This is a genomic window from Cryobacterium sp. HLT2-28 (assembly GCF_004402495.1).
GTDB classification, from domain to species: Bacteria; Actinomycetota; Actinomycetes; order Actinomycetales; family Microbacteriaceae; genus Cryobacterium; species Cryobacterium mannosilyticum.
This window is the reverse complement of the sequence record NZ_SOFH01000018.1, coordinates 1-55920: the sequence shown is the minus strand read 5'-3', so window position 1 is coordinate 55920 and position 55920 is coordinate 1. Positions and strand designations below refer to the sequence as shown.

55 protein-coding genes are annotated in these 55920 nt (G+C 70.5%); 29 read left to right on the top strand and 26 right to left on the bottom strand.

The annotated features are described in order from the left end of the window. The first annotated feature begins 133 nt into the window (after positions 1 to 133). Positions 134 to 1066 carry a cytochrome b/b6 domain-containing protein gene (locus E3O48_RS07850; protein ID WP_370249478.1) on the top strand — a complete coding sequence of 311 codons (933 nt, stop codon included), beginning with the start codon at positions 134 to 136 and terminating at the stop codon, positions 1064 to 1066. Between the two features lie 6 nt (positions 1067 to 1072). On the opposite strand, the gene E3O48_RS07845 is transcribed toward E3O48_RS07850, so the two are convergent. Further along, positions 1073 to 1450, bottom strand: a complete 378-nt coding sequence (locus E3O48_RS07845) for a helix-turn-helix domain-containing protein (protein ID WP_134537993.1) — start codon at positions 1448 to 1450, stop codon at positions 1073 to 1075. A gap of 92 nt (positions 1451 to 1542) precedes the next feature. Between E3O48_RS07845 and E3O48_RS07840 the strand changes: the two genes are divergently transcribed. After that, positions 1543 to 2397, top strand: coding sequence for an NAD(P)H-binding protein (locus E3O48_RS07840; RefSeq protein ID WP_134537992.1), 855 nt, complete (start codon positions 1543 to 1545; stop codon positions 2395 to 2397). On the opposite strand, the gene E3O48_RS07835 is transcribed toward E3O48_RS07840, so the two are convergent. Beyond that, complete coding sequence (locus tag E3O48_RS07835) at positions 2345 to 2728, bottom strand: nuclear transport factor 2 family protein (protein ID WP_134537991.1); 384 nt, start codon at positions 2726 to 2728, stop codon at positions 2345 to 2347. The genes E3O48_RS07840 and E3O48_RS07835 overlap by 53 nt on opposite strands. Next, on the bottom strand, positions 2725 to 3201 hold the full coding sequence (locus tag E3O48_RS07830; protein WP_134537990.1) for a hypothetical protein: 477 nt from the start codon (positions 3199 to 3201) through the stop codon (positions 2725 to 2727). Before E3O48_RS07830 ends, E3O48_RS07835 begins: the two co-directional genes overlap by 4 nt. 132 nt (positions 3202 to 3333) lie before the next feature. Here E3O48_RS07830 and E3O48_RS07825 point away from each other — a divergent pair, with 132 nt between their 5' ends. The 3 genes from E3O48_RS07825 to E3O48_RS07815 all read left to right on the top strand — a co-directional run bounded on the left by E3O48_RS07825 (position 3334) and on the right by E3O48_RS07815 (position 6044). Next, positions 3334 to 4563, top strand: coding sequence for a glycosyltransferase (locus tag E3O48_RS07825; RefSeq protein ID WP_241982454.1), 1230 nt, complete (start codon positions 3334 to 3336; stop codon positions 4561 to 4563). Then, positions 4560 to 5297 (top strand): PIG-L deacetylase family protein, encoded by a 738-nt coding sequence (locus E3O48_RS07820; RefSeq protein WP_134537989.1) that lies wholly within the window; start codon positions 4560 to 4562, stop codon positions 5295 to 5297. Before E3O48_RS07825 ends, E3O48_RS07820 begins: the two co-directional genes overlap by 4 nt. 165 nt (positions 5298 to 5462) lie before the next feature. Next, positions 5463 to 6044, top strand: a complete 582-nt coding sequence (locus tag E3O48_RS07815) for a cysteine hydrolase family protein (RefSeq protein WP_134537988.1) — start codon at positions 5463 to 5465, stop codon at positions 6042 to 6044. A gap of 101 nt (positions 6045 to 6145) precedes the next feature. Here the strand turns inward: E3O48_RS07815 and E3O48_RS07810 are convergent, their stop codons facing one another. Continuing rightward, positions 6146 to 6583, bottom strand: coding sequence for a DUF1294 domain-containing protein (locus tag E3O48_RS07810; RefSeq protein ID WP_134537987.1), 438 nt, complete (start codon positions 6581 to 6583; stop codon positions 6146 to 6148). 54 nt (positions 6584 to 6637) lie between these two features. Between E3O48_RS07810 and E3O48_RS07805 the strand changes: the two genes are divergently transcribed. Then, positions 6638 to 7855: a PLP-dependent aspartate aminotransferase family protein gene (locus E3O48_RS07805; protein ID WP_134537986.1), complete on the top strand. Its 1218-nt coding sequence runs from the start codon at positions 6638 to 6640 to the stop codon at positions 7853 to 7855. A gap of 32 nt (positions 7856 to 7887) precedes the next feature. Here the strand turns inward: E3O48_RS07805 and E3O48_RS07800 are convergent, their stop codons facing one another. Further along, on the bottom strand, positions 7888 to 8733 hold the full coding sequence (locus tag E3O48_RS07800) for an aldo/keto reductase (RefSeq protein ID WP_134537985.1): 846 nt from the start codon (positions 8731 to 8733) through the stop codon (positions 7888 to 7890). Between the two features lie 187 nt (positions 8734 to 8920). Further along, a complete protein-coding gene (locus tag E3O48_RS07795) occupies positions 8921 to 9739 on the bottom strand; it encodes a gamma-glutamyl-gamma-aminobutyrate hydrolase family protein (RefSeq protein ID WP_134537984.1) in 819 nt (272 codons plus the stop codon). A 234-nt stretch (positions 9740 to 9973) separates the two neighbouring features. On the opposite strand from E3O48_RS07795, the gene E3O48_RS07790 reads away from it, so the two are divergent. The 9 genes from E3O48_RS07790 to E3O48_RS07750 all read left to right on the top strand — a co-directional run bounded on the left by E3O48_RS07790 (position 9974) and on the right by E3O48_RS07750 (position 19259). Further along, positions 9974 to 12076, top strand: coding sequence for a TPM domain-containing protein (locus tag E3O48_RS07790; protein ID WP_134537983.1), 2103 nt, complete (start codon positions 9974 to 9976; stop codon positions 12074 to 12076). Positions 12077 to 12185: 109 nt separating this feature from the next. Continuing rightward, positions 12186 to 12917, top strand: coding sequence for a PspA/IM30 family protein (locus E3O48_RS07785; RefSeq protein WP_134537982.1), 732 nt, complete (start codon positions 12186 to 12188; stop codon positions 12915 to 12917). A 146-nt stretch (positions 12918 to 13063) separates the two neighbouring features. After that, positions 13064 to 13840, top strand: a complete 777-nt coding sequence (locus E3O48_RS07780) for an arginase family protein (protein WP_241982453.1) — start codon at positions 13064 to 13066, stop codon at positions 13838 to 13840. Positions 13841 to 13954: 114 nt separating this feature from the next. Next, positions 13955 to 14761, top strand: a complete 807-nt coding sequence (locus E3O48_RS07775) for a crotonase/enoyl-CoA hydratase family protein (RefSeq protein ID WP_241982452.1) — start codon at positions 13955 to 13957, stop codon at positions 14759 to 14761. A 39-nt stretch (positions 14762 to 14800) separates the two neighbouring features. Further along, positions 14801 to 16255 (top strand): NAD(P)/FAD-dependent oxidoreductase, encoded by a 1455-nt coding sequence (locus tag E3O48_RS07770; RefSeq protein ID WP_134537980.1) that lies wholly within the window; start codon positions 14801 to 14803, stop codon positions 16253 to 16255. A gap of 270 nt (positions 16256 to 16525) precedes the next feature. Beyond that, a complete protein-coding gene (locus E3O48_RS07765) occupies positions 16526 to 17530 on the top strand; it encodes a TerC family protein (RefSeq protein WP_134537979.1) in 1005 nt (334 codons plus the stop codon). A 78-nt stretch (positions 17531 to 17608) separates the two neighbouring features. Further along, positions 17609 to 17983 (top strand): Fe-S oxidoreductase, encoded by a 375-nt coding sequence (locus E3O48_RS07760; RefSeq protein ID WP_134537978.1) that lies wholly within the window; start codon positions 17609 to 17611, stop codon positions 17981 to 17983. Next, positions 17980 to 18822 (top strand): SDR family NAD(P)-dependent oxidoreductase, encoded by an 843-nt coding sequence (locus E3O48_RS07755; RefSeq protein WP_134537977.1) that lies wholly within the window; start codon positions 17980 to 17982, stop codon positions 18820 to 18822. Before E3O48_RS07760 ends, E3O48_RS07755 begins: the two co-directional genes overlap by 4 nt. A gap of 23 nt (positions 18823 to 18845) precedes the next feature. Continuing rightward, positions 18846 to 19259, top strand: coding sequence for a DUF302 domain-containing protein (locus E3O48_RS07750; protein ID WP_134537976.1), 414 nt, complete (start codon positions 18846 to 18848; stop codon positions 19257 to 19259). Between the two features lie 101 nt (positions 19260 to 19360). Here the strand turns inward: E3O48_RS07750 and E3O48_RS07745 are convergent, their stop codons facing one another. From E3O48_RS07745 to E3O48_RS07735, 3 genes are all read right to left on the bottom strand, one after another. Next, positions 19361 to 20857, bottom strand: a complete 1497-nt coding sequence (locus E3O48_RS07745) for a catalase (protein WP_134537975.1) — start codon at positions 20855 to 20857, stop codon at positions 19361 to 19363. Beyond that, positions 20854 to 21396, bottom strand: coding sequence for a Fur family transcriptional regulator (locus E3O48_RS07740; protein ID WP_134537974.1), 543 nt, complete (start codon positions 21394 to 21396; stop codon positions 20854 to 20856). Before E3O48_RS07740 ends, E3O48_RS07745 begins: the two co-directional genes overlap by 4 nt. Before the next feature lie 120 nt (positions 21397 to 21516). Next, positions 21517 to 22116, bottom strand: coding sequence for a MarR family winged helix-turn-helix transcriptional regulator (locus tag E3O48_RS07735; RefSeq protein WP_134537973.1), 600 nt, complete (start codon positions 22114 to 22116; stop codon positions 21517 to 21519). Between the two features lie 62 nt (positions 22117 to 22178). On the opposite strand from E3O48_RS07735, the gene E3O48_RS07730 reads away from it, so the two are divergent. Further along, positions 22179 to 24242 carry an MMPL family transporter gene (locus E3O48_RS07730; RefSeq protein ID WP_134537972.1) on the top strand — a complete coding sequence of 688 codons (2064 nt, stop codon included), beginning with the start codon at positions 22179 to 22181 and terminating at the stop codon, positions 24240 to 24242. Positions 24243 to 24299: 57 nt separating this feature from the next. Here the strand turns inward: E3O48_RS07730 and E3O48_RS07725 are convergent, their stop codons facing one another. Further along, positions 24300 to 25727, bottom strand: a complete 1428-nt coding sequence (locus E3O48_RS07725; RefSeq protein WP_134537971.1) for an amidase — start codon at positions 25725 to 25727, stop codon at positions 24300 to 24302. Positions 25728 to 25732: 5 nt separating this feature from the next. Beyond that, positions 25733 to 26089, bottom strand: a complete 357-nt coding sequence (locus tag E3O48_RS07720; protein WP_134537970.1) for a hypothetical protein — start codon at positions 26087 to 26089, stop codon at positions 25733 to 25735. Between the two features lie 39 nt (positions 26090 to 26128). Here E3O48_RS07720 and E3O48_RS07715 point away from each other — a divergent pair, with 39 nt between their 5' ends. Further along, positions 26129 to 26953 carry an SDR family oxidoreductase gene (locus E3O48_RS07715; protein WP_134537969.1) on the top strand — a complete coding sequence of 275 codons (825 nt, stop codon included), beginning with the start codon at positions 26129 to 26131 and terminating at the stop codon, positions 26951 to 26953. A 12-nt stretch (positions 26954 to 26965) separates the two neighbouring features. On the opposite strand, the gene E3O48_RS07710 is transcribed toward E3O48_RS07715, so the two are convergent. From E3O48_RS07710 to E3O48_RS07675, 8 genes are read right to left on the bottom strand one after another with little or no spacing between them, the layout of a single operon-like run. Continuing rightward, complete coding sequence (locus tag E3O48_RS07710) at positions 26966 to 27544, bottom strand: GNAT family N-acetyltransferase (protein WP_174774772.1); 579 nt, start codon at positions 27542 to 27544, stop codon at positions 26966 to 26968. A 30-nt stretch (positions 27545 to 27574) separates the two neighbouring features. Next, positions 27575 to 28264, bottom strand: coding sequence for a uracil-DNA glycosylase (locus tag E3O48_RS07705; protein WP_134537968.1), 690 nt, complete (start codon positions 28262 to 28264; stop codon positions 27575 to 27577). An 11-nt stretch (positions 28265 to 28275) separates the two neighbouring features. Next, positions 28276 to 28995, bottom strand: coding sequence for a Type 1 glutamine amidotransferase-like domain-containing protein (locus tag E3O48_RS07700; protein WP_134537967.1), 720 nt, complete (start codon positions 28993 to 28995; stop codon positions 28276 to 28278). Then, positions 28992 to 29561: a phosphoribosyltransferase gene (locus E3O48_RS07695; RefSeq protein WP_134537966.1), complete on the bottom strand. Its 570-nt coding sequence runs from the start codon at positions 29559 to 29561 to the stop codon at positions 28992 to 28994. Before E3O48_RS07695 ends, E3O48_RS07700 begins: the two co-directional genes overlap by 4 nt. Positions 29562 to 29586: 25 nt before the next feature. Next, positions 29587 to 30717 carry a bifunctional 2-methylcitrate synthase/citrate synthase gene (locus E3O48_RS07690; RefSeq protein ID WP_134537965.1) on the bottom strand — a complete coding sequence of 377 codons (1131 nt, stop codon included), beginning with the start codon at positions 30715 to 30717 and terminating at the stop codon, positions 29587 to 29589. A 17-nt stretch (positions 30718 to 30734) separates the two neighbouring features. Next, positions 30735 to 31646, bottom strand: coding sequence for a methylisocitrate lyase (gene prpB, locus E3O48_RS07685; RefSeq protein WP_134537964.1), 912 nt, complete (start codon positions 31644 to 31646; stop codon positions 30735 to 30737). Beyond that, complete coding sequence (locus E3O48_RS07680; protein ID WP_134537963.1) at positions 31646 to 33181, bottom strand: MmgE/PrpD family protein; 1536 nt, start codon at positions 33179 to 33181, stop codon at positions 31646 to 31648. Before E3O48_RS07680 ends, prpB begins: the two co-directional genes overlap by 1 nt. A gap of 15 nt (positions 33182 to 33196) precedes the next feature. Continuing rightward, on the bottom strand, positions 33197 to 33895 hold the full coding sequence (locus E3O48_RS07675) for a GntR family transcriptional regulator (RefSeq protein ID WP_241982451.1): 699 nt from the start codon (positions 33893 to 33895) through the stop codon (positions 33197 to 33199). A gap of 88 nt (positions 33896 to 33983) precedes the next feature. Here E3O48_RS07675 and E3O48_RS07670 point away from each other — a divergent pair, with 88 nt between their 5' ends. Both E3O48_RS07670 and E3O48_RS07665 read left to right on the top strand, forming a co-directional pair. Then, a complete protein-coding gene (locus E3O48_RS07670) occupies positions 33984 to 35930 on the top strand; it encodes an AMP-binding protein (RefSeq protein ID WP_174774771.1) in 1947 nt (648 codons plus the stop codon). A gap of 206 nt (positions 35931 to 36136) precedes the next feature. Next, a complete protein-coding gene (locus E3O48_RS07665; protein ID WP_134537960.1) occupies positions 36137 to 37192 on the top strand; it encodes a 2,3-butanediol dehydrogenase in 1056 nt (351 codons plus the stop codon). Between the two features lie 48 nt (positions 37193 to 37240). On the opposite strand, the gene E3O48_RS07660 is transcribed toward E3O48_RS07665, so the two are convergent. Beyond that, on the bottom strand, positions 37241 to 38020 hold the full coding sequence (locus tag E3O48_RS07660) for an SDR family NAD(P)-dependent oxidoreductase (protein ID WP_134537959.1): 780 nt from the start codon (positions 38018 to 38020) through the stop codon (positions 37241 to 37243). 29 nt (positions 38021 to 38049) lie between these two features. Between E3O48_RS07660 and E3O48_RS07655 the strand changes: the two genes are divergently transcribed. The 8 genes from E3O48_RS07655 to E3O48_RS07620 all read left to right on the top strand — a co-directional run bounded on the left by E3O48_RS07655 (position 38050) and on the right by E3O48_RS07620 (position 47632). Beyond that, positions 38050 to 39165: an acyltransferase family protein gene (locus tag E3O48_RS07655; RefSeq protein WP_241982450.1), complete on the top strand. Its 1116-nt coding sequence runs from the start codon at positions 38050 to 38052 to the stop codon at positions 39163 to 39165. A gap of 140 nt (positions 39166 to 39305) precedes the next feature. Further along, positions 39306 to 40637, top strand: a complete 1332-nt coding sequence (locus E3O48_RS07650) for a bifunctional o-acetylhomoserine/o-acetylserine sulfhydrylase (protein ID WP_134537957.1) — start codon at positions 39306 to 39308, stop codon at positions 40635 to 40637. A gap of 194 nt (positions 40638 to 40831) precedes the next feature. Further along, positions 40832 to 42034 (top strand): homoserine O-acetyltransferase, encoded by a 1203-nt coding sequence (locus E3O48_RS07645; RefSeq protein WP_134537956.1) that lies wholly within the window; start codon positions 40832 to 40834, stop codon positions 42032 to 42034. 95 nt (positions 42035 to 42129) lie between these two features. Then, the gene (locus tag E3O48_RS07640; protein ID WP_134537955.1) at positions 42130 to 43647 is read left to right on the top strand and encodes a DUF4389 domain-containing protein; all 1518 of its coding nucleotides are present in this window, start codon (positions 42130 to 42132) and stop codon (positions 43645 to 43647) included. Then, positions 43647 to 44327, top strand: coding sequence for a hypothetical protein (locus E3O48_RS07635; RefSeq protein WP_134537954.1), 681 nt, complete (start codon positions 43647 to 43649; stop codon positions 44325 to 44327). Before E3O48_RS07640 ends, E3O48_RS07635 begins: the two co-directional genes overlap by 1 nt. 99 nt (positions 44328 to 44426) lie before the next feature. Then, positions 44427 to 45596, top strand: coding sequence for a sensor histidine kinase (locus E3O48_RS07630; RefSeq protein WP_134537953.1), 1170 nt, complete (start codon positions 44427 to 44429; stop codon positions 45594 to 45596). After that, complete coding sequence (locus E3O48_RS07625; RefSeq protein WP_134537952.1) at positions 45593 to 46885, top strand: hypothetical protein; 1293 nt, start codon at positions 45593 to 45595, stop codon at positions 46883 to 46885. The genes E3O48_RS07630 and E3O48_RS07625 overlap by 4 nt, the downstream gene beginning before the upstream one ends. Positions 46886 to 46954: 69 nt before the next feature. Next, the gene (locus tag E3O48_RS07620) at positions 46955 to 47632 is read left to right on the top strand and encodes a response regulator transcription factor (protein ID WP_231383351.1); all 678 of its coding nucleotides are present in this window, start codon (positions 46955 to 46957) and stop codon (positions 47630 to 47632) included. Positions 47633 to 47771: 139 nt separating this feature from the next. Here the strand turns inward: E3O48_RS07620 and E3O48_RS07615 are convergent, their stop codons facing one another. Genes E3O48_RS07615 through E3O48_RS07605 form a run of 3 tightly spaced genes read right to left on the bottom strand, consistent with a single transcriptional unit; the run spans position 47772 to position 50342 of the window. Continuing rightward, positions 47772 to 48107, bottom strand: a complete 336-nt coding sequence (locus E3O48_RS07615; RefSeq protein WP_134509874.1) for a thiamine-binding protein — start codon at positions 48105 to 48107, stop codon at positions 47772 to 47774. Between the two features lie 27 nt (positions 48108 to 48134). After that, positions 48135 to 49412 (bottom strand): glycosyltransferase 87 family protein, encoded by a 1278-nt coding sequence (locus E3O48_RS07610; RefSeq protein WP_241982449.1) that lies wholly within the window; start codon positions 49410 to 49412, stop codon positions 48135 to 48137. Positions 49413 to 49463: 51 nt separating this feature from the next. After that, positions 49464 to 50342, bottom strand: a complete 879-nt coding sequence (locus E3O48_RS07605; protein ID WP_134537951.1) for an ADP/ATP-dependent (S)-NAD(P)H-hydrate dehydratase — start codon at positions 50340 to 50342, stop codon at positions 49464 to 49466. 73 nt (positions 50343 to 50415) lie between these two features. On the opposite strand from E3O48_RS07605, the gene E3O48_RS07600 reads away from it, so the two are divergent. Continuing rightward, positions 50416 to 51507, top strand: coding sequence for an NADH:flavin oxidoreductase/NADH oxidase (locus E3O48_RS07600; RefSeq protein ID WP_134537950.1), 1092 nt, complete (start codon positions 50416 to 50418; stop codon positions 51505 to 51507). Positions 51508 to 51512: 5 nt separating this feature from the next. Here E3O48_RS07600 and E3O48_RS07595 read toward each other — a convergent pair whose 3' ends face one another. The 3 genes from E3O48_RS07595 to E3O48_RS07585 form a co-directional block, all read right to left on the bottom strand. Beyond that, positions 51513 to 52583, bottom strand: coding sequence for a hemolysin family protein (locus E3O48_RS07595; protein WP_134537949.1), 1071 nt, complete (start codon positions 52581 to 52583; stop codon positions 51513 to 51515). Beyond that, a complete protein-coding gene (locus E3O48_RS07590; protein WP_134538175.1) occupies positions 52576 to 53931 on the bottom strand; it encodes a hemolysin family protein in 1356 nt (451 codons plus the stop codon). The genes E3O48_RS07595 and E3O48_RS07590 overlap by 8 nt, the downstream gene beginning before the upstream one ends. Positions 53932 to 54079: 148 nt before the next feature. After that, positions 54080 to 55519: a GuaB1 family IMP dehydrogenase-related protein gene (locus tag E3O48_RS07585; RefSeq protein ID WP_134537948.1), complete on the bottom strand. Its 1440-nt coding sequence runs from the start codon at positions 55517 to 55519 to the stop codon at positions 54080 to 54082. A gap of 131 nt (positions 55520 to 55650) precedes the next feature. On the opposite strand from E3O48_RS07585, the gene E3O48_RS07580 reads away from it, so the two are divergent. Further along, the coding region (locus E3O48_RS07580; protein WP_134537947.1) for a hypothetical protein at positions 55651 to 55920 on the top strand (270 nt) is incomplete at its 3' end.

Sequence of the window (55920 nt, the reverse complement as noted above, 5' to 3'; positions counted from 1 at the left end):
AACGCGCCCCGGAGGACGAAATGGTCGATGATGGCATAGTCGGCGCCCCGCGCGCCGGCCAGCCGACCGTTTCCGCCTGACCAGGAAGACCCGACTTCATGCCGCACAACTCGATCGCCCGGCGGGGCGAACGGTGACCGCGGAGAACTCCCGGCTCTTCGGGTCGGGCCGGAGCATCCGGTTCACCCTGGCCTGGGCCGTGCCCGTCGCGGTCCTCTCCCTTGCCGCGGCCGTGCTCGCCGCGAAGGGCATTCGCGCCCTGCCCGCGGTCGAGTCCTTCCTGGTCGACTATCCCGGTGCCTCCGCGCTGCCGGCCGGGACACCCGTCGGTTTTCCTTCCTGGCTGGCCTGGCAGCACGGCCTGAACGTCTTCTTCATCCTGTTCATCGTGCGCTCGGGCTGGCAGGTGCGCACGGCCGGGCGTCCGACCGTGTTCTGGACCCGGCGGAACACCGGCGCCCTGCGCACCCGGCGGGCACCGACCCGGATGGGAATCAACGTCTGGCTGCACCTCACCGTCGACGCCCTCTGGGCGCTCAACGGGCTGCTCTTCTACGTGCTGCTCTTCGCCACCGGCCAGTGGCTGCGGATCGTGCCGGTCAGCTGGGACATCTTCCCGAACGCCGTCTCCGCGCTGATCCAGTACGCGTCACTCGGCTGGCCCGTCGGCGACGGCTGGGTCAACTACAACGCCCTGCAGACGCTGAGTTACTTCAGCATCGTGTTCGTGGCCGCGCCTCTCGCCCTCGCCACCGGCATCCGACTGTCACCGCTCTGGACGTCGCGCAGGCTCAGCAGACTGGTCCCGATCGCCGCGACCCGGGTCGTGCATGTCGGCGTGATGGTCTTCTTCCTGGTCTTCATCGCGGTGCACGTCACGCTGGTTCTCGCGACCGGCGCCCTCCGCAATCTGAACCACATGTACGCGGCGACGAGTGACGAAGGCTGGACCGGGTTCTGGATCTTCGCTGCGTCGCTGGCCGTGATGGTCGTGGCCTGGTTCGCTGCCGGCCCCCGAGCGCTGCGCGCCATCGCCTCACTCGGCGGCACCGTCACGACCCGTTAGGTCGCTTCACTCTCCTGGCGCCACGATCTCGTCGGCGTTGTCGGCGATCCAGTCCATCAGCGGCAGCAGGCGGCGGGTGACCTGCCGGCCCCGCTCGGTCAGTTCATAGTCGACGCGCGGCGGGATGGTTGCCTGCGCCTCCCGGTTGACGAAACCGTCCGCCTCGAGCGTGCGCAGGGTCGACGCGAGCATCTTCTCACTGATGCCCTCGATGGACCGCCGCAGTTCACCCCAGCGGAGGGAGTCCTGCTCGAGCGCCAGCAGCACCAGCACGCCCCATTTGCTGGTCACATGGTCGAGAACCGTGCGGGTGGCGCACTTCGCCGGATACAGGCCGCCGACCGCGCCGGGCCGGGCGCGGGAAACCTCAAAACTTACCTTCATGTGGGTAGCTTACAAAAAAGGGGGTACCCGCGTTGGGGAAGTAATGGAACCGGCCGTTCGTTGACACCGGCAAGCAACCGAAAGGGCATCCCATGTCATACATCGTCACGGCAACCTCCGGCCACCTCGGCCGTCTCATCATCGAGTCCCTGCTCGCCCGGGGCGCGGCTCCCGCCGACATCATCGCCACTGCCCGAAACGAGGGCAAGCTGGCGGCGCTGGCCGCCCTCGGCGTGAGGACGGCCGTGCTCGACTATGCGCGGCCCGAGACGGTGACGGCGGTCGTGGGGCCCGGCGACGTGCTCGCCCTGGTGTCCGGCTCCGAACTCGGCCGGCGCTTCCTCCAACACTCGACCGTGATCACGGCGGCCAGGAAGGCCGGCGTGGGCCGCATCGTGTACACGAGCGCACCCCAGGCCACCACCTCGGACCTGCTGCTGGCGCCCGAGCACAAGGCGACCGAGGAGTTCCTGGTCGCGTCCGGGGTTCCGTTCACGATCCTCCGCAACGGCTGGTACACCGAGAACTACGCCGGGGAGATCGAGAAGGCGCGCCAGTCAGGCGAGATCGTCGCGAGCGTCGGCTCAGGGCGGGTCGCCAGCGCCAGCCGGGCCGACTACGCGGATGCCGCGGCGGTCGCCCTCCTGGACGGCTCCCTCGCCGGTCGCACCCTCGAGCTCTCGGGCGACCATGCCTGGGACTTCGCCGAACTAGCGGCGACGATCGGAACACTGATCGGCACGGACGTGGCCTTCCGCAACCTCGCACCGGCGGAGCACGCGGAACTGCTCGCGGGCTTCGGGCTGGACGAGGGCACGGTGGGATTCGTCGTCGGGCTCGACGCCAACATCCGTGACGGCCTGCTCGGCGAGACCAGCGGGGACCTTGCTCGCCTCATCGGCAGGCCGACGACACCGCTCGCGGCAGGGCTTGCGGCCGCCGCCTAGCGGTGATGCGGTTCGTCATCGAGCGCAGGGGCTCCCCTGCCGCCGACGTCGCGGCATACGTCACGGCGGCGGACGCGAAGGCGACGTCGCCGCCGATGGAGGAGCGCACCTCGGTGAAGGCCACGTCGACCAGCTCGGCGCCCAGGGAGCCGAACCACTCGGTCGCCATCGCCCGCCAGGCGGCGATGCCGACGTGCTCCCACCGGCCCCACGCGTCGAAGACGTGCACGTCATCGGCATGGATGTCGACGAACGCGTCGACATCCTTCGCGCGGACGGCGGCTCCGTAGGCCTCAAGGGCCCGAGTGACCGGGGTGTGATCGGTGCTCATCGGTTTTCTCCGGTTCTCATGGAAGTCGCCGGCTCCGTGCACCGGGAGGTGGAGCGGATGATCACCTGCGGGACGCCGGTCTCGTCCGTGACGGTGACCCGGTAGGTCAGGAGGTGCTGGCCGACGAGTTTGAGTGCGATGTGGTCCCGGTTGTCCAGGGTCTTCGCGGTGACGCTCCAGCCCATTCCCTCATAGTGCCGGGCGACGCTGTCGACCCAGGCATAGCGGTCGAAGTCGGGCCCGACGGTCATCGTGCGGGACACGGCGACCTCTTCCCCGCCGCTGCCGTCCGGGCAGTCGGAGCCCGCGCTCGCGTCCGAGGTGGACACGACGGTGCCCGCGGGGAGCGTCGCCGCGATCGAATCGACGTCGACCAGCACTTCCTCGATCACGCCTGCGCGGGTGGTCGGCCTGTCCGTGCGCAGGTTAAGGCTGATGATCACGACCACGAACAGGATCACTGAAACCGACACGGCCAACGCAATTGTCGGGCCGACCTTCCAGAATTTTCCCCTGGTCCCCATTCCCGCAGCCTATCCGCCGAGCTGCGGGCGCGGGGGAATACTTCCCAGAGAACGCCGAATCTGCTGGGCTACGATCTTCTGGTGTCTCACCCGTTGCCTCCCCTCCACATCGCGCTCGTCTGCCTGCACACCTCGCCGGGCGCGGAACCCGGTTCGGGCGATGCCGGCGGCATGAACGTCGTGGTCCGCCACCAGGCGGAGGCCCTGGCCGCGGCCGGCCACACCGTGGACATCCTCACCCGGCGATCGTCATTCGAACTGGCCGGCAATGTGCAGCTCACCCCGGGGGTCACCCTGCGGTACCTCGACGCCGGCCCGGCGGAACCCGTGGCGAAGGGCGACCACGAGGCGTTCATCGACGAGTTCCGTGTGCGGATGAGCGCCCTCGGCCCCTACGACATCTACCACTCCCACCACTGGTTCTCCGGGATGGCTGCCCTGCCCCTCGCCCGCCTCCGCGGGGTGCCCCATGTGCAGAGCTTCCACAGCATCGCGGCCGACGAGTCCACCCCGCTGTCCGCCGGGGAACGCCCGGAATCCCCCGGGCGGATGGCCGGAGAGGCCTGGCTCGCCCGCGAATCCGACGCCGTCGTGGCGATCAGCGCTGCCGAGGCCGAGACCGTGGTGGAACGCCTCGGCGGCTCACCGGACCGTGTCGCCATCGTGCCGCCGGGCGTCGACGGGAGCCTCTTCCGTCCGACCGCGCCGGAACCCGCCACGGGCCGCGGCTATGCCGTCGTGGCCGCGCGTCTGCAACCGCTGAAGGGCCTTGACCTGGCGATCGAGGCGATCGCGGCGGTCCCGGAAGCAGTGCGCCCCGAGCTGGTCATCGCCGGGGACGCCTCGGCCGACTTCAACGGATACGTCGACGAGCTCACGGCGCTCGCGGCCAGGAACGGGATCGGAGCCGGAGTGCGGTTCGTCGGCCCGCAGTCCCGGATCGCGCTGGCCGCGCTGCTGCGCGATGCTCGCGTGGTGCTCATCCCCTCCCACTCCGAGACGTTCGGCCTGGTCGCCCTCGAAGGCGCGGCGAGCGGCGTGCCCGTGGTCGCCGCGGCATCCGGCGGCCTGCGCGAGGCCGTCCTCCACGGCGACACCGGTGTGGTGCTCGAGTCGCGCGACCCCGCCGCCTGGGCCGGCGCCATCAACACGATCCTGTCGAACCCCGGCCTGGCCAGGCGCCTGTCCGTCGCGGGGCGCGAGCACGCGGAAGACCTGGACTGGCCCCGCTCGGCCGCAGGCCTGCTGGTCGTCTACCGTGCTCTCACCGACCCCGGCGCCGACCACCACCAGCACCTCGCGATCGCGTGAGCCTGCTGGGCCTGGGCGCCTCCGTGCTCTTCGTGCACGCTCACCCCGACGATGAGACGATCTCCACCGGCGCCCTGATCGCGGAACTGGTCGCTCACGGCATCCGGGTGTCGCTACTCACCGCCTCCCGCGGCGAACGTGGTGAGGTCGTTCCGGGGCCGCTCTCGGGCCTCGAGGGCACGGCCGCGCTGACCACGGCACGCGAACAGGAGTTGCAGCGGGCCACGGCCGCGCTCGGGGTCGCCGACCGATTCTGGCTCGGTGAGCCGCCCGCCCGGGCAGCCGGCCTGGCCCCGCGCCGCTACCGAGACTCGGGCATGACCTGGATCCGCCCGGGATTGGCCGGCCCCGCGCGCGACGTCGACGGCGACGCCCTCGCGATCGCACCCCTGGCTGAGGTGGCGGCGGATGTCGCGGCCCTCATCCTGGCGCAGCGGCCGGCGCTCGTCGTCAGTTACGACAGTGGAGGGGGCTACGGGCACCCCGACCATGTGCGGATGCACGATGCCGCACTCGCCGCGTGCCGCGCGGTGGGTACGCCGTTCGCGGAGATCCTGCACGAGCCAGCCGCCGACGGCGAGTGGTTTGTGCTCGACCGGCACCTGTCCACGGTGACCGCCGCCCTCCGCTGTCACGCCAGCCAGCTCACCGTCGACGGTTCGCACATCGTGCACTCCGGCGGGCAGCGGGAGCCGATCACCACGTCGATCGGGTTGCGGATCCTTCCCGGATAGCCGGCATCGGCACGGTCGGGATCGTCGATGGGGATGTCGAAGGGAATCACTCTGCTCGTCTTGGGACGCAGCGTGGAACCGGCGCCGGACGGGGCAGGTGGTCCTGGTCCGAAACGGATGCCCGCCACGGTGCGCGAGACCGCCGAAAGGGGGTTTGATGGAGGAATGACCAGCATTGACACGAACGCGGCACTCGTCATCATCGATGTGCAGCAGGGATTCGACGAGTCCGAGTGGGGCTCCACCACCAATCTCGGCTGCGAGGCCAACATCGACGCCCTCGCAACAGCCTGGATCTCGACCGGCCGGCCGATCGTCGTCGTGCGCCACGACAGCAAGAGTGCGGGGTCGTCGCTCCATCCGGGGAAGCCGGGGAACGCGCTGAAACCGAGCATCGCCGCGCTCCCGGCCAGCCTGCTGGTGACCAAGAATGTGAACTCGGCCTTCATCGGCGACCCCGACCTGCACCAGTGGCTCGGTCGGCAGGGCATCCACCAGCTTGTGATCTGCGGCATCCAGACCAATATGTGTGTGGAGACCACCGCCCGGATGGGCGGCAACCTCGGCTACGACGTGATCGTTCCCCTGGACGCCACCCGCACCTTCGGCCTGGTCGAGCTGGGGCCGCGGAACGGGGCCCCTCTGTCGGCCACGGCGGACGAGGTCATGCGGATGACCGCCCTGAACCTGGCCGCCGGAGGCTTCGCCACGGTGACCAGCACCGCGGAGTTGCTCCCGTTGGTCTGACCGCCCGTCGGGTCTCGACCGGCTCCACCGGCTCGACCACCGACGGCGAGCGGGCCCGCCGAGACCTCTGTCGTTCGACCTCGATGACCGCCCGCACAGCGTTATCCGGCCATCACTCCCGACAACAGCAGCGAGGCCAGCCCGACGAAGGCGACGACGTTCAGCACAACGGTCCCCCAGAAGGCGGAACGGAAGCTCGCCTTCTTGGTCTTGTGGCGGAGGGTCTGCTGGGCGACGATGGCGCCGGGCCAGCCGCCCACGGCACCCCAGACGAGGAGGGTGCTCTCCGGCACTCGCCAGCGGCCTGCCGTCGCCGCTGATTTGTCCACCGCATAGGCCACGAAGCAGCACACGCTCGCCGCTAGGTAGCCACCCGCGACCCAGACCGACAGCGGCCAGATTGCGTTCAGCACCAGGCAGACCACGACGAACGCCGGAATGGCGAGGTATGCGCCCGCGCCTGACCCTGATCTGGGCGAGGCCGGCCGACGGCTCAGGGTCCGCCGCCGCGGCGTGCGGCGTCTTCTGTCCTGGGCCATGTAGACGAGCGTAACGTTCCGGCGCGCGGCAGCGTCCACCCGTAGGTTGGAACCATGACCTCGCCGCGCACCCAGGCCCGACCCGATAAGCACGACCCGCAGAGCCTCGGGTTCGCCACCCAGTCGGTGCACGCCGGCAACGAGATCGATGCCGGGTCCGGCGCGCTCCGCACGCCCATCGTGATGGCGAATTCCTATGCGCTCCCCGAGGACCCCGCGGCCCTGAGCTGGTCGGGCACCGACGTTCCCCTGTACACCCGCAACAGCGGCGCCAACCAGCTGGGACTGCAGCGCAAGCTCGCCGTGCTCGAGGGCGGCGAGGACGCCGTCGCCCTCGCGAGCGGCGTGGCTGCCCTGCACGCGATCTTCTTCACGCTGCTGAAGACCGGTGACCACGTCGTCGTCGCCGACGTGACCTACGAGGCCGTCTACCGGCTGTTCACCGAGCTGCTGCCGGAGAAGTACGGCATCCAGGCCAGCTTCGTCGACCCGACCGACCTGGCCGCCGTGCTGGCGGCCATTCGCCCGGAAACCCGGCTGGTGCACATCGAGTCGGTGGGCAACCCGACGACCAAGGTGACGGATGTCGCGGCCATCGCCGAGATCGCCCACGCGGCCGGGGCCCTGCTCTCGATCGACAACACCTTCACTCCCCCGCCGCTGTTCAGACCGCTCGCGCTGGGCGCCGACCTCGTCGTGCACTCGCTGACGAAGTACATCAACGGGCACGGCGACGCGATGGGCGGCGCAGTCATCGGCCGCGCCGACCTGATCCGCCGGATCAAGCTCGACGCCATGGTCGACGTAGGCGGCGTGATCAGCCCGTTCAACGCCTGGCTGATCATGCGCGGCTCGGTCACCCTGCCGCTTCGGCTGCGCCAGCACTGCGCGTCGGCGCAGCTGGTCGCCGAGTTCCTCGAGGCCGACCCGCGGGTGGCCTACGTCGCCTACCCGGGGCTGGCGTCGCATCCGCAGCACGCCGTCGCGGTGCGTCAGTTCGGCCGGGGGTTCGGCGGCATGATGGCGTTCGCGGTGACCGGCGACGCGGCGACCCAGAACCGGTTCGTGTCGAACCTGCGGGTGATCACCTCGGCCGTGTCGCTCGGGCACGACGAGACCCTGATCGTGCACGTCGACGCCTCCGGCCCGAGGGTGGCGGCCTACCCGCCGGAGTTCCGCGAGTTCGGGCACCTGCGCCTCTCGGTGGGGCTGGAAGACGCCGACGACCTCGTCGCCGACCTCTCCGCAGCCCTCGCCGCGACGTTCCTGTGAGCCCTCAGCCGTCAGCCGTTAGCCGTTAGCCGTTACGGGATGTAGTTGAACTCGTCCGGGTTCGGACCGGTGCGCTCGTCCCGGTTCAGCGCCGTGATGGCGGCGACGTCGTCAGCGGTGAGTTCGAAGTCGAAGAGGGCGAAGTTCTCCTCGACCCGGCCGCGGGTCACCGACTTCGGGAAGACGATGTCGCCGCGCTGCAGGTGCCAGCGCAGGGTGACCTGGGCGGCGGAGCGGCCGACCCGGTCGGCGATCGCCGTGATGACGGGATCGCCGAGCACCTTGCCCTGGGCGATCGGCGACCAGGCCTCGGTCGCGATGCCGTGCGCCGTGTTGAACGCGCGCAGGTCGTCCTGGGTGAGGTAGGGGTGCACCTCGATCTGGTTGACCGCGGGAACGGTGCCGGTCTCGTCGAAGAGGCGCTGCAGGTGGTGCTGCTGGAAGTTGGAGACGCCGATGGTCTTCACCCGTCCGGAGGCGTGCATCTCCTCCAGTGCCTTCCAGGTCTCGACGAAGTCGCCGACGGCCGGCAGCGGCCAGTGGATCAGGAACAGGTCGAGATAGTCGAGCCCGAGGGTGGACAGGCTCGTGTCGAACGCCGCGAGGGCGTCCTCCCGCTTGTGGAAGCCGTTGTTGAGCTTGCTGGTGACGAACACCTCGGAGCGGTCGAGCCCGGATTCACGCACGGCCTCGCCGACGCCCTGCTCGTTGCCGTACATCTCGGCGGTGTCGATGTGGCGGTAGCCGACCTCCAGCGCTGCCAGCGTGGCGCGCCTGGTGTCGGCCGGGTCGATCTGGAACACGCCGAAACCGAGCTGAGGGATCGCCTGCCCGTTGTTGAGCACGAGGGTGGGGACTGTTAAGACTGCTGCCGTCATTCCGGGTTCTCCTTCTGTCGGGGGCGGTGCGCGGATGATGGTGCGCACCTCACCCTGACCCCAACCCTCCGACCGGGGCCTCGAATTCCCGAACCCGGTGAATCGTCAGGTCGGAGGTCAGACCCCACGAAGTCAGACCGGTATTCGATCAGGCCGCAATTCGATCAGGCTGGGCAGTACAAGTAGATCAGGCCGCGACGAGATCGGCGAGGCGTGCGTCGGCAACCTGGCGCTGCAGGGCCGCGAGGAGGAGCGGCAGCTGCTCGGCCGGGGCATCCGGCGCCTCGGGGTGCCACTGCACTCCGGTGATCGGCGCCGACTCGTGTTCGACCGCCTCGACGAGGCCGTCCGGGGCGATCGCCGCGGGGACCAGTCCGGCGCCGAGCCGGCCGACGCTCTGGTGGTGGGCGCTCTGCACCGAGACGGCGACGGAGCCGAGGCTGTCGAGTAGTCCGCTGCCGCCGAGGAGCTCGACGGGGTGCTCGCGCAGGATCTGGTCGACCGGCACGTTCACGTTTCGGTGGATGCCGTCCTCGATGTGCTGCACGATGCCGCCGCCGAGGGCGACGTTGATGATCTGCAGCCCGCGGCAGATTCCGAGGAGCGGGGTGTCCCGCTCCACGGCACGGTGCACGAGGGCGATCTGGCCGTCGTCGGCCGCGTCGTAGTGCCGGGTCTCGCCCTCATAGCCGTCGGCGCCGCCGTAGAACCGGGGGGTGATGTCCTCGCCGCCCATGATCAGGATGGCGTCGCTGTCATCCGTCGCCGCGAGCAGTTCCGCCGGGGTCATGTCGGCGGCCGCGAGACGAGTGACTCGCCAACCGCCCTGCTCTCCGGCGGAGACCGCGGAGGCGTTGAGCACCTGGACCTTGGCGTGGTAGGCCGGCCGGTCCGGGCGGTGGCGGGTGACCTCGACGATGGCGAGGCGGGGAAGGTCCTCGGACGAGACCTGCCCGGACGAGACCTGCCCGGAGGAGCGCTGTGACGGCGAGGAGTGCCTGCTCATGTTCGCCTCCGCTGTCGGTCGTTGTGGTTCCACCAGTCTGGAGACTGGACCGGGATCCCGCCAGCCACCCCGTAACAGTGCGAAACAGTGCGGATCGGAGCGGCACCCGGCCGGCCGGCTGCTCGCTCCGCCCGGCGAAAGCACCCCGCAGGTTCCTGGACGCGAAACGCCAGACCGTTCTATGCTCGGCACGAGTAACACCAGCAAATCGACGGTTTGTGAGGATGTGGGCCCATGCGGTCACGGTGGTTGATCCCTGTCGCAGTGGCGGCCCTGTTCGCTTTCGCCGTCCCCGTCCTCTCCGCCCCCACCCTTGCCTGGGCCGAAGACCCCGTCACCTTCGGCGCGAGCCACATCGCGGACAAGGTCGGCGCCGTCACCGCGCGCAGCGCCGAGGTTACCGCCGCCCTCGACACGCTCTACGCCGATACCCGCACCGACCTCTTCGTGGTCTACGTCGACGCGTTCACCGGGGTGGCCGACCGCCAGCAGTGGGCGGACAAGACCGCCGATGACAACGGTCTCGGCACCAACGACGTGCTGCTGGCCATCGCCACCGGCGACCGGGAATACCAGTTGTCGGTCGCCCCCGACTTCGCCCTCACCGACGCCCAGCTCCGTGAGGTCGAGACCGTCGCGATCGAGCCGGCCCTTCGGGTCAACGACTGGGCCGGCGCGGCCATCGGGGCGGCGAACGGCCTCCGCGCCGGCATCAAGGGCACCGCCATCACCGCCCCGCAGATCACCCCGGGCGATGCCACCCCCGGCCAGGGAGGCGGCGGATCGATCGGCGTCATCCTGGTGATCCTGATCGTGATCGGTCTCCTCTTCGTGGGCGCCGTGGTCTTCTTCATCGTGCGCGGCAGAAGGAAGGCCCAGCTTCCGCCTGCCGGCGTGCCGCCGACGGGCCTGCCGGCCCTGCCGACCGCGGAGCTGAAGCGCCGCGCGGCGAGCGCGCTGGTGCAGACGGATGACGCGGTGAAGTCGAGCGAGCAGGAACTCGGCTTCGCCATCGCCCAGTACGGTTCCGCGGCGACCGGCGCGTTCCAGACCGCCCTGGCGGCCGCGAAGGCGCAACTCACCGAGGCGTTCACCCTGCAGCAGCGGCTCGACGACTCCGAGCCGGACTCGGAGGCCCAGCAGCGGGACTGGTATGCCGGGATCATCGACCTCTGCACCCGGGCAAACACGGCCCTCGACGAACAGACCGACGACTTCGACGAGCTCCGGCAACTGGAGAAGAAGGCTCCGGAGGCCGTCGCAGCGGCAACCCAGGAGGCCGCCGCGATCGAGGCGCGCGTCACCTCGGCCGACGCGGCCCTGGCCACCCTGACCGCCCGGTACACCGACAACGCGATCGCCACTGTCTCGGACAACCCGCGCCAGGCGCGCGAACGGATCGCGTTCGCCGGGGCAGCCCTGGCCGAGGCGAACACCCGCCTGAGCGCCGGGGAGACCGCCGCCGCCGCCGTGGGGGTGCGCGCGGCCGAGGAATCGGTCGATCAGGCCAGGCTGCTGCTCGACGCCGTCGACCGGCTCGGCACGGACCTGCAGACCGCCACCGCCAGCGTGGCTTCGACCCTCGCCGAGCTGCAGGCCGACCTGGTCACCGCCAGCGGGCTGCCTGCGGACACCTCCGCCTCCGGCGCCCTGCCCGGCGTGATCGCCGCGACCGAGCAGGCCATCGGCGAGGTGACCGGCCGGCTCTCGACCGCCCGGATCAACCCGCTCGAACTGATGCAGAGGCTCGAGGCCGCCAACACCCGGATGGATGCGGCCCTGCAGGGCGTGCGCGACGCCGTGGCGAGCGCCCAGCGCGCCCAGGCCGCCCTGAACCAGAACCTGCTGGCCGCCCGCGCCCAGGTCTCCGCCGCCGAGGACTTCATCACGGCCCGGCGGGGCGCGGTCGGTGCGGAGGCACGCACCCGCCTCGCCGAGGCCGGGCGCCTCCTGGTCGAGGCGGAGTCGGCGAGCGCCGTCAACCCGGATGCCGCCCTCGCCGCCGCCGCCCGGGCCAACTCCCTGGCCGCGAACGCCATCGCCCTCGCCCGGAACGACGTCAACGGGTTCTCGGGCGGCCAGGCGGCCGGCGGGCTCGGCGACGTCTTCGCGGGCGGAGGCGGCAACCGCGGTGGGGGCGGCAACGGCATGATGGGCGCCATTCTCGGGGGCATCATCATCAACTCGATCCTCGGCGGAGGCGGCGGCGGGGGCGGCGGCATCTTCGGAGGAGGCGGCGGGGGCGGACGCCGCGGCGGGGGCGGCGGCTTCGGCATCCCCGGCGGATTCGGCGGGGCGGCCACCCGTTCACGGCGGGGAGGCGGGGGCAGGTTCTAGGTTCAGCGCGGCATCCGTCATCGACGTTTTCACTCATAACCGGCACATTCGCCCAGCACACACCGACAGAATGGTCTCACCCCCGTCTGTTCCTCGAAAGGACATTGCAATGACAAAACAGTCCATCTTCGGCCGCATCGCCCAGCTCGCGAAGGCAAACATCAATGCGCTCCTGGATTCCGCCGAGGATCCGAAGCTCATGCTCGACCAGATGGTGCGCGACTACACCAACAGCATCGCCGACGCCGAGAGCGCCATCGCCGAAACCATCGGCAACCTGCGCCTGCTCGAGGACGACCACCGAGAAGACGTGGAAGCGGCCACCGAATGGGGCGGCAAGGCGCTGGCCGCTAGCCGCAAGGCGGACGAGCTGCGTGCCGCGGGCGCCGCCGCCGACGCCGACCGGTTCGACAACCTGGCAAAGGTGGCCCTCGGCCGCCAGCTGCAGTCCGAGAAGGAGGCGAAGATCGCCGAGCCCCAGATCGCGTCCCAGTCGGCCGTCGTCGCCCAGCTCAAGAACGGGCTCAATGCCATGAAGGAGAAGCTGAACCAGCTTGCCTCCAAGCGAAATGAACTGATCGCCCGGTCGAAGACCGCCGAGGCCCAGACCAAGGTGATGGATGCCGTCAAGAGCATCGACATCATGGACCCGACCAGCGAGGTCTCCCGGTTCGAGGACAAGATCCGCCGCGAGGAGGCCCGGGTTCGCGGCGCCAGCGAGCTGGCCGCATCCAGCCTCGACGCCCAGTTCGAGAGCCTCGAGGACCTCGGCGAGCTCACCGAGGTCGACGCCCGGCTGGCCGCGCTCAAGGCCGGGGGCGCGAGCGAGATCGAGAAGTAGCCGGCGCGGGAAGCCGGCCAGGCGATCGGGTGCCGCACACGCGGTCCACCCGCTCGCGCGCCGCAAGCGGAGGGGAGCATACTGAGGGTATGGCTCCCACCTTCGTTGTTGTACCGCAGTGGCAGGGTTCGGTTTCTCCTCGCGCGATGCGCCTGAGTGACGGGGCGGAGGCCATCCGAGGGGATCTTCCCTCGTCCGCGACGCGGGAGGTCCCCGTCCCGGTCGAGGCAGGCGATGCCCTCGACACCGGGATCGACCGGTTCTCCACCCTGGTCATGGTGCGCGAGCGCCTGGCGTCATTGCTGCGCACCACGACGACGCCGGTGCTGACGATCGGCGGTGACTGCGGGGTGTCCCTCGCCTCCGTCGAACACGCCGCCCGGCAGCATCCGGGCGAACTCGCCCTGGTCTGGCTCGACGCGCACCCTGACCTGCACACGGCGGAGACGTCTCCGTCCGGCGCGTTCAACGGCATGGTGCTGCGCGCCATCATCGGCGAGGGCACCGACGGCCTGGCGCTGACCGGCGACGACCGGGTGCCGCTGGAGCGGGTCATCCTCGGCGGGGCGCGTGACATCGACCCGGCCGAGGCCGAGCTCATCCAGGAACGCTCGGTGGCGACGCTGTCCATCGACGACCTCACCTCCCCCGATGTCCTTGTCGCCGCGGTGCGCGCCACCGGGGCGAGTTCGTTCTACCTGCACATCGACCTCGATGTGCTCGATCCGGCCACCCTGGCCGGGCTGGCCGACCTGATGCCGTTCGGCCTGAGCCTCGACGCGCTCAACCGCGCGATCACCGCGCTGCGTGGCGAGTTCACCCTCGCCGGGGCGACCATCGCCGGCTTCGCGCCTGCCTCACCCGAGGCGGCCGCCGACGACCTGCCGAGCATCCTCCGGATCATCGGAGCTCTCACCCGCTGACCGGGGAGTCCGCCGGCGCACCCGCACAGCGCGACCCGCGGCATCCGTCCCGCCGCATCCGCCCCGTAGCATGGGACCGACGCGCCGAGCGTCACGACGCCAAAGGAGGCATCCGTGAGTCTGCAGAACCCCGTTTCCGACCAGCCGAGGATCATCACCGAGCGGCGGGGACACGTGTTCCTGATCGGGTTCAACCGGCCGGAGAAGCGCAACGCCGCCGACCTCGCCCTGCTGCAGCAGCTCGCCCTCGCCTACGGGGAGCTCGAACGCGATCCTGAGCTGCGGGTCGGCCTGGTCTATGCGGTCGGGGACCACTTCACCGCCGGACTCGATCTGGCCGATATCGGGCCGCGTCTCGGCCCGGACGGCCTCGATATGGTGCCGGAGGGCGGAATCCATCCCTGGCAGGTCGATGGCCGGACGCTGTCCAAGCCCGTCGTGATGGCCGTGCAGGGCACCTGCCTCACCCTCGGCATCGAACTCATGCTGGCCAGCGACATCTCGATCGCGGCCGAGTCCAGCCGGTTCGGGCAGATCGAGGTGGCCCGGGGCATCCTCCCCTTCGGCGGCGCCACCATCCGGTTCCCGCGGACCGCGGGTTGGGGGAACGCGATGCGCTGGATCCTCACCGGCGACATGTTCGATGCGGCCGAGGCCCACCGGATCGGTCTGGTGCAGGAGGTCGTGCCGGACGGCACCCAATTCGAGCGCGCCCTCGAACTGGCCGAGCGCGTCGCCGGCCAGGCGCCGCTCGCGGTGCAGGCGACTCTCGCGAACGCCCGCACCGCGGTGCGGGACGGCGACGGCGCTGCCGAGGCGCAACTGCAGCCGGCCCTGGCCCGCCTCGCCGTGACCGAGGATTCCCGGATCGGCATGGAGTCGTTCCTCACCCGCACGCCGGCGGCCTTCGTCGGTCGCTGACCACCACCACCACCCCGCCCCGCAGTCAGGAGAACAGCCATGGCAGAACCGACCGACAGCAGCACGGACTACGACGTGATCGTGATCGGCGCCGGGGCGGTGGGCGAGAACGTCGCCGACCGCACGGTGCAGGGCGGCCTGCGCACGGTGATCGTCGAGAGCGAACTGGTCGGCGGCGAATGCTCCTACTGGGCGTGCATGCCGTCGAAGGCGCTGCTGCGCAGCGGGGCCGCCGTGACCGCCGCCCGGCGCGTCGGCGGCGCGGCCGAGGCCGTCACCGGCGAGCTGGATGTCGCGGCCGTGCTGCGCCGCCGGGACTCCTTCACGAGCAACTGGTCGGACGAGGGCCAGGTGAGGTGGCTGGCGAAGGCCGGAATCGACCTGGTGCGCGGCCACGCCCGGCTGACCGGGGTGCGCGAGGTGACCGTGACCCACCCGGACGGCAGCACGACCGTGCTGACGGCGGCGCACGCCGTGGTCGTGAGCACCGGTTCCGCCGCGCTGCTGCCCGACATCCCCGGCCTGGCCCACGTCGCACCGTGGACCAGCCGGGAGGCCACCAGCGCCCGGAGCATCCCGGCGGGCCTCGCCGTCATCGGCGGGGGCGTCGTCGCGGTCGAGATGGCCACCGCGTACGCCGCCCTCGGCGCCCACGTCACCCTGGTCGTGCGCCGCCGCCTGCTCGGCGGGATGGAACCGTTCGCCGGGGACCTCGTCACGACCTCGCTCCGGGAGAGCGGCGTCACCGTGCTCACCGGGGTGTCCACGACCAGCGCGGTGCGCACCGAGGACGGCCGGGTCGCGCTCACCCTCGACGACGGAACCACCGTCACCGCCGCCGAGGTGCTGGTCGCCACCGGCCGGGTGCCGCACACCGGTGACCTCGGCCTTGAGACGGTCGGCCTCACCCCGGGCGACTGGCTCACGGTCGACGACACCATGCTCGTGCGGGGAGCCGCGCCGGAGCTGGCCGGGCAGTGGCTGTACGCGACCGGGGACGTCAACCACCGCGCCCTGCTCACCCACCAGGGGAAGTACCAGGCCAGGGCGGCCGGCGATGTGATCGCGGCGCGGGCCGCCGGCCGGCCGGTCGATGACGCACCCTGGGGAACCCACGTCGCCACGGCCGACCACGCCGCGGTCCCCCAGGTGACCTTCGGCGACCCCGAGGTCGCGTCGGTCGGGCTGACCCAGGCGGCCGCGGAGAAGGCCGGACACCGCATCCGGGTGCTCGACTACAACCTGGGCTGGGTCGCCGGGTCGAGCGTGCACGCCGACGGCTACACCGGAACGGCCAGGGCGATCGTCGACCTCGACCGGGAGGTGCTGCTCGGGGTCACCTTCGTCGGCCAGGACGTCGCTGAGCTCCTGCACGCGGCCACCATCGCCGTGGTCGGCGAGGTTCCGATCGGCAGGCTCTGGCATGCCGTTCCGAGTTACCCGACGATGAGCGAGGTCTGGCTGCGCCTGCTCGAGGAGTACGGCCGGCCGTGACCCGGACCGCCGACCCGTAGTCCGAGCTCTTCGGCCCGCGGCCGTCCGGTCTGCCGAAGGCGGAACCAGCTCGCGGCTCAGGTTTGCGAAGCCGGCGCACGGTGTACCGCCCGCCCGCTTCTCAAACCTGCGCCACGAGGCGCAGGGAGCGTATCGGCACAGATCCGGACGGTGGACCCGAGAGCGCGTGGTTGCCGTCCCATCCCTATATTCTGGGTGAACGATTCCCGGTGGACGCCGGACTCGTCTCAATCAACGGGAAGGCCACCCATGCTCGAAGTGACCACGCTCCGCTGGGCGCTCACCATCGCCGTCATCCTGGGGCTGCTCGCCCTGGACCTGGGTCTCGCTGCTGCCCGGCCGCACGAGGTCAAGTTCCGCGAAGCAGTGATCTCGTCGATTCTCTACATTGCCGTGGCCATCGGCTTCGGCCTGGTCTTGGCCGCGCAGGTGGGGTGGGAATTCGGTGCGGAATACTTCGCCGGTTACATCGTGGAGAAAAGCCTCTCCATCGACAACCTTTTCGTCTTCGTAATCATCATGACGACCTTCGCCGTGCCCGCTAAGTACCAGCAGAAGGTACTCATCTTCGGCATCGCGCTGGCCCTGGTCATGCGAGCGATCTTCATCGCGCTCGGTGCCGCATTGCTCTCGCTCTTCTCCTTCATGTTCCTGATCTTCGGTCTGGTGCTGATCTTCACGGCCGTCCAGCTCTACCGGCACCGCGATGTGGACCCGGATGTGCAGGACAACGTACTGGTGCGCGTGGCCCGTCGCGGCCTGACGGTCACCGACGAGTACGACGGCGGCCGCTTGTTCTCACGCCTGGACGGCCGCCGAGCGGTGACGCCGCTCTTCATCGTGCTGCTGGCCATCGGCAGCACGGACCTCCTGTTTGCGCTTGACTCGATCCCGGCGATCTTCGGGATCACCGACGAACCGTACATCGTCTTCACCGCGAACGCCTTCGCCCTTCTCGGGCTCCGCGCACTCTACTTCCTCGTCAAGGGGCTCCTGGACCGCCTCGTCTACCTCTCCACCGGTCTGGCAATCATCCTGGCCTTCATCGGCGTCAAGCTCGTGCTGCACTGGGGGCATGGCCTCGACGACCGAGTACCGGAGGTCAGCACCAACCTCAGCCTCATCGTCATCGGCGTCGTCCTGACCGTGACGACCGTTGCCAGCCTGGTCAAGGTGCGCCGAGACCCAACCGCACGCGCCCACGCCGGTTCGCTCACGGCGGAGGAACCGAACGATTCCGGCCACTCGAGATGACCGTCTGATCAGCTGGGTCGGGCCGGGCCGCGGGTGATCCCGCGGGCCTCGGTCGCCGATAGCGCCTACGCTGGGGAGGTGCGCAGCATCCTCTTCGATTCCCCCGTCAGCCGGGCCGGCTACCTGTACGCCACCCTGGTCGGCCTGGTCTGGGGCTCCGTCTGGAGCACCGGCCGGGTCGAACGCCGCGGCGGCCTCGTGGTCTTCCGCGGGATGCCCGCCTGGGCCTTCGGTCGCGGCGGTTCCTGCGTGGGCGGCTGCTACCTGACCGACCAGAACGTCACCGACCGGATCCTGGAACACGAGGCCGTGCACAAACGCCAGTGGCAGCGGTACGGGATGGTCTTCCCGCTGCTCTACCTGGTGGCCGGCCGCAATCCGCTCCGGAACCGGTTCGAAATCGAAGCCGGACTCGACAGGGGCGGCTACCTCGCCCAGGGGGAACACAGATGAGTAAGCGAACGATCATCATCACCGGCGCCAGCGACGGCATCGGGGCCGCCGCCGCCCGCAAACTCAGCGCGGACGGCGAGCACGTCGTGATCGTGGGGCGCTCCCCCGCCAAGACGGCGTCGATCGCCGATGACCTCGACGTGGACTACTTCGTGGCCGACTTCGCCCGGCTGGACGAGGTGCGCACCCTCGCAGCCGAACTGCGGGAGCGCTACCCGCGGATCGATGTCCTGGCCAACAACGCCGGCGGCATCATGGGCACCCGCGAGCTCACCGTGGACGGCCATGAGAAGACCTTCCAGGTCAATCACCTCGCTCCGTTCCTGTTGACGACGCTCCTGATCGACCGGCTCAGCGAGAGTTCGGCCACCGTGGTCAACACCTCCAGCGCCGCGAACAGCGTCTTCGGCAAGTTCGACCTCGACGACCTCGACGCGGAGCGTTCCTACTCGCCGAACCGGGCCTACGGGAACGCCAAGCTGGCCAACATCCTCTTCACCCGGGAGCTGCACCACCGCTACCACGACCAGGGCATCTCCGCCGCCGCGTTCCACCCCGGCGTGGTCGCGACAGGTTTCGCCGCCGACTCGACGAGCGTCATGCGCCTGATCTACCGCACCCCGCTGAAGCGCTTCCTGATGCCGCCGGAGCAGGGCGCCGACACGCTGACCTGGCTGGCCACGGCGACGCCGGGCACCGACTGGATCTCGGGTGAGTACTACGAGAAGCGCGTGGTGCAGAAGGCGAACCCGCAGGCGTACGACCCGGCCCTGGCCGCCGCCCTCTGGGCTCGCAGCGAGGCCATGACCCACGAATCGGCCGCGCCGGTACCGGAGTAACCAACCAGCAGAGGAGAAGGACAATGAGCTACGCACACACCATCACCGTGGATGCTTCATTCGACGAGGCCGTTCGCCTGATCAGGGCCGCCCTGGCCGACCAGGGGTTCGGGGTGCTGTCCGAGATCGACGTGCACGCCACCTTCACCGCGAAACTCGGTGCGGAACAGGCGGATGCGGTGGGTGACTATCTCATCCTCGGCGCCTGCAACCCGCAGCTCGCCAGCCGGGCGATCGCCGCCGACCCGAGCATCGGGGCGCTGCTGCCCTGCAACGTGGTGGTGCGGCGCGCGCCCGGCGCCGCCCAGACCACGGTGCAGGCGATCAACCCGGCCATCATGGTGGAGCTGAGCCACGCGCCGGAGATCAAGGACGTCGCGGCCGAGGCCGACGCCCGCCTGCGGGCTGCGCTCACCACCCTGCTCCCGCCCGTGTGACGCTGGGGCCGCGGTCGTCGAGGCCCTTCGGCAGAACCGGGAACGCCCGGCCTCCGCGAGGAGGCCGGGCGTTCCCGTCAGTGCTACCCGGCGGCTTTGGACTACTCGGCGGCGTAGCCCGCTGATGCCTCGGCCAGCAGGTCTGCCTCGGCCCAGGCCGCGAGGTTCGCCCGGAGCTTCGCACCGAGGTCGGCGTCCACGCTGGTCCAGTAGCCGATGGCCCGCTCGGTGACCTCGGGGCGCTCGACGCCGCTGATGGCGCCGGTGATGGTGTCCAGGAACCGAGCCTTGGCCGCATCGTCGTAGACGTCGCGGTAGAGCGTGCCGGCCTGGCCGAAGTCGCTGTCCTCACTGCGCAGCCGCGCGGCGGCACGGAGCAGTTCGCCGTCGTTCTCCCAGCCGCCTTCCGCCGCGAGGAGCGGGTCGGCGACGGGGCCGCCGAGCGAGTTCGGGGCGTAGTTCGGCGCCTCCGGGGCGTTGTAGTGGTGGCGCGCCGCGCCATCCTGCGAGTAGCTATTCACCGGCGCCTTCGGCGCGTTCACCGGCAGCTCGGCGAAGTTGGTACCGACGCGGTAGCGCTGCGCGTCGGGGTAGGAGAAGATGCGCGCCATCAGCATCTTGTCGGGGCTCGCCGCGATGCCGGGCACGAAGTTGGCCGGCGAGAACGCGGCCTGCTCGATCTCGGCGAAGAAGTTCTGCGGGTTGCGGTTGAGGGTGTGCGTGCCGATCTTGACCAGCGGGTAGTCGGCGTGCGGCCACACCTTGGTGATGTCGAACGGGTTGAAGCGGTAGGTCTTGCCGTCTTCGTAGGGCATGATCTGCACCGAGACGTCCCAGGACGGGAAGTCGCCGGCCTCGATGGCGTCGTGCAGGTCGCGGCGGTAGTAGTCGGCGTCGGCGCCGGCGATGAGTTCGGCCTCCGAGCCCTCCATCTCGATGTTGCCCTGGTTGGAGGTGAAGTGGTACTTCACCCAGAAGCGCTCGCCCTCGGCGTTGATCCACTGGTAGGTGTGCGAGCCGAAGCCGGGCATCTCGCGCCAGGAACGCGGCAGGCCGCGGTCGCCCATCAGGTAGGTCACCTGGTGCGCGGACTCGGGAGAGAGGGTCCAGAAGTCCCACTGCATCGTGGCGTCGCGGAGACCGGAACCCGGCAGGCGCTTCTGGGAGTGGATGAAGTCGGGGAACTTGATGCCGTCGCGGATGAAGAAGACGGGGGTGTTGTTGCCGACGATGTCGTAGTTGCCCTCGGCCGTGTAGAACTTCACCGAGAAGCCGCGCACGTCGCGCCAGGTATCGGGGCTGCCCTGCTCGCCGGCGACGCTGGAGAAGCGCTGCAGCGTGTCGGTGGTGGTGCCGGGCTGGAAGACCGCGGCGCGGGTGTATGCGGAGACGTCACCGGTGACCTCGAACGTGCCGTGCGCCCCGCCGCCCTTGGCGTGGACGATGCGCTCCGGGATGCGCTCGCGGTTGAACTGGGCGAGCTTCTCGACCAGGTAGCGGTCGTGCAGGGCTGTGACTCCGTCGGTTCCAACGGTCAGGGAGTGCTCGTCGCTGGCGACGGGCGTTCCCGTCTGGGTGGTGGTGGGCTTGATAGTCATCGTGCTCCTTTGTTCGACAGCAGTGGTGGTCCGGTACGAGTGGTGGCCAGTTCGACCTGGCAGGCGGGGCACAGGCCCCAATAGGTCACCTCGGCGGCACGCACTGCGAAGCCGGCGGCGTCGTCGGGCGTCAGGCAGGGTGCCTCGCCGACGGCGCAGTCGACATCGCGCACGGTGCCGCAGCGGGTGCAGACGATGTGGTGGTGGTTGTCGCCGACCCGGCGTTCGAACAGGGCCGCGGAGCCTGACGGTTCGATCTTGCGGGCGAGCCCGGCGTCGGTGAACGCGGCGAGCACCCCGTAGACGGCCTGGAGCGAGGTGCCCGGGAGTTCGGCGCGCACGACGGTGAACAACCGGTCGGCGCTCGAATGCGGCGCGTCGGCCAGCGCGCGCAGCACGGCCAGGCGCGGCGCGGTGACTTTGAGTCCGGCGGCACGGATGCTCTCGACGAGCGCGTCCGCGGCGGGAACCGGCGCGGGGCCGGAGGCCTCGGCGCTCCGCTGCGTCACCTCGGTCTGCGTCACCTCGGTCGCCGTCATGTCCCCCACGCTAGCCGTTATTTTGAATTGCTCAAAATAAGGGCACCCTGCATGAACCCATGGCTGCATGAACCCACGGCTGCATGAACCCATGACAGGGCTCGGAACTCCGGCCTCCGGTTACTCGGCGGACGGCCCGCCGACATCGAGTGCCCGGTCGGGGGCGAGCGCGGACTCGTAGACACCCACCACCCGGGTGAGGAAGGCCTCGATGACGACCCGCTCCTCGGGCGAGAGCTCCTGGGTGAGCGAGGCGACTCCGCCGATGACGGGCATCAGCTCGTCCACGGCCTTCGCCACGGAGGCCGCGGCGGGCACGACGACGACCTTCCGCCGGTCGGAGGCGTGCGGATGCCGCTGGGCATGACCCAGCGTGACCAGGCGGTCCACGACCAGGGTCGTCGCCGCCGTGGAGATGTCCAGGCGCCGGGAGAGTTCGCTCGGGGTGAGTGACCCGGAGACCATCAGGTGCTCCATCGCGGACAGGTCGGTCGGGTTCACCGTGAGGGCGGCGCCGACGTGGCGCTCGAAGTCCCGGGAGAGCGTCACGATCTTGCGCAGTTGATTGCCGATCCCGCCGGAGCGGGGCAGGCCGATGTCATTGACGCCGATGTCATTGACGCCGATGTCATTGAAGCCGGAGTCGTTCACGCCGGTCTCGCCTGCGGCGTCTCCGACGCCGCGCGCGGCGTCGGGAACTGAGTTGCGGCGCTGATCCATAACGGTCATACTAGTGCAAACATAGCTAGGATGCTTAGCAATAAGGCTCATTGGAGGAAAATGTGATCGCAATCCTGCGGTTCATCACCGGTCGACGCACGGCCTGGCTCGTTCTCGCCGGGACCGCGGTCGCCGTCGGGCTGCTGTTCAGCCTGCTGCCGCAGGACAAGTCAGAGGACTTCCCGACCTCCGGGCTGCCGAGTTCGAGCCAGGCCGCCCAGGTCGACAAGCTCCTCGCGGACTTCCCCTCGGCCAAGCAGACCTCCGCGATCGTGGTGTGGAGCCGGACGGGCGCCGACCTCTCCGCCGCCGACGTCACGGCGATCACCGACCGGGCTGCCGCGCTCGGCGAGCAGTCCACCGCCCCCCGGGCGACGACGCCGCGGTTCAGCGATGACAAGCGGGCCGCCATCAGCGTGGTGCCGCTCGAGGCGAAGAAGGCGACCGCCGACATCGGGAAGACCGCGACGGACATCCGCTCGGCGGCCTCGTCCGACCTCCCGACCGGGCTCACCGCCTACGTCACCGGTCCGGTCGGCTTCCAGTCCGACATCACCAACGCGTTCGCCGGTGCCGACCTCCGGCTCCTCCTCGTCACCGTGATCGTCGTCGCGGTGCTCCTGATCGTCACCTACCGCAGCCCCGTGCTCTGGATCGTGCCCCTGGTCGTGGTCGGCCTGGCCGACGGCCTGTCCACGGTCGTGGTCGGCGCCCTCGCCGGACCGTTCGGCATCGTGCTCGACCCGTCGGTGTCCGGCATCCAGTCCGTCCTGGTCTTCGGGGCCGGCACGAACTATGCCCTGCTGCTCGTCGCCCGCTACCGGGAGGAACTGCTCCGGGCGGAAAACCGCAACGCGGCCATGCTCACCGCCGTGCGCAGCGCCGGACCGGCGATCGCCGCCAGCGGCGGCACGGTGGCGCTCAGCCTGCTCACCCTGCTCTTCGCCGAGCTCTCCGGCAACCGGGCGCTGGGCTTCGCCTGCGCCATCGGCGTCGTCGTGGCCATCCTCTTCGCCCTGATCGTGCTGCCCGCCGCGCTCGTGGTCTGCGGCCGCGGCCTGTTCTGGCCGTTCGTCCCCCGCTTCCAGGCCGGCCTCGAGCCGGCCCGCGAGGGCTTCTGGACCCGGCTCGGCCGCGGCGTCGCCCGCCGGCCCGCCCTGATCGTGGTCACCTCGATCGCCGGCATCGGGGCGCTCAGCCTCGGCCTGCTCGGGGCATCCGTCGGCCTCTCCCAGGCCGACCAGCTGCTCGGCAACCCGGAGTCGGTGCAGGCGCAGAAGATCGTCGACCGGTCCTTCTCGGCCGGCCTGACCAGCCAGACCGTCGTCCTGGCCCCGGATGCCGAGGCCGCCGAGGCCGCGGACCTCGCTTCCGCCACGACCGGGGTCGAGGCCGTGCAGCCGGGCGAGAGCGCGAACGGCCGCACCCGGCTGAACCTCTCGCTGGCGAGCGAGCCGGGCAGTGAAGCGACCTTCGGCACCCTCGCCGCGCTGCGCGCCGGCTACGCGGATGCCTCCGGTGCGGTCTCCGAGTCGCTGGTCGGCGGCAGCGATGCCACCGCGCTCGACAACCGCACGAGCGCGCAGGCCGACCAGGACCTGATCATCCCGATGATCCTCGCCATCGTCTTCGGCATCCTGGCCATCCTGCTCCGTTCGCTGGTCGCGCCGGTGCTCCTGATCGTGAGCGTGCTCGCGACGTTCTTCGCCAGCCTGGGCGCCTCCAACGCGATCTTCCAGAACCTGATGGGCTTCCCCGCCTTCAACACCAACGTCGTGCTGTTCGCGTTCCTGTTCCTGGTGGCGCTCGGGGTGGACTACAACATCTTCCTGACCACCCGGGCCAGGGAGGAGGCCCAGCATCACGGCACGAAGGAGGGAATGGTGCGCGCCCTCTCCTCCACCGGCGCCGTCATCACCAGCGCCGGCATCCTGATCGCCGCGGTGTTCGCCGTCCTCGGCGTCCTGCCCGTGGTCGCCCTCACCCAGATCGGCGTGATCGTCTGCATCGGCGTGCTGCTGGACACCCTCGTCGTGCGCACGCTGGTGGTGCCCGCTCTGGTCTTCCTCACCGGCGACCGCTTCTGGTTCCCGTCCCGCCCGGCAGCGCGAGCCCCGCGGAGCTGACCTGGTCGGCCGGAACGTTCGGGCGTCCGGCCGGCCGGCCCCCTGGCCGCACCATCCTCACCGCTCGGGCGGCACCCGGTGCTGCCAGCGCAGGCGCCGCTCGAGCTGGGCGCCGAGGGCCAGCAGGGTGGCCTCGCCGCCCGGCCGGCCGATCAGCTGCACGCCCATCGGCAGGCCGCCCTCGGTCTGCAGCACCGGCAGCACGATGGCCGGCAGCCCGGCCACGTTCACCATCGACGTGAACGGGGTGTACCGCACCTGCTGGGCGAAGTTCGCCTCGCCGTCCTCCCGGTCGTACCAGCCCACCGGGCGCGGTGTCATCGCCAGCGCCGGGGTGAGCACGGCGTCGAAGCGGGACAGCTGGCCGATGAACGACCGTTCGTAGGCGGCGAGCGCGGCGAGCGCCTCGGCCAGGGTGCGCGCCGAGAGGGCGCGGCCCCGGCCGACGAGCCACCGGGTGAGCGGCTCGAGCAGCAGCAGCTCCTCCTCGGTCTCGGCCGGGATGCTCGCGGCCCCGGCCTGCCAGATCGTGCGGAAGGCCGGCGCGTAGCTCTCGTCCGGGGTGAGCGCCGTCTCCTCCAGGCCGTGCCCGATGGCGGCGAACTCGGCGACGGCGAGGTCAAGGGCCGCCATCGCCTCGGGTGCGAGGTCGATCGGGTAGTCACCGTCCCAGGCCGAGGTGGTCATCACCCCGAGCTGGAACCGGCCGTCCCCGCGCACGGCCGCCGCCAGCAGCGGGGCCTCCTCGCCGGGGGCGCGGAGGGCGAACGGGTGCGACGGATGCCCGCCCCGGGGAGTGATCATCGCGTCCAGCAGCAGCGCGGCATCCGCCACGGTCCTCGCCAGCGGCCCGCCGACGCTGAGGCCGCCGAGCGTGTCGATCCCGGACGCGGCCGGCACCCGGCCGCGGGACGGCTTGAGTCCGACCAGGCCGCATGCCGCGGCCGGAATGCGAATCGATCCGCCGCCGTCGGAGCCGGGGGCGAACGGGAGCAGGCGCGCCGCGACGGCGACCGCCGCCCCGCCGCTCGATCCCCCGGCGCCGAGGTCGGGATTCCAGGGGTTGCGGGCAGGGGCGGCCGCCAGGCTCTCGGTGTAGGCGGGCAGGCCGAACTCCGGAGTGCTGGTCTTGCCGAGGCTCACCCCGCCGGCCGCGTCGAGCGCGGCCACGAGGTCGTCGGACTCCGCGGGAACGAAGTCCCGCATCAGCCGGGAGCCGAACCGGGCGGGCACCCCGGCGCGGAGCTGGAGGTCCTTGTCGGCGAACGGGAGTCCCCAGAGCGGCGCCGTCTGCGGCACGTGCTCTTCGAGGTGACGGGCCCGCGCCTGCGCGGCCTCCGCGGTGACGGTGACGAACGCGCCGAGGGCGGGGTTGGCCGCCTTGATCCGGGCCAGGAAGTGCCGGGTCAGCTCGGAGGGGCTGAACTCGCCGCGCTGGAGGGCCTGCCATTGCTCAAGGGCGGTCAGTTCGTGTGGCTCGGTCATGCCGGTCAGGCCCCGATTCCGGTCAGGAGGGCCTGGAACGCCCGGGGCGCCGCGGTGAGCACCGAACGCGCCGCCCAGGTGCCGGCCCAGTGTGCGACCTGGGCCACGTTGATGATCTCGTACTGCACGACGGAGCCGGAATCCTCCTCGAGCACCCGGTACTCGCCGCGGTACCACCAACCGCCCTGCACCACGATCAGTCGCTGCGCCGGGTCGGAGAGGAACCGGCCGCCGGCCCCGGCGCGGGGCTCGAGTGCCCGCAGCAGACGCGGGTAGACGACGGTCGGGGCGGCGTCGAGGTGGCCGGCGAAGGAACGCAGTACCGTGTGCCGTTCGGGCAGGTCGAGGGGGGCATCGGTCATCCCTCGACTGTACGCGGGCCGACTCGCTAGCCTGAAACCATGAGAAACAGAGTGTTCAACCCGATCGGAACCGTCGCCCTCGTCACGGGGGCCTCGAGCGGGCTAGGTGCCGGTTTCGCGCGCGAGCTCGCCGAGCGCGGGGCCGACCTCGTGCTCACCGCCCGGCGCCAGGACCGTCTCGAGGGCCTGGCCGTCGAACTGGCCGAGAAGTACGGCACGGTGTCGACGGTGATCCCGCTCGACCTCGCCGCGCCGGGCGCCGTCGCCGAGCTGGTCGCCGACCTGCACACCCGCGGCATCACCGTCGGCACGCTCGTCAACAACGCGGGTTTCGCCACCTACGGTACCCTGGCCGACACCGACCCGGTGCGGCTCTCCGAGGAGGTTTCGCTCAACGTCACGGCGCTCACCGCGCTCACCCGGGCGTTGCTGCCCGACCTGCTCCGGGCCAGCCGGGCCCACCCGGCCGGCGCCGCCCTGGTGAACCTGGCGAGCACCGCGGCGTTCCAGCCGGTGCCGAAGATGGCCGTCTACGCTGCGACGAAGGCCTATGTGCTCAGCTTCACGGAGGCGCTCTGGTACGAGACCAGGCAGTCGGGCCTCAAGGTCACGGCGATCTGCCCCGGCCCGGTGGACACCGAGTTCTTCGAGGTCGCCGGGCGCAGCGCCGACTCCTACCGGGACCTGCTCACGGTGGCCGACGTCATGCGCACCACGTTCACGGCCCTCGACCGGGCGTCCACCCCGCCGCACGCGGTGAGCGGCCTGCGCAACTCCGTGTTCGCCCAGGTTGCCGGCCGGCTCCCCCATCGCACGGTCGTCACCGTGGTGGGCCGGATGAACCGCTCGGGTCCGACCGCCTGACCCGCGCCGGTCCTACTTGAGGCTCTTCTGCATCAGCACGGTGCCGAGCCAGCGGTCGAACTTGTAGCCGACCTTGCCCATCCGGCCGATCTCCTCGAAGCCGTAGTCGCGGTGCAACGTGATCGAGGCGTCGGCGCCCTGATCGGCGATCACCGCGATGATCTCCTTGAGGCCGGCCGTCTTCGACCGGGTGATCAGTTCCCCCAGCAGCACCCGGCCGAGGCCCTTGCCGGTGGAGGCCGCGCCGAGGTAGATCGAGTTCTCGACCGTGAACCGGTAGGCCCGCTTCTCTTTCCAGGGGCTGACGAGCGCGTAGCCGAGGATCTGCCCGGCCGGCGACACGGCCACGATGAACGGCATCCCGAGTTTGCCGAGGTAGTAGAACTTGCTCCGCCACGCGGCGAGGGTCATCGGGTCGACGTCGAAGGTCACCGTGCTGTTGGCGACGTAGTAGTTGTAGATCTCGCGGATGTACGGCAGGTCCGTGATCTGGGCGTCGCGCATCGTGTATTCGAACGGGGCCTCGACCTCCGGCCGCGGCCGGAGGTGCCGGGGCAGCTGTCGGCGCGGCTGGTATTCCTCTTCAAGCACGTACTACTCCTCACCCCGGAAGATTCCAGATTACCCGAGCGACCAGTCCACCGGGGCCGCCCCGGCCGCCACGAGGCAGTCGTTCGCCCGGCTGAACGGCCGGGACCCGAAGAACCCGCGGCGCGCCGACAGCGGGCTCGGGTGCGCGGACTCGATCACGGGCGTGTCGCCGAGCAGCGGCCGGGCCTGGCCGGCATCCCTGCCCCAGAGGATCGCGACCAGGGGGCGCCTCCTCGCGACGAGCGCCCGGATGGCCTGCTCGGTGATCCTCTCCCAGCCGCGCCGCCGGTGCGACCCCGAGATCCCCGCCTGCACGGTGAGCACCCGGTTGAGCAGCAGCACGCCCTGGTCGGCCCAGGGCGAGAGGTCTCCGTTGGCGGCCGTGACGCCCACGTCGTCGCGCAGCTCCGCGGCGATGTTCCGGAGGCTCTGCGGCAGCGGGCGCACGTGTCGCTCCACCGCGAAGGCGAGGCCGATCGGATGCCCCGGTGTCGGATACGGGTCCTGGCCGAGGATGAGCACCGACACGGCGTCGAACGGGTCCCGGAACGCCCGGAAGACCGTGCCGGCCGGCGGAAGCCACGGGCGCCCGGCCGCGGTCTCGGCGCTGAGGAACCCGTCCATCGCCGCGACCTCGTCCGACACCGGCTCGAGCGCCCGCGCCCAGCCCGGATCGATCGCGCCGGAGCGGGCGAGCGTCTCCAGCGTTGTCGACGGCACCGGGGAGCGGCTCAGGCGCCGAAGGTGCTGACGAGCACGCCGCCGTCGGCCTGGCTGACCCGCCAGACGCTGCCGGCCCCGACGACGCTGAGGGCGCCGACGCCCACGATCAGGGCCGTGCTCTCGTCGATGGCCAGTCCCCCGTCGATCAGGCCGGCCTCGGTGGCCGCGACGAGCCGGGAGAGCGTTCCCCACTGCGCCGCGTGCACCTCGACCGTGACGTCGAGCAGCCCGATGCCGGGTTCGATGGTGACCTCGTCGAGGCCTTCGGCGGCATCCTGAGCGGTCACCTCGACCCCGCCCATCCGCCAGCCGCCGATCAGGGCACGCTCGGCCGCGATCATGGCGCCCGCGGAGAACCCGAGGTACGGGATGCCGGCGGCCACCTGGCGGCGGATCTCGCCCGCGATCGGGGCGACCGCCGCGAGATAGGCCGAGGTGAGCCCGCCGCCGATGACGATGCCGTCGACCTCGGAGACGGCGAGCAGGCCGGCGAGGGCGCCGTGGGCGAGGCTGGTGATCTTCGGTTCGAGCTCGCCCGCGGCGCCGACCGCGGCCACGAGGTTCGCCGCGTGTTCGGCGCCGTCGCCATCGCGCACGGCGATGATCGCGATCCGCGGCGCGGTGCGGCCCAGGGCGACTCCCCGCGCCGTGGCCTCGACCAGGAACGGCGCGTAGACGGCGGGGTCGTGTTCGGGCGTCCAGCCGCCACCGACCAGGTGCACGCTCACGCGAGGACTCCCTCGACTGCGACGAGGACGGCGGCGACGGGGACGGTCGCGGAGGCGTCCGGGGCCACCACGGGCAGCGACGACCACGGGAAGACGATCCAGCGGTCCGTCTCCCGCCAGGTGTAGTCGGGGACGAGCACCGTCCGCGGCTTCGTGTAGAGGGTGGCCGTGCGCACCTCGGCCGCGCATTCGCGCAGCAGATCCACGACGAGCGCGAGGGTGTGCCCGGAGTCGGACACGTCGTCGACCAGCAGCACGCGCAGCCCGGCGAGCGCCGGGGCGTCGAGCATCGGGCCGGACAGGACCGGCTCCGGCAGCCGCTCGTCCACGCCGGTGTAGAACTGCACGTTGATGCTGCCGCAGTTCTTGGTGCCGAGGGCGTAGGACATCGCGCCCGCGAGCAGCAGGCCGCCGCGGGCGATGGCGATCACGACATCCGTCTGGTAGCCGCTGGCCACAACCTCCGCGGCCAGCGTGCGGGCCGCGTCGGCGAAGACGTTCCAGTCGAGGACTTCTCGTTGAATCCCGGTCAGGTCTGTGCCTGCGTCATGCGCGTCGAATGCCATCTGCCAATGCTAGGTCACGAGCAGGTCACGAAAGGTGCCGCTCCTCATGGCCGTTGTAGAGCGACAGGGGCCGGATGAGCGCGTTCGCGGCGGTCTGCTCGATGATGTGGGCAGTCCAGCCGGTGAGCCTCGCCGCCACGAAGATCGGCGTGAAGGTGAGGGTGTCGAAGCCCATCAGGTGGTACGCCGGGCCCGACGGGTAGTCGAGGTTGGGCAGGATGCCCGTGCGGGCCTCCATCGCCGCGGCGAGGGATCCGTAGAGCTCGAGCAGGTCGGGCCGGCCGTAGTGCTCGATCAGCGTGAGCAGGGCCGTGTACATGGTCGGCACCCGGGAGTCGCCGTGCTTGTAGACCCGGTGCCCGAAGCCCATCACCTTGTGCTTGGCGTCGAGGGTTCGGTTCAGCCAGGCCTCGGCCCGCTCCCCCGCGCCGGGGCCGGCACCGATCTCGTCGAAGATGTGCATGACGGCCTCGTTCGCGCCGCCGTGCAAGGGGCCCTTGAGCGCGCCGATCGCGCCGGTGATCGCGGAGTGCAGGTCGGACATCGTCGAGGTGATCACGCGGGCGGTGAACGTGGACGCGTTGAACGAGTGCTCGGCGTACATGATCATCGACACGTCGAAGGCCTCGACGACGATGAGCTCCGGCACCTCGCCGAACGCCATGAACAGGAAGTTCGCCGAATAGCCGAGGTCGTCGCGCGGCTCGATCAGGTCCAGTCCGTGCCGGCGGCGCTGGTCGTAGGCGACGATCGACGGCATCTGCGCCCACAGGCGCAACCCCTTCGCCCGGTTGGCCTCCGGCGACGAGTCGTCGACCTGGGGGTCGCCCGCGCCGATCAGGCTCACCGCGGTGCGCACGACGTCCATCGGGTGCGCGGTCACCGGCAGTTCGTCGATGACCCGGCGCACGGCGGGCGCCAGGTGCCGCAGCGACCGCTCCTGCTCCTCGAAGTCGGCCAGTTCGTGCTCGGTGGGCAGTTCCCCGTTCCAGAGCAGGTAGGCAACCTCCTCGAAGCTGCGCTGTGCGGCCAGCTCCTGCACGGGGTAGCCGCGGTAGAGCAGTGAGTTGGAGTCCGGATTCACCTTGGACACGGCGGTCCTGTCGACGACAACCCCCGCGAGGCCCTTGAAAACCGTTGGTTCGTTCTGAGTCATGACGCTCCTTTGCGTTTCTACGAGGGAAGGTTCGGGTTGAGGGTGAAGTTGAACACCCCGGAGTCGAAGTGGTTGTAGGCCGGGTAGTCGAGCAGTTCGTAGAGTTCCGCCCGGTGCTGCATCTGCGGCAGCAGCGAGGTCAGCGACCCCTCCGCCTCGATGGTATCGAGACCGCGCTCCGCCGCGCCCATGGCCAGGCGCAGGAGCGAGACGGGGAAGATGACCATGTTCATCCCCACGTCGGCAAGCTGCTTCACGGTGAACAGTTCGCCTTTGCCGAACTCGGTCATGTTCGCCAGGATCGGCACGTCGACCGCGGCTCGGATCGCGGAGAACTCGGCCAGCGACGCCATCGCCTCGGGGAAGATCGCGTCCGCGCCGGCGTCGACGAGCTTCTTCGCCCGGTCGACGGCGGCGGCCAGGCCGTCGACGGCACGGATGTCGGTGCGCGCCATGACCAGGAAGTTCGGGTCCCGACGCGCGTCGACCGCCGCGCGGATGCGCTTGGCGGCCGTTGCGTCGTCGACGACCTGCTTGCCGTCGAGGTGCCCGCACCGCTTCGGGTTCACCTGGTCCTCGATGTGCATCCCGGCCAGTCCCGCGTCTTCGAGGGTCTGGATGGTGCGCGCCACGTTCATCGGCTCGCCGAAGCCGGTGTCGGCGTCGACGATGGTGGGAAGGTCGGTCATCCGGCTGATCTGCTGGCTGCGCCCGGCGACCTCGGTGAGGGTGGTCAGGCCGATGTCGGGCAGGCCGAGGTCGGCCGACAGCACCGCCCCGGAGATGTACACGCCCTCGAACCCCTTGGCCGCGATCAGCCGGGCCGAGAGCGGGTTGAACGCGCCGGGGAAACGGAGCAGCCGGTCGGAGGCGAGCGCCGCCCGGAAGTCGGCGCGCTTCTGGGTGGGGGTGACGGCGGAGTAGAGCATCAGAAGATTCCGTTCGGGGTGGGGAGGGAGGTGAGCAGGCCGTTGGCGGCCACGATGGTGAGCTCGCCGAGTTCGTCGGCGGTCAGGCTCGGCAGCCGTTCGGCGGCGCTGAGGAAGCGCACGATCTCGCCTTCCTCCAGCACGCCGGCGGCGAGCACACGGAACTTGTCGACGTACTCGGCGCGGCCGAAGGGCCGGGCGCCGAGCGGGTGCGCGTCGGCGACCGCGAGCTCGTCGACGATGCGGCTGCCGTCGGTGAGCCGGATCTCGACCCGGCCGCCGAAGGCCTTCTCGGCCGGGTCGAGGGAGTGGTACCGGCGGGTCCATTCCGCGTCTTCGGTGGTGGTGACCCGGTTCCAGAGGGCGACGGTGTCGGCGCGGCCGGCGCGCTCGGGCCGGTAGGAATCCCCGTGGTGCCAGCTGCCGTCCTGGAGGGCCACCGTGAAGATGTACGGGATCGAGTGGTCCAGGGTCTCCCGGCTGGCGGTCGGGTCGTATTTCTGGGGGTCGTTCGCCCCGGAGCCGATCACGTTGTGGGTGTGGTGGCTGGTGTGGATGACGATGGATTCCACATTGGCCGGGTCGGCCAGTTCGGGGTGCTCGCGGTGGAGCTTGCGGGCCAGGTCGATCAGGGCCTGGGCCTGGTATTCGGCCGAGTGCTCCTTGGTATAGCTGTCCAGGATCGCCCGCTTCGCCTCGCCCGCACCGGGCAGGGACACCTCATACGCGGCATCCGGCCCGTCGAGCAGCCAGGCGATCACGCCGTCCTCGCCCTCGTAGATCGGCGTCGGGCTGGTTTCGCCCCGCATCGCGCGGTCGACGGCTTCGACCGCCATCTTGCCGGCGAAGGCCGGCGCGTAGGCCTTCCAGCTGGAGATCTCCCCCTTGCGGGACTGCCTGGTGGCGGTCGTCGTGTGCAGGGCCTGGCCGACCGCCTGGAAGATCGTCGCCGGGTCGAGGCCGAGCAGCGTGCCGATTCCGGCCGCGGCCGACGGGCCGAGGTGGGCGACGTGGTCGATCTTGTGGGCGTGCAGGCTGATCGCCTTGACCAGGTCGATCTGCACCTCGTAGCCGGTCGCGATCCCGCGCACGAGGTCGCGCCCGGTCAGTCCGCGGGCGGTGGCGAGGTGCTGGGCCACGGCGACGACCGGCGGGATGTTGTCACCGGGGTGCGAGTACTCGGCGGCGAGGAACGTGTCGTGGTAGTCCAGTTCGCGCACGGCCACGCCGTTCGCCCAGGCCGCCCACTCCGGGGACACCCGGCGCGAGCGCTGTTCGCCGAACACGGTCGACCCCACCCCGTTGAACGACCGCGGATGGGCCAGCGCCTGCGAGCGGGCGGCGACCACGGGCCGCCGGGTCAGGGAGGCTGCGGCGACGGCGGCGTTATCGATGACCCGGTTGATGATCATCTCGGTCACCTCCTCGGAGACCGGCACCGGGTCGGCGGCGCATTCGGCGATCTTCCAGGCGAGCTGATCGGTGCGGGCCAGGTTCTCGTCGCTGCGGTGAACACGAACGTGGTGCTGCTGCACGGTGGTTCCTTTCGGTTAGGCGACCGGGCCGGTCGGCTGCCCCTGGATCGCCGCGAGGACGTTCGCGAGGCTCTGCTGGAGGTGGACGTGGGTGGCGTGGGCCGCCAGCGAGGTGTCGCCGGCGATGATCGCGTCGATGATGAGCAGGTGCTCGGCCGCCGCGGCGCGAAGCCGGGCCGGGTTTCCCCTGGCCAGGCGGCGGATGCGGGCCAGGTGGGTGCGCACGGTGGCGAGCGCGCCGACCAGGAACGGGTTGTCGACGGCCTCGTCGACGGCATCGTCGAACTCGTCGATCAGGTCGTAGTAGCGGTGCAGGCCGGTCTCGCCCTGGGCCAGCAGTTCGGGGGCGGCGAGGAACTGGTCCCGCAGCGCCAGGAAGACGGCAGGGTCGCGGCGGTCGGCGGCGATCCGGGCGGCGTGCTCCTCGAGGGCCCGGCGCACCTCGTACAGTTCGCGGATGCTGTCCATCGACATCTCGGTGACCATGAAGCCCCGACCGGGCCGGCCGGCGACGAGGCCGTCGGCGATCAGCCGGGCGATGGCGGCGCGCAACGGCGTGCGGGACACTCCGATCCGGGCCGATTGCTCGATCTCGAGCAGCCCGGTGCCCGCGGGCAGGATCCCGTCCAGGATCTCCCCCCGCAGCTGCCGGTAGGCGCGCTCGCTGGCGCGTACTGGTGCGGTGGTCCCCGACGTTGGGGTTTCTGTATACACAAACCACATGTTATTCCCTTTGAGGGGGTTCTATGCAAGACTTCGAGCATTCTATGTATACATAGGAGCTTCAATGGGGAGGTTCACAATGACACGCGACTCAACCGTCGGTTATCACGAGACGTGGCAGCGGAGCATCGACGCCGACACCCGCGCCGAATTCTGGCTCGAGGCCGCGCAGGCCGTCGACTGGATCACGCCGCCGCGGATCGCCCTCGAGGAGCGCTCCCCCGGAACCTGGCGCTGGTTCCCGGACGGCGAGCTGAACACGAGCTATAACGCCCTCGACCGCCATGTCCTCGCCGGGCGGGGCGCCCAGACCGCCGTGATCTACGACTCCGCGATGTCGGGCACCCGGATCCGGATCAGCTACCTCGACCTCCTCGGCCGGGTGTCCCGCTTCGCCGGCGTACTCAGGGAGAACGGCGTCGGCCGGGGCGACCGGGTGATCGTCTACCTGCCGATGATCCCGGAGGCCATCGTCGCGATGCTGGCCTGCGCGCGGATCGGCGCCGTGCACTCCGTCGTCTTCGGCGGCTTCGCCGCGAGCGAGCTGGCCGTGCGCATCGACGACGCCCGGCCGACCGTGATTGTGACGGCATCCGGGGGCCTGGAGCCCGGCCGCGCGGTCGAATACCTGCCCCTGGTGCAGCGGGCCCTGGCCCAGAGCGCCGGTTCGGTGCGCACGGTGATCGTGCGCGACCGGGAGATGATCCCCGGCAGTGCGGCCGACTACGCCGGCGCCGACGGCGTCGCCTGGCTGGACTGGGCGACCGAGGAGGCCAAGGCCACGCCGGCCGACCCGGTGGCCCTCCGCTCCGAGGACCCGCTGTACATCCTCTACACGTCCGGGACGACGGGCAACCCGAAGGGCATCGTGCGCGACAACGGCGGCCACGCCGTCGCGCTGGCCTGGTCGATGCGCAACATCTACGCGGCCGGGGCCGGCGACGTGTTCTGGGCCGCCTCCGACGTGGGCTGGGTGGTCGGCCACTCGTATATCGTCTACGCCCCGCTGCTGGTCGGGGCGACCACCGTGATCTACGAGGGCAAGCCGATCGGGACCCCGGATGCCGGCGCGTTCTGGCGCGTGGTCGAGGACTACAGGGTGAAGGTCCTGTTCACCGCGCCCACCGCGATCCGCGCCATCCGCCGGGTCGACCCGGAGCTGCGCGAACTCGAGAAGTACGACGTGTCCAGCCTGCACGGCCTGTTCCTGGCCGGTGAGCGCCTCGACCCGGAGACGTACCACTGGGCGAACGACGGCCTGCACTGTCCCGTCGTCGACCACTGGTGGCAGACCGAGACCGGCTGGGCGATCTGCGCGAACCCGCGCGGCATCGCCGAGCTGGAGACGAAGCCGGGTTCGGCCACCTTCCCGGTGCCCGGTTACGACGTCGTCATCCTCGATTCGAAGGGCAGACCGGTCAGCCGGGTCGGCAAGGACGGCAACATCGCCATCCGGCTGCCGCTGCCGCCGGGCAACCTGCTCGGCATCTGGGGCAGCGAGGAACGATTCGCCAGCGCCTACCTCTCCGCCTTCCCCGGTTTCTACGCCACCGGGGACTCCGGCCACTTCGACGACGACGGCTACCTCTACGTGATGGGCCGAACCGATGATGTGATCAACGTGGCCGGCCACCGGCTCTCCACCGGCTCGCTCGAGGAGGTGCTCACCCTGCATCCGGCGGTCGCCGAATGCGCGGTGCTCGGTGTGCACGACCCGCTCAAGGGCCAGCGCGCCGCCGGTTTCGTCACGCTGAAGGCCGGCGCGACGATCGACCACGACACCCTCGCCACGGAGCTCGTCGCCCTCGTGCGCGAGCATGTCGGCCCGGTAGCCGCGTTCCGGGACGTGACCATTCTCGACCGGCTGCCGAAGACCCGCTCGGGCAAGATCCTGCGCAAGACCATCCGGCAGATCGTCGACGGCGAGCCGTACACGGTGCCGCCCACCATCGAGGACCCGGCCACCCTCGACGCCCTCAAGCTGGCCGTGCACGGCGCGGCCGGCGCCCCCCAGGCCACCCCGTAGCATCCGTCGCCAGCCTCATTGGAGCAAAGGAGCCCCCTGCAGGAAACAACGAAAGACGCCCTCCCGGATGGTTCGTCGCCCCGCCCCACCCGCACCGCTGCTCCCCTCGACTGACCCCCAGTCGGGGGGAGTACTGTCGTCCTCGGGTTAGAGGGCCAGGTCATTCGCCTGCGCCGAGCCCACGATGAACACTGGAGAAGATCCCCATGAAAGCTGCGCGCTTCTACGGCCGGGAAGACGTCCGAATCGAGAACATCGAGGAACCGTCGACCCGCAGCGGGACGGTGAAGATCGCCGTCGCCTGGTGCGGCATCTGCGGCACCGACCTGCACGAGTACCTCGAAGGCCCGATCTTCATCTCCGCCCCGGGCCACCCGCATCCGCTCTCGCACGAATCCCTCCCGGTCACCATGGGCCACGAGTTCTCCGGCACCATCGAAGAGGTCGGCGAGGGTGTCACGGGACTCGCCGTCGGCGACAACGTCGTCGTGGAGCCGTACTTCGTCTGCGACGAATGTCCCCCCTGCACGGCCGGCAACTACCACCTGTGCGAGAAGATGGGCTTCATCGGCCTCGCCGGCGGCGGCGGCGGCCTGAGCGAGAAGGTCGTCGTCGACCAGCGCTGGGTGCACCCGATCGGCGACATCCCACTGGACGAGGCCGCCCTGATCGAGCCTCTCTCGGTCGCCCACCACGCCGTGATCCGCAGCGGCGCGAAGGCCGGAGACGTCGCCATCGTCGGCGGCGCCGGGCCGATCGGCCTGCTGACGGCCGCCATCCTCAAGGGCATCGGCGTGACCACGATCATCTCCGAGCTCAGTGCCGCCCGCAAGGCGAAGGCGCTCTCGAGCGGCGTCGCCGACTACGTGATCGACCCGACCGTCGAGGACCTCAAGGCTCGCGTGCTGGAGATCACCAGCGGCATCGGCACCGATGTGGCGTTCGAGTGTGCGGGCGTCAACGCCGTTCTCGACGCCATGCTCGACGCCCTGCGCCCGGCCGGAGTGCTCGTCAACGTCTCGATCTGGGGCCACCCCGCCACCGTGGACATGCAGAAGATCGTCCTGAAGGAGATCGACCTGCGCGGCACCATCGCCTACGTGCGCGACCACGAGGAGACCGTTGCCCTGGTGCAGTCGGGCACGATCGACCTGAAGCCGTTCATCACGGGCCGGATCGCCCTGGACGACCTGATTTCGCAGGGCTTCGACACCCTCGTCAACCACAACGACACCGCGGTGAAGATCATCGTCCACCCGTAGTCGCACACCGGTAGACGCGCACCGGCGGCCGGCCCCCTTCCGGAGGACTCAGCCCTTCGGCAGGAGCGGCCCCCGAGCGACCCGGGTCGGCGCAGCCTGGGCGACCGGCTTGATCGTGATCAGGTCCAGGTTCACGTGGGCCGGGCGTTCGACGCTCGACACGATCGTCTCCGCGATGTCCTCCGCGACGAGCGGATTCGGAACCCCGGCATACGCCGCAGCCGCCTTCTCGACGTCGCCGCCGAACCGCACGAGGCCGAATTCGTCGGTCTTGACCATCCCGGGGGCAACCTCGATCACCCTGATCGGTTCGCCGTTGAGTTCGAGTCGCAGCACCTCCATCAGCGCGTGCGCGGCGAATTTCGCCGCGTTGTAGCCGCCCCCGCCGAGGTAGGCGACGTGCCCGGCGATCGAGGTGACCGTGACGATGTCGGCCGAACCGGCATCCGCGCGGATCGCGTCCCGGAGCAGCGGCAACAGCGCGCTCGTGACCCGTTTGACCGCGAGCACGTTGATCTCGAACATCCAGGCCCAGTCGTCGATCGACGAGTTCTCGACGCTGTCCAGCCCGAGCGCGCCGCCCGCGTTGTTGACGAGCGCGTGCACCGGCCCGGATGCCGCGAGGAAGTCGCGCAGGGCGTCGACGTCCGCCTGGCTCGTCAGGTCGGCCGTGAACACCGCCGCCCCGGTCTCCGCGGCGAGCACGGCGAGGCGGTCGGCCCGGCGGGCGACACCGACGACATCCCAGCCTCGTTCACGGAACAGGCGCACCGTGGCGGCCCCGATTCCCGAGCTGGCACCGGTCACGACAACTCTTCTTGTACCCATTGCTCCATTCTGCTGGGAGAATGGCTCTGATGAGTGCACGAGTCGCCGGCAGGCCCCATGTCAAGAAGCGGCGGGTTCCCCTCTGGGACAACGCCCGCTGGATCGCCATCACCCTCATGGTGATGGGGCACGCGATCCTCAAACTCATCCACGGGTCGGACGTCGCCTACGAGGCGTACCTGTTCATCTACGCCTTCCACGTGCCGCTCTTCGTCGCCGTCAGCGGGTACTTCGCCCGCTCGGGTCCCCCGGGCACGCGGCAGCTGCACCGGCTGATCACCGACGTGGTCTTCCCGTACGTGGTGTTCGAGACGATCTGGACTCTCGTGCGGTGGCTGCTGGGCGGCGAGTTCAACCTTGACTACTCCAGCGCCTCGTGGACGCTGTGGTTCCTGATCGCCCTGCTGGTCTGGCGCCTCATGCTGCCGTTCATGGTGCTGCTGCGCTATCCGCTGCTGGTCGGCATCCTGATCTCGATCGGGGCCGGCTACATCACCTCGATCGACGGCACCTTCGCCCTCTCCCGCACCCTGGGCCTGCTGCCCTTCTTCGTCTTCGGCTGGAAGCTGCGCCAGTGGAAGCTCACCGCCCGCTGGCTCGAGCTCGGCGTCGGCGAGGTGTGGCGCTGGCGGGTCGCCGCCCTGACCTTGTTCTCGGCGTTGCTGGGCGTGATCGCCCTGAACATCGACGCCCTCCGCACCCTGCAGATCCGCCAGTTCCTGCTCTACAGCGAGGCCTACCCGACGTTCGGCTACGACCAGCTCTGGGCCGGCGGCATCCGCCTGGGCCTGATGCTCCTCGCCTTCGCCCTGATCATGGCGTTCCTCCTGCTCGTGCCGCGCAGCACCACCTGGTTCACCGCGCTGGGGTCGGCGACGATGTACATCTACCTGCTGCACAGCTTCCTGCTCTTCCCGCTGCGTGAATCGGGGGTGCTCGGCGGCGCGCAGCCGGCCTGGGTGCTGCCGGCGCTGCTGCTGCTCAGCGTGGGGATCAGCGTGCTGCTGTCCCTCCCGATCGTGAAGCGGCTCTTCCGGCCGATCATCGAGCCGCGGGCACGCTGGCTGTTCCGCAAGCACGAGTCGACGCACACCGGGACGATCGTGCTGCCGCCGATGGATCCGCCGCCCGCCGAACAGCCCTGATCCGGCCGGTTCGATGGGGGCACCCCGCGTGTGACGCCGTGTTTCACGGGTCGTTGCCACCCCTCCGGGCGGATGCCTAAACTCGCACCCAGAGCGATGGACGGTCCACGCTCGTCGAGGATTATCAGGGAGACCACCTCATGAGCGACAACGCACAGGCCTGGAAGTTCGAAACCAAGCAGGTTCACTCCGGCGCCCGGCCCGACCCCACCACGAACGCCCGCAACACCCCGATCTACCAGACCACGTCCTATGTGTTCAACAACGCGCAGCACGCGCAGAACCTGTTCGCGCTGGCCGAATTCGGCAACATCTACACCCGCATCATGAACCCGACCCAGGCCGTCGTCGAGGAGCGCGTCGCCGCCCTCGAACGCGGAACCGCGGCGCTGCTGCTCGCGTCCGGCCAGGCCGCGTCGACCTTCGCCGTGCTGAACATCGCCGAGGCCGGCGACCACATCGTCTCGTCCAGCTCGATCTACGGCGGCACCTACAACCTCTTCAAGTACACGCTCGCCAAGCTCGGCATCGAGACCACGTTCGTCGAGAACCAGGACGACGCGGCCGAGTGGGCCCGCGCCGTGCGCCCGAACACCAAGCTCTTCTTCGCGGAGACCATCGGCAACCCGAAGATCAACGTGCTCGACATCTCCCTCGTCGCCGGCGTCGCCCATGAGGCAGGCGTTCCGCTGATCGTCGACAACACGATCGCCACCCCCTACCTGATCCGTCCGTTCGAGCACGGCGCCGACATCGTCATCCACTCGGCCACCAAGTTCCTCGGCGGCCACGGCGCGGTCATCGGCGGCGTCATCGTCGACGGCGGCAGCTTCGAATGGTCCAAGAACGTCGCGAAGTTCCCCGGCCTGACCGAACCCGACCCGTCCTACCACGGGGTCAGCTACACCGGCGCCGTCGGCGACCCCATCGCGTACATCATCAAGGCCCGGGTGCAGCTGCTCCGCGACCTGGGTGCCGCGATCGCCCCGGCGAGCGCCTGGCAGCTCATCCAGGGCATCGAAACCCTGAGCCTGCGGATCGAACGTCACGTGCAGAACGCCCAGGAGATCGCCGAGTGGCTCGAGAACCACCCGGACATCGCCTCGGTCAACTACGCCGGCCTGCCGACGAGCCCCTGGTACGCCGCCGCCAACAAGTACGCCCCGCAGGGCGTCGGCGCGGTGCTCTCGTTCGAGCTCAAGGGCGGGGTGGATGCCGGCCGCGCCCTGGTCGACAACCTCGAGCTGTTCAGCCACCTGGCCAACATCGGCGACGTGCGCTCGCTCGTGATCCACCCGGCCTCGACCACCCACGCACAGCTCACGCCCGAGCAGCAGCTCACGGCCGGAGTCACACCCGGCCTCGTGCGCCTCTCCGTCGGCATCGAGAACATCGTCGACCTCAAGGCCGACCTCGAGCTCGGCCTGGCCGCGGCGCGCGCGGTCGTGGTGGCATCCCGCGCCAACGCCTAGCCTCTGGGTGTCGAATTCGACGGAGATTTTCCGTGATCCGAGGCTGAAACACGGTTTTCCGGGTCAATTCGGCAAAATCTCCGTCGAATTCGACGAGGCTCGGGCCAAGAAAGGTGCGGGACATCGGATGCTGCGCGCGAGTTCGCGCGTAACAATCAGACGGAGGTCCTCGAGGTTCGCCAGAATGGGGGCGTATGGAATGGCAATTCTCGGCAGACACGGTCCCGTCCAGCTTCGTCACTGAAGCCCAGGCGCGCTCGGTCCTCGGCAAGCCCCCGGCGACCGGCGCCTGGCGCGACGGTGACCCCGTCGGCTCCCGCCGCTTCCTCGACGTCGGCCCGCTCCGTTTCGAGGCCGGCGGCAGCCTGGGCGCCGTGCGCCTCGCCTTCGAGACCTGGGGCGAGCTCTCCCCCTCCGGCCACAACGCCGTGCTCGTGCTGCACGCGCTCACCGGCGACAGCCATCTGGTCGGCGCCGCCGGCGACGGCCACGTCACGGCAGGCTGGTGGGGCGGCATCGTCGGCCCGGGGCTCGCCATCGACACCGACCGCTGGTTCGTGGTGGCGCCGAACATGCTGGGCGGCTGCCAGGGCAGCACCGGCCCCGCGTCCCTGGCGCCCGACGGCAGCGAATGGGGCACCCGTTTCCCGTACCTCACCATCCGCGACCAGGTGGCCGCGCAGCGTGCCTTCAGCGACCGCCTCGGCATCGACCGCTGGGCCGCCGTCATCGGCGGTTCGATGGGCGGGATGCACGCCCTCGAGTGGGCGATCGGGGCCCCCGAGCGCGTGGCGCGCCTCGCCATCCTCGCCGCGCCGCCGGTGACGACGGCCGACCAGATCGCCTTGAACTCGGTGCAGATCGAGGCGATCCGCTCCGACCCCCTGTTCCGGTCGGGGGACTACTACGACGCCGACGACGGCGACGGACCCACCCGCGGCCTGGCCCTCGCCCGCCGGATGGCACTGCTCAACTACCGCAGCCCCGCCGAGCTCAACCTCAGGTTCGACCGCGGCTGGCAGAGTGAGATCAGCCCGCTGGGGGCCGGCGGCCGGTTCGCGGTCGAGTCCTACCTCGACTTCCACGGCAACAAGTTCACCCGCCGGTTCGACGCCAACAGCTACGTCACTCTCGTGCAGGCCATGGACTCGCACGACGTCGGCCGCGGTCGCGGCGGTGTCCCCGCAGCCCTCAGCCGGGTGACGGCCCGCACCGTGGTGGTCGGCATCGACAGCGACCGGCTGTTCCCCGTGGAGGGCCAGCGGCGGATCGCCGAGCACCTTCGGCACAACATCGACGGCGCCGACCCTGTCGTGCTCGAGTCGGGGTACGGCCACGACGGGTTCCTGATCGAGACCGCGGCGATCGGCGCCCAGCTGGGCCGGCTCCTCGACTGACCCCTCGGCCGCCGTGACGGCGGCCGAGGGGTTGACAGCCGCGGCGTTCAGGGAAAGGTTGAAAATCGGGTGATTCCCCCGAGAGGATGGCCGCCATGAAACCCGCCTACGTCGTCATGCTGGTGCTCGGAACGGTGTTCTCGCTGATCGGATTGGGCATGCTGACCGGGGGCGTTGCTGCCACGGTGGCGAGTTCACAGCAGGCGGACAACGGTTTCTTCAGCGCGCCGGCCGCCTCATTCTCCGCCGACTCCTACGCGCTCACCTCGCCGAGACTGGACGTCGCCGGCACGTCCGGGATCCCGGCCGGTGTCGCCAGCATCCGCCTGGAGGCCACGAGCACCGGCGGCGACGTGTTCATCGGCATCGCACCGCAGGCCGAGGTGGACCGCTACCTCACGGCGGTGCACCACACCGAACTCGTGGACGTGAGCTTCTCCCCGTTCCGCACGGAGTACCGCGATGTCCCCGGCACGGCACGGCCCGCCCTCCCCGGCGACCAGGGCTGGTGGACGGTGTCGGCCTCCGGGCCGGGAACGCAACAGGTGGTCTGGGACGTGCGGCCCGGCACCTGGGCCGTCGTCGTGATGAACACGGATGCGAGCCCCCGCGTGGCCGTGCAGCTGCGCGCCGGCGCCCGGTTGGGCCTGCTCGGGCCGCTCGCGATCGGGCTGGTGATCGCCGGCATCCTGCTGCTGCTGCTCGGGATCTCGCTGGTCGTGCTCGGGGCCATCGGGCTCGGCCGGGGTGCCCCGGTGCCGCCCGGTGCTGCGCCGGCCGGCACCCCATTGGCCACCCCGCCGCCCGCACCGCCGGCGTTCGCGTCTGGGCCCGCGCCGCCCGGCCCGATGCCGCCGGCCGTCCACCCGGTCGACGAATGGCGCACCTACCCGGCCCGGCTGACCGGGGAACCCGATCCGGTGCTGTCGCGGTGGCTGTGGCTGGTGAAGTGGTTCCTGGTCATTCCGCACGTGATCGTGCTGTTCTTCCTCTGGTGCGCCTTCTTCGTCACCACCGTCGTGGCCGGCTTCGCGATCCTGTTCACCGGACGGTACCCCGCGTCGCTGTTCACCTTCAACGTCGGGGTCCTGCGCTGGAGCTGGCGGGTGGCGTTCTACTCCTACTCGGCCCTCGGAACCGACCGGTACCCCCCGTTCACGCTCGCCGCGACGGACTACCCGGCCGATCTCCAGGTCGACTATCCCGTGCGGCTGTCCAACGGACTGGTCCTCGTCAAGTGGTGGCTGCTGGCGTTGCCGCACCTCCTGATCGTGGCGGTCATCACCGGCAGCGCCTGGTCCTGGCGCACCCAACCGGCGGACTGGCCTGCGGGCGCCGGAACCGCTGCCGTCACCGGGCCGTCCCTGATCGGGCTGCTCGTGCTGCTCTCCGGGCTGATCCTGCTCTTCACCGGTCGGCTGCGACGCACCCTGTTCGACCTGATCCTCGGCCTGGACCGCTGGGTCTTCCGGGTCATGGTGTACACGGCGCTCATGCGGGACGACTACCCGCCCTTCCGACTCGAGCAGGGCCCCGACGACCCGCCGCTCCCCGCGGCCCGCCGACTCGAGCAGGGCCCCGACGACCCGCCGCTCCCCGCGGCCCGGCCCTGATGAACGGCCATCGGCACCCGGCCCTCACCCGCCCACCGTTGTTCCGTCGTTGGCTGCTCTGGGTCGGCCTGGGCGAGAGCGTTGGATTCCTGGCCCCGACGCTGGCCGAGTTCGTCACGAGCGACCTGCCCGCGGCCAATGTCCCGGCCCTGGTCGCCGCCGGCGCCGTCGAGGGCGCCGTGCTCGGCTGGGCGCAGGCGCACGTGCTCCGCGACGCGATCCCGGCCCTGTCCCGCGCCGCCTGGGTCGGCGGAACGGCCGTCGCCGCCGCGTTCGCCTGGTTCATCGGTCTGTTGCCGAGCACGTGGGCCGCCGTCTGGTCGGCCTGGCCGACCGGGCTGGTCGTCGGCGCCGCGGCCGTCGCCGGGACGCTCCTGTTGGCGTCGATCGGCTTCGCGCAGTGGCTCGAACTGCGCCGCCACCTCGCGCGCAGCGGCTGGTGGATCCTCGGCAGCGCCGCGGCCTGGTGCGTGGGCCTCGGCGTCTTCTTCGCGGTCGCGACGCCGTTGTGGCAGCCGGGCCAGCCCCTGCCGCTGATCGTGGCGATCGGCGTGCTCGCCGGGATCCTGATGGCGGCGAGCATGGCCGCGGTGTCCGGGCTCGTGCTGGTGTGGCTGCTCGGTTCCCAGCCCGCGGACCGCACCAGGACCGACCCGGAGCAGGTCGAGTCGGCCCGATGACCCACAATCGCAGGAACCAGTGTCTCCCGGATCGCGAGAAAACGGGTTCGAGCCGGATATGGTGCTTCATAGGGCATTACGAGGAGTAATCCAGGCGACATGCAACGAATCTTCAAAGAGCGCGACCGCCTCCTGCGGAGAGCCGCCCGGCTGACCGGCCTGGCCGGTTCGGTGGCGGTGCTGGTCGTGATGCTCGTCCCGGGCGGCCTCAGCCTGGACCTGCTCGGCCGCTGCCTGCCGGTGCTCCTCCTCATGGTCGCCGGCCAGTACCTGCTCGGCCGGTCCGGCCGGATACGCTGGGTCATCCTGATCGTGCTCTCCGGAATCGGAGTCATCCTCCTGATCGGCTTCTCCGGCCAGGGGCCGCCCGGCTTGAACCTGGTCGAGGAGACCGTCATCGGCACCGTCGCGGCGACCGCGACGAGCGCCGTCGCGCTCGTGCTGGTCGTCAGCACCCGCCGGCTGATCCTGCTGTTCGCGTCGTTCGCGGCCATCCTGGCCAGCGTCCTCGCCACCACGATCACCTCCGCCGGGGCGATCGTGCCGCTGGCCATCACGATCTGCGGCTGGTTCGCGATTGCCCTCGCGGGCTGGTGGGTTGCCCAAAGCGTGCCCCGGGTGATGCAGCGCATCGCAGCGATCGGCCGGGCCCACCTGGCCGAACGGCACGCCAGCGAACTGGAGGCCCAGCGCCGCCAGGACGCCAGGCTCCTGCACGACACCGTGCTGGCCACCCTCACCCTGCTCGCCCACTCCGGTGTCGGCGTCAGCCCCGCCGCGCTCCGCCAGCAGGCCGGGGACGATGCCCGGCTGTTGCGGCAGTTGCGCCTGGGCGGCCTGCCGACGCCGCGTCGCTCCGGCGTGTACACCCTCGAGCCGGCCACGGAGTCGACCCTGGGCAGCACCCTGGAATCGGTGAAGCAGCGCTTCGGCCGAATGGGACTGGAGGTGGACTGGCACGGCAGCGGGCAGGTGCTGCTGCCCAGCGATGTCCTCGACTCGTTCCTGCTCGCGCTGGGCGAGTGCCTGGAGAACGTGCGCCGCCATGCCGGGGTCGACCGGGCCGACGTCACGATCTCGGATGACGACACCACCGTGCGCGCCATGGTCACCGACGCCGGGGTCGGCTTCGATCTGCTCGGAGTGAGCGCCGAACGACTCGGCTTCGCCGAATCCGTCGTGGCCCGGCTGCGAGATGTCGGCGGCAACGCCAGGCTGTTCTCCTCCCCCGGTTCCGGCACGACCGTGGTGTTGGAGGTGCCGAAGTGATCGGTCCCGACCTCGTCGACGTCCCGCTGGGCGACCTCCGGGCCGCCGGGGCGAGCCGGAAGGACCTCCGCCTCAAGGAGGTCCAGGAACGCCAGGATCGCCGGCGCACCTTCCGCCGGCCGGAGCGCACCGTTAAGACGACCCGCGCGAACCAGAGCGGCCTGGGTGGCCGCCACCTGGGCATCGGGCTGTCCTTCAGCGGCGGGTTCATCGCACTGTTCCTGTTCTGGCGCTTCATGATCCAATGGTTCGACTACCCGAACCCCCTGCCGAGCCTGGCGGCCTGGACACTGCTGATGGCGACGACGGCGCTCGCGCTGGTCACCGTGCAACAACTGTCGGCGCGGATGCCCGACTGGCTGTTCGCCGCGGCCCTGGCCAGCGGCAGCGTCGTGGTCGTGCTCGATCTGGCCGGTTCTCGAGGACCGGGCGGGTCCGAGGTGTACCCGACGGCAGCCGCGGCGGTCGGTTCGCTGCTGATCGCCCTCGTCACGGTGCGTCGCGGCCGCGACGTCGTCACCTCGGCCGTCGTGCTGGCCGGTGTCCTGTTCGTCGGCGCCGTCACCGAGTCCCGCCCCGACCCGTTCACCCTCGCACCGGAACTGCTGGCGATAGTCCTGGCCATCATGCCTCCGCTGCTCGGAGTCGCGATCGTGCGCTCATTCCGCCGGATGGCCCAGCGTGAACTCGACCTGGTGCTCGTGCAGAGCACGGTCTCCCAACCGCAATTCGCGGTGGGCATGCTCGCCTCCGAGGAACTCGCGCGGATCGACCTCGACGCGGAAACCCTGCTCGACGACGTCGCCCAGGGCCGGACCACTCTTCCGCTCGGCGCCGACAAGTCGACGACGGCCTCCACCCTCGCCACCCAGCTGCGCCTGCACCTGATCCAGGGCCGGCGTGAGACCTGGCTCCACCATGCGATCACCGAGTCGGAGTTCCTCGGCCCCTCCGTGAACCTGCACGATCCCGCGGGCCTGGCCGGGCTGCTCGACCCGGCCCAGCGCGACGCGTTGCTCCGCACGATTTGGCTCCTGATCAGCGACACGACTCGCGCCGAGGCCGCAGTGTCGCTCTCACTGGGCCCGATCAGGCCCACCCACGGCGTGCGAGCCCGCCAGAAGTTACGATTTCCAATCGAATTGACCACCACGGGTGTTCCCCGGCGGCGTGTGGACCCCGAGACGTGGCAAGCTATCCGAGTAGTCGGTCCTCACATCGATTCGACCCGGGACGGAAGTCTCCGGGTGGAGATCGAGTGCAGTATCGACAATCCCGCGGATGCTTGAGGTCTGCGACGGAGAGCCGTCGGGCTTTTTGGTCGGGTGCAAAGGCAGTAGGAGGCAGCAATGACGAACATGACAATGACGAATATCGCAGTGCCGAGCAGGGAGCATCCCATTCGGTTGGCCCTGGTCGACGATCATCGGATGCTCCTCGGTGCCCTGACCGAGTGGATCAGGGGGGCTGCGGACGACATCAACATGGTCGCCGCCGTCACGACCTGGCCGGAGCTGCTGACCCACCCCGAGTTCCCCGTCGACGTCGTGCTCCTCGACCTCGACCTCAAGGACAACATCCCCGTCTCCCTGAAGATCTCCACCCTCAAGACCGCCGGCGTCAAGACGGTGCTGATGAGCACCTATTCCGAGCCCGGCCTCGTGCGCGAGGCGCTGGCGGCCGGCGCGCTCGGCTACCTCGTCAAGAGCGAGGAAGCGAACATGATCGTCGAGGCGATCCGCGCGGCCTACGACGGTGAGTCCTACATCTCGGCCGAGCTGGACGAGGCGCTGAGCGCCGGCACCAGCGGCGGCTCCCCTCGGCTGAGCGCCCAGGAGCGCCGGGTGATGGCCCTGTACGGCGCGGGCGAGCCGGTCAAGGCCGTGGCCCACCAGCTCGGTATCTCCGAGGAGACCGCGAAGTCCTACCTCAAGCGGATCCGCGAGAAGTACCGCCTCGCGGGGTTCGACGTCGGCACGAAGGTGGCCCTGCGCAAGCGCGCCATCCACGACGGCATCCTCCTGCAGACCGACTAGACCTGCCTGCGGTCACTGGCCCTGCCTGCGGTCACTGGCCGGCCGGGCCGATCACGGCGTCCGGCCATCCGGCCATCCGGCCATCCGACGACGGTGATCGCCTCGGTGCCGGAGGGCACGTGCAGCCCGCCGAACCAGGCTACCGGCCGGTCGCGCCGTCGGGCGGCGCGGCGGCCGCTTCCAGTGCCGCCTCGAGCCGCTCGACCTTGCTCGTCAGCTCGCCGGTCCGGCCCGGCCGGATGTCCGCCTTCAGCACCAGGGACACCCGCGGCCCCCAGGCGCCGACGGCCTCGGTCGCCGCCTTGACCACGGCGAACACCTCGTCCCAGTCGCCCTCGATGGTCGTGAACATCGAGTCGGTGTGGTTGGGCAGGCCGGAGTCGCGCACGACCCGCACCGCTGCGGCGACGGCGTTGTGCACCGAGCCGTCCGGGTCGTGGCCGCCGGATGGTGCGACCGAGAATGCGACGAGCATGGGATCTCCTTGTGATTGTGGAGCGGGTCAGTGCGGGGCGGCCGAGCGCCGCACCTGCCTCAGCGCCCAGCCGAGCAGCACGACCTCGAGCAGGTTGCGCGCCGTCAGCACCAGCACCATGACCGGATCGGCGACGAGCAGCCCCCCGTACAGATAAGGGTAGACGAGCTGGGTGAGCCCGGCGATGCCCAGGACGAGCACGGCCGGCAGCCGCCACGCGCGTCCCCGCACGAGCAGCCCGAGGATGACCGGCGCGGCGAGCCAGCAGACGAACTGCGGCGACCCGACCTTGTTCGCCAGGATCAGGGTCAGCACCAGCGCCAGCACCAACGAAGGGTACAGCCGGTCCCAGGCCGCTCCTCGGCGAGCGGCCTGCCAGCCGAGTAGGAGCACGCCGGCCACCGCGATCACGAGCAGGGGGTTCATCAGGGCGATCGCGACGTCGGTGCCCGGGCCGATGACCTGGTAGGTCAGGATCTGCCGGTCGTAGTAGACGAAGGTTCCCGGCAGGCGCAGGGCCGCCTGCCACATCCAGATCCCGCCGACCGGGGATTCGATCTGGATTCCCCGGTTGGTCTGCTCGGTCACGAAGCTGAACACGTTCGAGCCGCTGCCGAGGCTCAGCGCGGCGCCGACGATGACCGCGCTGGTGCCGGCCATCGCCAGGGCCACCTGCCGACGCCGTCTCGACACCACCACGAGCGCCGCGATCAGGGCAATCGGCCAGATCTTCACCCAGGTGGAAACGGTGAGCAGAACCGTGGCCGCGAGCGGGCGCGCGCGCACCCAGAGCACAGCGACGATCACCAGCGAGGCGGTGACGGCGTCGATCCGGGCCAGGGCGATCGGGCCGAGCAGCACCAGGAACGCCAGCCACCAGCCGGCGGCCCGGAGCGCGCGCCGGTCCCGGCCGCGCCCGAGCAGGAACGCGAACGCGACCCCGTCGAGCAGGGTCACGACGCCCAGCCAGGTTGCCACGTAGAGCGCCGGACCGAATGCGAGGGAGGCGAAGATCGGCACGACCGCGAGGATCGGATAGACGAAGCCGGTGTCGATGCCGACGACCGAGGTGCCGGCCGCGGCGTCGGTGGCCCAACCGAAGTAGACCTTCTGCACGTCACCGAGCGGCCAGCCCGGAGCGAGAACGCAGAGCAGCGCCAGCGCGAGGTGCACGAGGACGAAACCGGCCCAGAGCATCGCCCGCGGCGCGGCCCCGAGCCGGGCGGCGAGCGTCACCCCTCGCCGTTCCGCCGTCGGCGCAGGCATCGGCTCGGGCATCGGCTCGCGGGCGGCGGGATCAGGCACGGTCAACTTTCCCACAACGGAGTACCCCGACGGGTGATGTTCGCTCCCCGGTCAGGCGGGCGCGGCCGCGCGCCGGCCGCCGGAGGTCGGCGCCAGGAGGGCCGCGATCGTGGCGGGGACGGCCTCGGCCACGTCGAGGGCGGTGATCGGACCACCCTCCGACGCTCGACCGGCGGCGAGCGCGTGCACCAGGGCCGCGGTCGCGGCGAGGGCGACGAGGGCGTCGGCATCCGTGTCGATGGCGGCGGAGTGCGTGGCCAGCAGTGCGCCGAGGATGCCGGCCAGCACGTCCCCTGAACCGGCCGTCGCCAGCCAGGCCGGCGCCCCGGTGACGCGGAGGCGGGCACCGGCCGGCGAGGCGACGAAGGTGACGGCGCCCTTGAGCAGCACCGTGACGCCGAGGTCGGTCGCGGCACGGCCGGCCCACTCCCCCGGTGCGGCGGCGATCTCCGCCGCGGTCACCGGCTTTCCGCGCCGGCTGAGCAGCCCCGCCAGTTCCCGGAAGTGCGGGGTGACCACGGTGGGGCCGGTGGTGTGCGCGACCAGGTCGAGCACGCCGGCGTCGCACACCGTCGGCAGCCCGGCCGCGAGGGCCTCGACCAGGGCGGTGGCGGTCGTGTCGTCGCGGGCGGCGGCATCCATGCCGGAACCGAGCAGCCACGCCTGCACCCGGCCGGGAACGGTGACGACCTCCGGCCGGCGCTGGAGCACGAGGTTCGTCGCCCGGCGCGGCCCCAGGTAGCGCACCATGCCCACGCCGGTGCGCGCGGCAGCCTCGACCCCGAGCACCGCGGCGCCCGGGTACTGCTTCGACCCGGTGCGCACGCCGAGGACGCCGCGGCTGTACTTGTCGTCGACCGGCTGGGGAACATCGATCCAGGCCCGCGCGTGCCGCTCGTCCCATTCCAGCCAGTCCAGCGGTTCGCCCATGCACTCACGATAGGTTGTTTCGGACAGATCCGGGCCGTCAGATCGGGCGGCCGCACCGATACTGGGGGACCCCGTGGCCACTGCCGCACTGTTCGAACCGCTCACTCTGCGCGGCGTCACGTTTCGCAATCGGGTCTGGGCGGCCCCGATGTGCCAGTACTCGATCCTCGCGAAGGACGGGGTTCCCCGGGACTGGCACCTCATGCACCTGGGCCAGCTGGCGGCGGGCGGCGCGGGCCTCGTCGTCGCCGAGGCGAGCGCGGTCAGCCCCGACGGCCGGATCACCGACGCGGACACCGGGATCTGGAACGACGCCCAGGCCGCGGCGTGGGCGCGGATCGTGGACTTCATCCATTCGCAGGGCGCCGCGGCCGGCATCCAGCTCGCGCACGCGGGACGCAAGGCCTCGACCTGGCCGGCCTGGGGACATGACGAGCACGGCACCGTGCCCGCGGATGCCGGCGGCTGGCCGACCGTGTCGGCGTCGGCGGTCCCGTTCCCCGGCTATGACCCTCCCGTCGCGCTCGACGCCGCCGGCATCCGGGACATCGTCGACGACTTCGCTGCGGCCGCCGCTCGCGCGATCGGCGCGGGCTTCGACCTGGTCGAAATCCATGCGGCCCACGGCTACCTTCTGCACCAGTTCCTCTCCCCGCTGAGCAACCGGCGCACCGACGAGTACGGCGGCTCGCTGGAGAACCGCGCCCGGTTGCTGCTCGCCGTGGTGAGGGCCGTCCGCGACGCGATCGGCCCCGGTCATCCCTTGTTCGTGCGCTTCTCCGCCACCGACTACGCGCCGGGCGGCTGGAATGAGGACGACACCGCCACGGTCGCCGGCTGGGCGGCCGCGGCCGGGGCGGACCTCTTCGACATCTCCTCCGGCGGCAACGTCACCGGGGTGAGCATCCCGCTCGGGCCCGGCTACCAGGTTCCGCTGGCCCAGCACGTGAAGACCGAGGCGGATGTCCCGGTCAGCGCGGTCGGACTGATCACCACCCCGGCGCAGGCCGAGCAGATCGTCGCGTCCGGCCAGGCCGACGCGATCATGCTGGGCCGGGAGCTGCTGCGAGATCCGCACTTCCCGCTTCGCGCCGCGCACGAGCTCGGGGTCAGCCTGGACTACTGGCCGCCGCAGTACCTGCGAGCCCGGTGGCCGGAGGACTGATTCAGTCAGAGCCGCCGGGTCGCGTCCTGCACTTCGCCGACGAGCTCCTCGATGATGTCCTCGAGGAACAGGACGCCCGCGGTCGCGCCGACCGCGGTGAACGACCGGGCCAGGTGCGCGCCGGAGCGGCGCATCGTGGCCAGGGCGTCCTCGAGGTCGGTGTCCTCGAAGATCGAGACGAGCCGGCGGATGCGCTTGGCCGGGATCGGCTCGGCGTAGCTGCCCGCCGCGTGACCGCCCGCACCGGCGCGGTCGTCGCCGTCCAGGTCCAGGACATCCTTCAGGTGGACGTAGCCGGTCGGTTCGCCCCCATCGGTGACGAGCACATAGCGGGAGAACCCGTGCTTGGTCACCGCCTTCTCGACGTCGGCCGGGGTGGCCGATTCGGGCAGGCTGATCAGGTCGGCGAGGTTCACCGCGACATCCTTCACCTTGCGGGTGGTGAACTCGAAGGTGGCGCTGAGCGCGCCGGTGCCGTCGCGCAGCACGCCCTCCCTGGTCGACTGGGACACGATCGTGGCGACCTCGTCCAGCGTGTAGGTGCTGTTCGCCTCGTCCTTGGGCTGAACCCGGAACAGCCGCAGGACCAGGTTGGCCGTGGCGTTGAGCACCACGATCACGGGCCTGACCGTTCGGCCGAAGAAGACCAGCGGCGGGGCGAGGATGAGCACGGCCCGGTCGGGGATGGAGAACGACAGGTTCTTCGGCACCATCTCACCGAACACGACGTGCAGGTACGAGACGAGGAGCAGGGTGATCACGAAGGCGATCGCGGTGATCGCCTCGCCGGGCAGGCCGGTCAGTCCGAGCGGGTACTCGAGCAGGTGGTGGATCGCCGGCTCCGACACGTTCAGGATGAGCAGCGAACAGACGGTGATACCCAGCTGGGTGGTCGCCAGCATCAGGGTGGCGTGCTCCATCGCCCAGAGCGCGGTCCGGGCGCTCCCCTTCCCGGCCTCGGCCAGAGGCTCGATCTGCGACCGGCGGGCCGAGATGACCGCGAACTCGGCCGCGACGAAGAATGCGTTGGCCGCGAGCAGCACGACCAGCCAGACGATCCCGGCCCAGTCACTCATTCGGGCTCCCTTCGCCACTGCCCGTTTCGCCGCTGCCGGGTTCGACGCTGCCCGGTTCGCCGCTGCCCGGTTCGACGGCCGGCGTGAACCGCAACCGGTCGATCCGCCGGCCGTCGAGGCGTTCCACCGTGAACAAGCCCTCATCGATGCTCACGGTGTCGCCGACAACGGGGAGGCGTCCGAGTTCGCTCATCACGAACCCGGCGACGGTCTCGTACGGTCCGTCGTCCGGCACGGAGATGCCCGTGCGTTCGAGGAGCTCGTCGGGCCGGAGCATGCCGGGGAAGGTGAGGGAGTCCGTCGAGAGCACGACGCCCGCGCGGGCGCGGTCGTGTTCGTCGGCCACCTCGCCGACGAGCTCCTCGACGAGGTCTTCGAGGGTCGCCACGCCGGCCGTCCCGCCGTACTCATCGACGACGACGGCCATCTGGTAGCCGCGGCCGCGCAGTTCGACCAGCAGCCCGTCGAGCTTCATGGTCTCCGGCACGCGCACGGCCTCCGATTGCAGGGCCGACACGGGGACATCCGCGCGGCGTTGCCGGGGCACGGCCACGGCCTGCTTGACGTGCACGATCCCGACGATGTCGTCGACGCCCTCGTCGACGACGGGGAAGCGGGAGTAGCCGGTCTGCCGGGCAAGGTCGATGACGGCCTGGGCGGAGTCGGTGCGCTGGATGCTCGCCACCCGCGGCCGCGGCGTCATCACGTCGGAGGCGGTGTGGCCGGAGAAGAGCAGGGTGCGGTGCAGCAGGGTCGCGGTGTCCTTCTCGAGCAGGCCGGCGCTGGCCGAGCGGCGTACCAGCGACGACAGCTCCTCGGCCGTTCGCGCCCCGGAGAGTTCCTCCTTGGGCTCGATCCCGATCGAGCGGAGCACCCCGTTGGCGCTGCCGTTGAGCACCAGCACGGCCGGCTTGAACACGGTCGTGAACAGGGTCTGGAACGGGATGACGAGCTTCGCCGTCTGGATCGGCAGGGCAAGGGCGAAGTTCTTGGGCACAAGTTCACCGATGATCATCGACGCCAGCGTGGCGATGACCACGGCGAGCGTCGTCGCCACGACGGGCACGACACCCGCCGGAAGCCCCAGCCCCGTCAGCGGGCCGGTGAGCAGGGAGCTGAGCGCCGGCTCCATCGCGTACCCGGTGAGGAGGGTGGTCAGGGTGATCCCGAGCTGCGCGCTGGAGAGGTGCGTCGAGGTGATCCGGAGCGCGGCGATGGTCAGGGCGAGGCGGGTCTCACCGCGGTCGCGGCGTGCCTCGAGGTCGGAGCGGTCGAGGTTGACCAGGGCGAACTCGCTGGCCACGAACAGGCCGGTGCCGACGGTCAGGGTCAACCCGACGCCGAGCATCAGCCACTCAAACACGCGGTTCACCGCCCCTGTTCACGGACGAGTGTCCGGTGGGGCGGCGGGAATGGTGGCCGGGCGATTTCGCAGAAGGGGGGTCGTCCATTATTCCCTCAACTATACCGGCACGCCCGGTTTCACCGGCGCCCGGCTACCAGGAGACGGGCAGCGCCTTGCCCTCCTCGTAGCCGGCGGCGGATTGGATCCCGACCAGCGAGCGGGTGTGGAACTCCGCCACGCTCGTCGCGCCGGCGTAGGTGAACGAGCTGCGCACCCCGGAGGTGATCATGTCCAGCAGGTCCTCGAGCGAGGGGCGCAGCGGGTCCAGGTAGATCTTCGAGCTCGAGATGCCCTCGGCGAAGAGTGTCTTGCGGGCCAGCTCGTACGGGTCGAGCCGATCGAAGCGCTCCTGGACGGCCTTAGTGGAGGCCATCCCCCAGCTCTCCTTGTAGAGGGCGCCCGCGGCATCCGTTGCCAGCGTGCCCGGCGCCTCGATCGTGCCGGCGAACCAGGAGCCGATCATGACGGATGCCGCGCCCGCGGCGAGCGCGAGGGCCACGTCCCTCGGGTAGCGCACCCCGCCATCGGCCCAGACGTGCGCGCCGAGCTCCCGCGCGGCGGCGGCGGTCTCCAGCACCGCGGAGAACTGCGGACGCCCGACCGCCGTCATCATCCGGGTCGTGCACATGGCGCCGGGACCCACGCCGACCTTCACGATGGTGGCGCCGGCTCCGACGAGGTCGCCGACGGCGTCTGCGGTGACGACGTTGCCGGCCACGATCGGGATGCCGAGGTCGAGGTCTGCGACGGTCTTCAGGGCGCGCAGCATGCCGTCCTGGTGCCCGTGGGCGGTGTCCAGGACGAGCACGTCGACCCCGGCGGCCGCGAGGGCGCGCGCCTTGGCGGCCACATCGCCGTTGATCCCGATCGCGGCGGCCACGCTGAGCCGCCCCTGCGCGTCGAGGGCCGGCTGGTACAGGGTGGAGCGCAGGGCGCTCTTGCGGCTGAGCGTGCCCACGATATTGCCGTGGTGCAGGACCGGCGCGAAGTCGAGCTCGGCCGCGGTCATCAGGTCGAAGGCGCGGCGCGGACCCTCGATGTCGTCGGCGTCGAGGGAGGTGAGCGGGCCGTGCAGCAGGTCCCCGAGCCGGGCGTCGGACAGCGTCGTGGCCAGGCGGGCGGCGTCGATGCAGCCCAGGTAGGTGCCGTGCTCGTCGTTGATCACAAGCCCCTGGCCGGCCACCGGCGGAACCTGCCGCAGGGCCAGTGCCACGGTGTCCGCCGGGCCGAACACGAACGGGGTGTCGAATCTGGTCGACTGGTCCTTCACCCAGCGGATCGCGGCATCCAGCTCCTGCAGGTGCATGTCCTGCGGCAGCACGCCGAGGCCGCCGCGCCGGGCGAGCGCCGCGGCCAGGCGCGGACCGGTCACGGAGTTCATGTTCGCCGAGACCACGGGGATGGTGGCGCCGGTTCCGTCACCGGGCGCGAGCGAGACGTCGAGACGGCTCCGGATGCCTGATTGGCTGGGCACCAGGAAGACATCCGAGTAGGTGAGATCGTGGCTGGGTACCGCTCCATAGAACTGCATGGAAATAACGCTAGCCCCCCGCGCGGATACCCGCAGCCATGCCCGAGGGGATTAGGCTGGACGGGCAGACCGAACCGGCGATTTTTCATCGTCTGGACATTCAGAATCAACGCAGAGAGTGGGAACCGGCTGTGTCAAGCCAGTTGACCGGTAGTGGATCCGATGAGACCACGTCGGGTGAATTCGGAGCGAACGAGTGGCTCGTCGACGAGCTGTACGAACGGTACCTCGTCGACAAGAACCAGGTAGACGAGTCCTGGTGGCCCGTCCTCGAGAGCTACCACCAGACGGCGAGCGGCCAGGCGGCCGCCGGGGCGACGGATGCCGCGGCGCCGGCCACCGAGGCCGCCCCCGCTGACGCGGCAGCAGCCGCTGCAGCCCCCGCCGCCGCAGCCCCGCCC

What these genes read in the sequence shown, in the direction of transcription:
- E3O48_RS07845 (WP_134537993.1), bottom strand. Translation starts at nt 1,450, where the DNA reads ATGAAGGTAAGTTTTGAGGTTTCCCGCGCCCGGCCCGGCGCGGTCGGC.
- E3O48_RS07840 (WP_134537992.1), top strand. Translation starts at nt 1,543, where the DNA reads ATGTCATACATCGTCACGGCAACCTCCGGCCACCTCGGCCGTCTCATC.
- E3O48_RS07835 (WP_134537991.1), bottom strand. Translation starts at nt 2,728, where the DNA reads ATGAGCACCGATCACACCCCGGTCACTCGGGCCCTTGAGGCCTACGGA.
- E3O48_RS07815 (WP_134537988.1), top strand. Translation starts at nt 5,463, where the DNA reads ATGACCAGCATTGACACGAACGCGGCACTCGTCATCATCGATGTGCAG.
- E3O48_RS07810 (WP_134537987.1), bottom strand. Translation starts at nt 6,583, where the DNA reads ATGGCCCAGGACAGAAGACGCCGCACGCCGCGGCGGCGGACCCTGAGC.
- E3O48_RS07805 (WP_134537986.1), top strand. Translation starts at nt 6,638, where the DNA reads ATGACCTCGCCGCGCACCCAGGCCCGACCCGATAAGCACGACCCGCAG.
- E3O48_RS07800 (WP_134537985.1), bottom strand. Translation starts at nt 8,733, where the DNA reads ATGACGGCAGCAGTCTTAACAGTCCCCACCCTCGTGCTCAACAACGGG.
- E3O48_RS07795 (WP_134537984.1), bottom strand. Translation starts at nt 9,739, where the DNA reads ATGAGCAGGCACTCCTCGCCGTCACAGCGCTCCTCCGGGCAGGTCTCG.
- E3O48_RS07790 (WP_134537983.1), top strand. Translation starts at nt 9,974, where the DNA reads ATGCGGTCACGGTGGTTGATCCCTGTCGCAGTGGCGGCCCTGTTCGCT.
- E3O48_RS07785 (WP_134537982.1), top strand. Translation starts at nt 12,186, where the DNA reads ATGACAAAACAGTCCATCTTCGGCCGCATCGCCCAGCTCGCGAAGGCA.
- E3O48_RS07780 (WP_241982453.1), top strand. Translation starts at nt 13,064, where the DNA reads ATGCGCCTGAGTGACGGGGCGGAGGCCATCCGAGGGGATCTTCCCTCG.
- E3O48_RS07770 (WP_134537980.1), top strand. Translation starts at nt 14,801, where the DNA reads ATGGCAGAACCGACCGACAGCAGCACGGACTACGACGTGATCGTGATC.
- E3O48_RS07765 (WP_134537979.1), top strand. Translation starts at nt 16,526, where the DNA reads ATGCTCGAAGTGACCACGCTCCGCTGGGCGCTCACCATCGCCGTCATC.
- E3O48_RS07755 (WP_134537977.1), top strand. Translation starts at nt 17,980, where the DNA reads ATGAGTAAGCGAACGATCATCATCACCGGCGCCAGCGACGGCATCGGG.
- E3O48_RS07750 (WP_134537976.1), top strand. Translation starts at nt 18,846, where the DNA reads ATGAGCTACGCACACACCATCACCGTGGATGCTTCATTCGACGAGGCC.
- E3O48_RS07745 (WP_134537975.1), bottom strand. Translation starts at nt 20,857, where the DNA reads ATGACTATCAAGCCCACCACCACCCAGACGGGAACGCCCGTCGCCAGC.
- E3O48_RS07740 (WP_134537974.1), bottom strand. Translation starts at nt 21,396, where the DNA reads ATGACGGCGACCGAGGTGACGCAGACCGAGGTGACGCAGCGGAGCGCC.
- E3O48_RS07735 (WP_134537973.1), bottom strand. Translation starts at nt 22,116, where the DNA reads ATGGATCAGCGCCGCAACTCAGTTCCCGACGCCGCGCGCGGCGTCGGA.
- E3O48_RS07725 (WP_134537971.1), bottom strand. Translation starts at nt 25,727, where the DNA reads ATGACCGAGCCACACGAACTGACCGCCCTTGAGCAATGGCAGGCCCTC.
- E3O48_RS07720 (WP_134537970.1), bottom strand. Translation starts at nt 26,089, where the DNA reads ATGACCGATGCCCCCCTCGACCTGCCCGAACGGCACACGGTACTGCGT.
- E3O48_RS07715 (WP_134537969.1), top strand. Translation starts at nt 26,129, where the DNA reads ATGAGAAACAGAGTGTTCAACCCGATCGGAACCGTCGCCCTCGTCACG.
- E3O48_RS07695 (WP_134537966.1), bottom strand. Translation starts at nt 29,561, where the DNA reads ATGGCATTCGACGCGCATGACGCAGGCACAGACCTGACCGGGATTCAA.
- E3O48_RS07690 (WP_134537965.1), bottom strand. Translation starts at nt 30,717, where the DNA reads ATGACTCAGAACGAACCAACGGTTTTCAAGGGCCTCGCGGGGGTTGTC.
- prpB (WP_134537964.1), bottom strand. Translation starts at nt 31,646, where the DNA reads ATGCTCTACTCCGCCGTCACCCCCACCCAGAAGCGCGCCGACTTCCGG.
- E3O48_RS07670 (WP_174774771.1), top strand. Translation starts at nt 33,984, where the DNA reads ATGACACGCGACTCAACCGTCGGTTATCACGAGACGTGGCAGCGGAGC.
- E3O48_RS07665 (WP_134537960.1), top strand. Translation starts at nt 36,137, where the DNA reads ATGAAAGCTGCGCGCTTCTACGGCCGGGAAGACGTCCGAATCGAGAAC.
- E3O48_RS07660 (WP_134537959.1), bottom strand. Translation starts at nt 38,020, where the DNA reads ATGGGTACAAGAAGAGTTGTCGTGACCGGTGCCAGCTCGGGAATCGGG.
- E3O48_RS07655 (WP_241982450.1), top strand. Translation starts at nt 38,050, where the DNA reads ATGAGTGCACGAGTCGCCGGCAGGCCCCATGTCAAGAAGCGGCGGGTT.
- E3O48_RS07650 (WP_134537957.1), top strand. Translation starts at nt 39,306, where the DNA reads ATGAGCGACAACGCACAGGCCTGGAAGTTCGAAACCAAGCAGGTTCAC.
- E3O48_RS07645 (WP_134537956.1), top strand. Translation starts at nt 40,832, where the DNA reads ATGGAATGGCAATTCTCGGCAGACACGGTCCCGTCCAGCTTCGTCACT.
- E3O48_RS07640 (WP_134537955.1), top strand. Translation starts at nt 42,130, where the DNA reads ATGAAACCCGCCTACGTCGTCATGCTGGTGCTCGGAACGGTGTTCTCG.
- E3O48_RS07635 (WP_134537954.1), top strand. Translation starts at nt 43,647, where the DNA reads ATGAACGGCCATCGGCACCCGGCCCTCACCCGCCCACCGTTGTTCCGT.
- E3O48_RS07630 (WP_134537953.1), top strand. Translation starts at nt 44,427, where the DNA reads ATGCAACGAATCTTCAAAGAGCGCGACCGCCTCCTGCGGAGAGCCGCC.
- E3O48_RS07620 (WP_231383351.1), top strand. Translation starts at nt 46,955, where the DNA reads ATGACAATGACGAATATCGCAGTGCCGAGCAGGGAGCATCCCATTCGG.
- E3O48_RS07615 (WP_134509874.1), bottom strand. Translation starts at nt 48,107, where the DNA reads ATGCTCGTCGCATTCTCGGTCGCACCATCCGGCGGCCACGACCCGGAC.
- E3O48_RS07605 (WP_134537951.1), bottom strand. Translation starts at nt 50,342, where the DNA reads ATGGGCGAACCGCTGGACTGGCTGGAATGGGACGAGCGGCACGCGCGG.
- E3O48_RS07595 (WP_134537949.1), bottom strand. Translation starts at nt 52,583, where the DNA reads ATGAGTGACTGGGCCGGGATCGTCTGGCTGGTCGTGCTGCTCGCGGCC.
- E3O48_RS07590 (WP_134538175.1), bottom strand. Translation starts at nt 53,931, where the DNA reads ATGCTCGGCGTCGGGTTGACCCTGACCGTCGGCACCGGCCTGTTCGTG.
- E3O48_RS07585 (WP_134537948.1), bottom strand. Translation starts at nt 55,519, where the DNA reads ATGCAGTTCTATGGAGCGGTACCCAGCCACGATCTCACCTACTCGGAT.